This window comes from Wolbachia endosymbiont of Chrysomya megacephala, assembly GCF_008245065.1.
In the GTDB taxonomy this organism is placed as follows: Bacteria; Pseudomonadota; Alphaproteobacteria; order Rickettsiales; family Anaplasmataceae; genus Wolbachia.
This window is the reverse complement of sequence record NZ_CP021120.1, coordinates 57,672-115,342: the sequence shown is the minus strand read 5'-3', so window position 1 is coordinate 115,342 and position 57,671 is coordinate 57,672. Positions and strand designations below refer to the sequence as shown.

Sequence of the window (57,671 nt, the reverse complement as noted above, 5' to 3'; positions counted from 1 at the left end):
TATATTGGTGCTGCCATGGTTGAAATCATGGGGTTGCTTGCGTTTGTACTTGCAATGTTATTAATATTTGCTGCTTAACAGATGCCACAGCTTGATGTTTCAACTTTCTCTTCTCAAATTTTTTGGTTTTTAATTTTTTTCTCTTCACTTTTTTTTGTAGTCAGTTGTTTGTTTTTACCGAAGTTAGATGAAATAATAAGCACTAGAAGTAAAGAAGTGTTAGATTCATTTAATAGTTCTATTCACCTTTTAAGACTTACAGAAGAGCAAATTGCCAAGTATAATGCAGCTTTAAATCAAGCTAGAGTACGGGCAAAAAAAATCATAGATGATGCATTTGCTCAAGTAGAAGAAATGAGAGCGAATGTTAAGGATATATTGGAAGAGGAAGACAAGAAGATGATTAAACTTGTTGAAGAAAAGGTAGTACAATTTAAATCTAAGTATATTAGTGAATTAAAACAAATGGCTACTAGTATTGCTTTGATTTACTATACTAAGTTAACTAATTCTGAGATTGAAGAGGAATTTGTTGCTGACTTGGTGTCAAAAGAATTTTAGGGTTTTTATGTCTACATTACTAGTTATAAGCCTTGCTTTTTTAGTAGGTTTTATCCTCTCATATAAATTGTTAAGGAAGGTAATAAAAAACGCGCTTAACAATAAACGTAACAAAAGCAAGTTTTCAAGTGAAGAAACTGAAAAATTCAGAAAAGATATATTGGAGTATTACAAAAAATCTTCTGAAAAATACAAAAGATTAGATGCAGAAGTTAACAAAATGATGAATGAAGCACTTGATAAGGCTAATAGTATTATTAAGCATAATAGACAGCAACTCGATCAAACGTTAGATGAAAATTCCCATTCTAATTTGAAGAAAGTTACTGACCAAGTTGAAAAAGCTCTTGGGGATTTACAAGCTAACACAGCGAGTATAGCTGCTGATGCTGTAAAAAAAATAATGCATGAACGTAAAGATGATAAGCGTAGTAGTGAGGTTATATCTTCGTTTTCACGTGACTTGAGCAAAAAGTTGCATTAAGTTTAATGCCTGTACTTCAAACTGATAATGTAGAAAAAATTAAATTTGATTCTAGTTTATGCAAAGAACAAGAGAAACTTTTCTACTATAGGTTTAATATAATTCCTTGGCAAAAATTAAATGATACTACTTTTTTTATGGTTGAAGACATAAGCCAAGATATCAACCTTTGGGTCGAATCTCATTACGGTATTGAATATGTATTGATAAAAGTAGATAGCAAACAGATTTTAAATCTTCTTAACTCACACTTTGGTATTTCAGAATTCGCAAGTAACTACTTATATTATAAGAATCCTAATTTTTCAGCTAAAAGCATTAGGCTCAGTTCAATCTTTTTTTCCTCTTTCTTTGTTATGATTTCGACTTTAACACTGACAAAAAAATATGCATATTTTGCTTTGGTGTTGATATTTATAATCGGATGTTCTAGTTCTTTATTCAAATTTGTAACTAAAATTTTTGGCTTGCGTAAAATTTCTAACCAAAAAGCAGATTATGATAAGATGAATGAACCTATATATACTATTTTATTGCCTGCTTTTAAAGAGAATGCGGTTATAAAGCAATTGATTAAGAGCATTGAAAGTTTGGATTATCCAAAATCAAAATTAGATGTAAAGCTTGTGATAGAGAGCGATGATCAAGAAATGTTGGCAGCTATAGAAAAATGCACTTTACCACAGTATTTTGAAGTAATAAAAGTGCCTCATTCTCTGCCTAGAACAAAAGCTAAGTCATGCAATTATGCTATGAGATTTGCTAGAGGAAAGTATGTGGTAATATATGATGCAGATGACAAGCCAGATCCGTTGCAGTTAAAAAAAGCACTAATTGAATTTAATAAGGGCGACGAAAAGTTGGCTTGTGTACAGGCGAAATTAAATTACTATAACTTTGGTTGCAATTTTCTTACAAAATTCTTTTCTCTTGAGTATATGAACTGGTTTCAATATTTTTTGCCTGGATTTCAAAAAATGAACATGCCAATACCTTTGGGTGGTAGCAGTAACCATTTTTCAGTGGAAATTTTAAAGAAAGTGCTTTTTTGGGATGCTTACAATGTCACTGAAGACGCTGACCTTGGTTTGAGACTTGCGCAAATGGGATATAAAACCAGGATTATTGATTCAGAAACATTGGAAGAATCACCAACTACTGTGTTTGCTTGGATCAAACAAAGAGCACGCTGGATTAAAGGTTATATGCAAACTTATATCGTTCATTTAAAAAATATAAAATTACTTTTTAAGCACACTGGGCTTAAGGGAGTTTTGCTATTAAACCTTTTTGTTGGTTCCTCAGCTTTTATATTTTTCACGACTCCTTTTTTGTTACTTTCATTGGTGCTGACTCAAATTTTGAATGAATTATTCTTATATTATTTTATAATAGTATACGGTATTAACTTGATTTTTTTGATAATAGCTATCAGACAACAAAAAATGCCTTTTTATTTTTATATAGTATCAATATTTTTTCCCGTCTATAGTCTACTACATAGCGTTGCAGCTTTTCTCGCTTTGTGGGAATTTGTTATTCACCCTCAGCAATGGAATAAAACTCAGCATGGATTATGGAAGCAAAACCTGTAGCTATTTGGCTTTTTCTCTGCTCTCTCATGGTGATTTGCATGGTGGGAATTGGTGGATTTACCAGACTTTCAAAAGCAGGATTGTCAATCACGGAATGGAAACCAATTACCGGAACATTGCCACCGCTTAGTGAACAAGACTGGATTAAAGAAAAAGTAAAATATGAAGCTACACCTGAATATAAAGCATTTAATTATGGTATGAGTATGGAAGAGTTTCGCACCATATACTTAATAGAATATGTGCACAGGTTAATTGCAAGGCTGACAGGTTTAGTTTTTATCTTACCATTTATATACTTTACACTAAAAAAAAGAATACCTAAAAATGCAGTAATAAGGTTATCTACAGCACTATTATTTGGAATTTTACAAGCTTTTGCCGGTTGGTATATGGTTAAAAGCGGTTTGGTATCTAATCCTCATGTTAGTCACTATAAGCTCGCACTTCACTTACTGCTTGCGTTGGTTATCTTTGCATTATTGTCATATCAATTTTTTGATTACCAAATCAAACCAAAACAGATAATTAAAATTAATAGCAACATTACATGTTACATATGGATAATTTTAATCCTAGTGACAGTACAAATAATCTTCGGTGCATTTGTTGCAGGGCTAAATGCTGGTTTAATTTATAATACCTTTCCACTAATGGATGGACAAATTGTTCCGGAAGATTTATTTTACTTACAGCCTGCTTGGCTAAATATCTTTGAAAATAGAGTAACAGTGCAATTCATACACCGGGCATTGGCATTGCTGATATTAGTTCTGACAGCAATACTCACAATAAAAAATGCCAGTATAAAACCATTATATGTTATGCTATTCTCCGTCATCATTCAGGTAATTCTAGGAATAGTCACTTTGTTGCTGCATATACCAATGGCTATTGCTATAGCCCATCAAATGTTTTCATTTATCTTATTTGGATCAGGTTTATACTGCTTGCGTTATTTAAGAAATCAGATCTAATACCAAATCACCAGCATGTATATTTTTTCCTTCTTTAACAGGGATATTTTTTATCACCATTTCTGATTCAGCACATATTATATTTTCCATTTTCATTGCCTCCACAACAAAGAGAGGTTGTCCTACCTCTACCTGATCTCCAGCATTGACGTGTAATTTAACCAATAAACCGGATATTGGAGATTTTACAGCGTCTACTGAAATCCCTTCTGTTTTGTTGTTTAGCATTAATTTGCTTAGTTCAGCTACATGAGGTTTCAATACACAACATTTAGCTTTCATACCTGCGTGTCTTATAAAGTATTTGCTACCTTGCCTTTCTATTTTAAGTGCTATATTGGTATCATCATTAATTGTGATATATAGTAATCTGTAACTTGATTTCCACTTACCCACCACGGAGTATTTATTGTGGTTATATACTGTTGTTAATGTGTTATCTTGATACTTTGCATTTACGGAGTACTCATTGTCATCTATTTTCACTATGAATGCTTCGTCTGTTGACTTACTGTAATACTTTCCCTCATTTTCTAAGTGAACATACAGTGCAGCAAAAATAAATATTTTAATATATTCCTCTGTGATAAAATCGCCTTGAAACCCACTAGGATAATGGTCTGGAATGAATCTTGTGTGGAGTTTTGCTGCAATAAAGTTTGGATGATGGAAAATGGATTCTAGAAATTCTATATTATTTGTTACTCCTTCTATATAACATTCAGACAATGCTTTTTGCATTCTGCTGATTGCTTCTATTCTATCTTTTCCATAGGTTATAATTTTTGCAATCATTGAGTCGTAGAACATGCTGATTTCTGAACCGCTAGCTACTCCATCATCTATTCTTACATCATCTGGTTTGTCGTAATATTTGATTCTTCCGCTGGAAGGAAAAAATCTCTTTGATGGATCTTCAGCGCAAATTCTGCTTTCTATTGCAGAGCCAATAAGTTTAATATCATTCTGACCAAATCTTAATTTTTCTCCGCAAGAAATTCTGATCATCTCTTCCACTATATCTATTCCAGTGACAAATTCTGTTACTGGATGCTCAACTTGTAATCTCGTATTTACCTCAAGAAAATAGAAGTTTTGGTTCTTATCTACAACAAACTCGACAGTACCTGCTGAAAAATAATCAACTTGCTTTGCCAAAGAAACACATTGAGCATACATTTTTTGTCTTACTTCTTCACTAATAAATGGGCTTGGTGTTTCTTCTATTATTTTCTGGTTATTCCTCTGTACCGAGCACTCTCTCTCCCCAAGACACACTATATTGCCGTATTTATCTGCTATGATTTGTATTTCAATGTGTCTTGGCAGCTCTATATATTTCTCTATAAAAATACTGCCATCTTTAAAACTTTTCTCTGCTTCATTTGTTGCTGATGTAAATGCTAGTTCAATTTCTTTTTTGGAATATACAATTCGCATTCCTTTGCCACCACCACCTGATGCAGCTTTGAGCATAACGGGAAAACCAATCTCTTCAGCAACGATGGCTGCGTGGGCAGCATCTTCGATCTTACCCATATATCCTGGCACTACATTTACTCCAGCTTTTCTTGCCTCTTCTTTTGCCGTTATTTTATTGGCTGTAACTTCTATTGTTTCTGCACTTGGACCAATGAAATCTATGTTATGTTTTTCCAGAGCACGGGGAAAATCTGGATTTTCTGCTAAAAACCCATAGCCAGGATGAACCGCCTCGGCACCTGTTTCAACTGCTACTTCGCATATTTTTTCGATATTTAAGTAACTAAGATAAGCAGGCGAAGGGCCAATGTGCCTTGACTCATCTGCTTGCTTTACATGCACAGAATTTGCATCTGCATCTGAGTACACAGACACACAAGATATGCCCATCTTGTGCGCAGTTTTGATTATTCTGCAGGCAATCTCCCCTCTGTTCGCTACTAAAATCTTACTATACTTCTTTCTTATCATCTTATAAGTATACTTTCTTAAGTTAAGAAAGTAAATTTCTATATTACTACCTGCAAATACTTCACACTGGGGCTAAACCACTATCTAAAAGTTGCATAACATCAGGATCTGTCACTATAGTACTTTCGTTATAGAGGCCATATACTTCATTACATGCCTTAAATAACAGATATGAAGATCCTCCAGAAGCTATTGTTGCTATTGAAGCCAATGCAAGAGATTGAGAAGCCGAAAATAGAAGATACAAAGATACACACATAGCGGTAGCACACACTATAGCTCCTACTATATATAAGCATATATGAAACTTCTTATTACATATAAAGCCACATTTTATATCTGCAATTTGCTTAACTTCCTTCTGCTCTGAAGGATCCAAGAAGTAAAGAGGTGATACTGCCTTATTATCCTTAATATAGCTTTTATCGAGGAGTGCTTCCTTAATATATTTCTTATTATTCTTAAGTTCCTTTTCTAATCTTTTTACTTTTTCCCAATCTTTAGCTTCTTTTGCTTTTTCAACCTCAACCCTGGTACTTTTTTCTAAATCCTTTATGATCTTCTGTAACGCAGATAATAGAAACCCGTTACTTGCTGCTATATGAAATGGGTTTCCATTTTTATCAATTCTATGCTTAGCTACACAAGCAACTCTTTTCTTGCAAGCTTCAATAAATTTATTTTCATCCTCTTTTGTTACAACTCGTCTTGCAATTTCAAATAAATTATCCATATATACACCTCACTGCATTCACTAATATTAAATTATACAATGCAGTTTGTTAAAAATAAATGTAAATTGATCTTTCAAATTTACTATAGTTCCACGTTGTTGCAAGTACAAATTTTAGTTATCATCGGTTACGTTATCACAATAGACAAATATGCCAGGTATAGTCACTAGATTCGCTCCATCACCAACAGGATTTTTACATATTGGAGGAGCTCGCACAGCTTTGTTTAATTGGCTCTATGCGCAGCGTCATGGTGGCCAGTTTTTACTAAGGATTGAGGATACCGACAGAAAACGTTCAACACAGGAAGCAATTGATGCAATAATAGATGGGTTAAAATGGCTTGGAATAAGCTATGATGGAGAAATAGTATATCAATCAAAAAGAATAGATAGACATATTGAAGTTGCAAATCTTTTAGTTGAAAAGGGTAGGGCGTATCATTGTTACTGCCCCGAGAATGAAGTTGCGGAGAAGAAAATAAGAGCAAGGGAAGAAGGAAAAATATATAAGCATAAGTGTACTCATTCAACATCAAATGCAGAGCCTGTTGTTCGCTTCAAAGTGCCAGACTCAGAAGATATTGTTGTTGACGATAAAATATACGGCCAAGTTACAATAAGTAGCGACCAGCTTGATGACATAGTAATCTTGCGCTCTGACAATACTCCAACATATATTTTTGCTGTAGTGGTTGATGACCATGATGCTGGAATAACCGATATTATACGTGGCTCTGATCATCTCACTAATACCTTCAAGCAATTACTAATATACCAAGCTCTTGATTTTGATGTCCCACGCTTTGCACACGTACCGCTTATTCATGGAGAAGACGGGAATAAGTTATCTAAAAGGCATGGTGCAACAAGTGTTTGCGATTATGAAAAGATGGGAATATTGCCACAGGCAATGCGTAATTACTTGCTAAGACTTGGCTGGAGTCATGGCAACGATGAGATTATTAGCGATGAGCAAGCAATAGAGTGGTTTAATTTAGAAAGCATCGGTCGCTCACCTGCACGGCTCGATTTCAAAAAACTGGAGCATTTGAATAACCACTATATTAGTAATATGAGCAATGAAGATATTCTGACTCTAATGCTTAGAGAAAATACTCTAACTGACAAAAAAAAGGGCTATTTACTGCAGGGACTGACAGAGCTGAAAAAAAGAGCAAACTATTTGACCGAATTATTGGACTTAGCAAAATTTTATATTCAAGTTGATTTTAGTGAAGAAGCTCAGCAAATTGTCAAATCTAACCTCAATGTAATTAAGTTACTTGCATCATTTCTTTCGAGTGTAGGTAGTGAAGATTGGAATAAGAATTTTTTATCTTCTCAGATTAAGGAATTTTCAAAATTACATAATATAAAAATGAGCGATATATACCACTCATTACGCGCCCCAATAACTGGAATAATGGATGCGCCTGGAATCATCGATATCATGGTAATTCTTGGTAAAGATGAGTGTATAAAAAGATTGCAAGCAATTTAAATAAAAAATTACTTGACAGACTCTGGTGGCTTCATTATAGTGGAGAATGAAGATTTTTTAGGATCCAAAATCTATCTTCACCTGCAGGTTTTTTCACCAAATAATCAAATTTCAGCAAAAAATATATAAGTTTATTTTTGCTAGCTCTTTATTCATATAGGAGGGTTTATGTCTAGAATTCCTGATACTTGACTTTTATTTTTAAGTTAAAAAAACAATTGGCGCCTATGGTTTTCACATTAAATCATTTTAAATTGTTAAAGTTAATACGGGCTTTTTTTGCCTTTTTTTATTGGTATTTTTTTCATATTTTATTATATCATTATACTGTGGTACCATATAGACTTCAGTTTCATGATAAGGGGAGCAGGCTCCGTCTCAGCTATGGAATTAAAAAATGACTATGCATAAGATCTAATGGTGTGTCTAATCTATAGATAATTTTTTGTATTGCTAAGTTAATATTTTACATATCTGTTCAGCAAAGTGGTAAAATAAGGTAGACGAGAAAAGACAACTAAATGAGTGTCATGAAAGTAGCTTACACGTAGCTGTAGGAATTTCATTTTTTAAGGTAAATTACACAGCAAATATTGTCATTCAAGTAGCTGACACTGTAATTCCAGCTTCTATAATGTCATGCCAGTGCTCGACACTGGCATCGAGCAAAATTTATCACAAACAAGACAACATTTTCAATTAAAAAATCAGTGTCTGGGTGCTAAGATGACACCTTCATAAGGGAGCCAGCATCAGCTACTTTCATGACACTCATTTAGTTGTCTTTTCTCGTTTACCTTATTTTGCCACTCTGCTGAACAGATATTAAAATAGCAAGCCTCAAGGTCAGAAGCCTGCTATTACTTACTGATTACTTTACATCAATTTTCTTGATGTGTTTCTCTGATTTAGGTATGGTTACATGCAATACCCCATCTAAAAAGTTGGCAGATACCTTATCTTGCTCTACATTTGTTGGAAGTTGAATAGATCTATAGAAAGAACCATAGTACCTTTCTTTGTGGTAAAACTGCTTATCTTTTGATTCATTATCACATGTTTTTTCACCCTTCACTATTAAGTTATCGCCAGATATACTAATGTCTATGCTTTCTTTAGGAATACCTGGTAACTCTAATGATAGGCAATAGCTTTCCTTTGTTTCATAAAGGTCACAAACTGGTAGTAGGCTACTGCCTCTTTTAGAAAGCTCTGGGTTCCATCCTGTAAAGAAGCTATCAAATATGTCATCAACGGCTCTTTGTAACCCTCTTACACTAAAATTATCACGATTATTGTTTTTATTTAAATGAACTATATTACTCATGTTGTACCTCCTTTTACTAATACATGCATTACATAATCACTCCACTTATTAATTTCAATCCTAAATCTAAAATTTTTTAGATGCGAAAAATTTTCCCCGTTTACTATAACTTGATTATGAGAAAAAATCTTATTTGGATTACCACGAGTAGTTCTATAAACTAGATTAACTGTAAAAAAGGGCAAGTGTATGCAAATTTATTACTTCTCTTTCCACTTCCACAATCAAACAATTTTGAATGTTTCTTATTTGACTTGCCAACAATGAGAATTGGTATAACTGCTAGCTCCGTCTTTCAGCTATGGCATTAAACAATGACATGCATAAGATCTAATAATATGTATAATTTATAAATAATTTTTGAGGTAAATTGTGAAATTGGGCGTTAATATTGATCACGTTGCAACCCTTCGCAACGCACGTGGAGCTTCTTATCCAGATCCATTAAAAGCAGCAAAAATAGCTATTGATGCTGGAGCAGATTTTATCACCGTACACTTACGAGAAGACAGAAGGCATATCAGAGATGAGGATGTATTCAATCTAAAACAAAACATTAGCACTGAGTTGAACCTTGAAATTGCAGCTACGGAAGAAATGCTCAAAATAGCAAAAGAAGTAAAACCCTATTCGATTTGTATAGTACCAGAAAAAAGAGAAGAATTAACAACCGAAGGTGGCCTGAATATCGTGAATATGCACAGTAAACTTTCTGGTATAATAGAGGAAATGCATAGCTTTGACATAAAAGTCTCACTGTTTATCGATCCAAATATTAATCAACTAAAATATCTTGAGAAGCTAGAAAGAAAGCCTGACATAATAGAAATTCACACAGGGTATTACTGTGATAATCCATCAGAAGAAAAATTAAAACTTATTACTAACTCTGCAGAATACATTAATAAGCTAGGAGTAGAATGCCACGCAGGGCATGGCATAAATTATAAACATGCTAAAAGAATAAAAGAAATACCTCACATCTCAGCTCTTAATATAGGCCATTCTTTAATCAGCGAGGCTATATTTCATGGCTTACATAGTGTAACTAAAAAGATGAAAATGACAATATCTAAGTAGCTTATACTTTCTCTTTGGTATTTAAAGTACTTGAAAGAGCTTGACTTGCTTTAAACCTTACTCTTTTCTTTTCAGGAACGGTCATAATCTCACCATTTTGAGGATTACGGCATTGTCTTTCCTTACTTATAGCAGTAGAGAATGTCCCTATTCCATGCAAACGTATTTCACCTTTACGATTTAGATCGTTCTTGATTGTTTCCATAAAAATATCATGAAGCTTACCCAAACTAGCTTTTGTTATATCTATACCTTGACTAGAGCACTCTTGACTCAGTTGGTTTACTATATCTTCCTTACTCATAAATTACCTTAATATTGAAAAATTACATAAACAGCATATTATGCTAATACCAATAGTCAACTAAATTCGTCATAAAAAGAGAAAATGTCATAAAACCTTGTAAGAACTTGTATAATATTTACAAAAAAATACCATTATGAAACAATTATCTCTTAGAAAACTGACATTTTTTCCGAGCTTTATGTTGACCATATTTCTTACGCTCAACAACACGTGAATCTCTAGTTAGGAATCCACCCTTACGTAATATAGAGTGTAGATCTTGACTTATACTACTTAAAGCTCTGCTTATTCCATGAGCTAAGGCACCTGCTTGGCCAGATAGTCCTCCACCTTTTACAGTTGCAAACACATCATACCTATCTAACATAGAAGTTACTATGAATGGCGCTTTAATCATTTGACACACTGATTCTCTTTTAAAATAAGAAATTAAATCATCTTTTTTATTAACACTAAATTTTCCACTTCCTGGCTTTATCCATACTCTTGCTACAGATTCTTTCCTTCGACCTGTGGCATATGAACGACCAAGTGAGTCAATCATTGCCTTTTTTGGCTGATCATTATTATTTATTTTCACTTTTTACTCCATTATTTCTTATTTTTACGATTTAAAGAGGCAAAATCTATTTTTTCAGGTTGCTGTCCTTGATGCTTATGTTCTGAACCAGAATAAACATACAAATTTTCAAACCGTCTACGTGCCATAGGACCATCATCAAGCATTCTTTTTACTGCCATTTTTATCACACGCTCAGGGAATTTGCCATTTAAAATATTATCTGGAGTAGTTTTCTTTAAACCACCAGAATAACCTGTATGCCTATAGTAGATTTTATCTTTAAGTTTCTTTCCGGTAAAATGTACCTTTTCTGCATTAACAATAATTACATTATCTCCACAATCCATATGAGGTGTGTATTCAGGCTTATGCTTTCCACGCAATAGCGCTGCTACAAACGCTGCAAGCCTTCCTACTACTAATCCTTCTGCATCTATAACAAGCCATTTTTTATCGACTTGTTTCTCTTTTAAGAAAAAAGTTTTCATATATCAATACATAACAGTAGATTATGATACACTGAGTTGCTTGATAGTGTCAATAACATTAGTTACAACATTAGTTATTGATTATTAAAGTAATTTATGCTAATAACTTAAACAACATGCTAGAAAGCAAAATGTTTCGATTGATTATTATACTTATAATTGCTTTTGGTACTATAGGTTGCTATGCAATCGATTTGGAAGAAGCCATAAGCAAAGCTATCAAAAACAGCTCAAAAATAAAGTCTCAGTTTTACCAATATAAGAGTGCTGAAAAACAGCTGAAATCTTCTGGATTGGCTGGATTTTTACCTGACATTAATTTACAATATAATTTCGATAGTAATTTTAATATTATTAACGATCGACAAAACTCTGGAAAGCGTCTAACATTAAGCCAAAGAATAATAGACGGTGGGGGCACTTTTGCTACATTTAGCCGATCAAGTCATCTTCTTAAAGCAGCAAAAATTAGATTTCAGCAGTCAAAGCAAGAAGTTGCACTCAGCGCTGTGAAAGCATATGTTAATGTTTTACAAAAGGCAGAAATATTAAAACTGGGGGAACATAAAGAACGTGTTTCTTTAGAACATTTGTCAGCTATGAAAAAACGCTTTTCTCTTGGAGAAGTTACTAATGCTGAGGTTTTATTCGCAAAAGCAAAATTTTCATCTTCTATATCCAAAAGAGTTGATGCTGAAGGTGAATTAAAGCTCGCTAATATTGCTTACTATCATTTAATTGGTGAAGATGCTGATAATCTTCACGAGACTAATGGTAAACTACCTTCTATACCAGAATTAAATGAATGTTTACAGTTAGCAAAAACCAACAACTTGTCCCTAAAAGCAGCTATTTATAAAAAAAGAGCTGCTGGAATGGAAGTGATTGCTGAAAGTTCCAAGTGGCTTCCTTCTTTGAATCTAAGCGCAAGTAAAAATTTTGGAAAGGACAATATAAAATTAGACACGTTACTAGAAAATGTGAATGTTGTCTTTACTCTTGATATTCCGATCTTTAAAAGAGGAGTTAATGTTTTTGGTGTTAGTAGAGCTAAAATGGATGCAAAACAATCCACTTACGATTATTACGAAGCAGTAAAAAATATAGAACAAGCAGTTATAAATGCTTGGAATAACGTGCTGACAGCAAAAGCTATTATTAAAGCAAGTCAAGAAGCAGAAAAAGCAGCAGCTTTAGCATTGGAAGGAGTTGCGCAAGAAGTAAACTTAAATTTAAAGAGCACAATTGATCTTTTGGATACTGAAGATGAACTATTTAAAGCACGTTCCGATCTAATTCAGGCAAAAAGCAATTATGTAATTAGTGTTTACAACTTGCTTTTTATGATAAATAGTATAAACCTTTAAATTTAATGGTATGAGCGATAATCAATCTGTAAAAGATATACTAGAAGATATAAAAAAAGCTATATCGGGTAAAAATCCAAGTGGTGATAGAGCAGAAATAATAGATGAAGATGATGACGTATTATGCCTTGAAGAGGAGTACCCAGAAGACATCGAAGAAAAAGAAAATAGTGAAGAAGAGAATAATTGCCAAAGTGAGAAAATGAATAACCAATTTAATAGTTACAACTCAGAAGAGAAAAATTTGTATGATAATATCCAAATGAGTAATAACAAAGTGAGCTATCAAGAACAAAGTAACGAGCATTTAGTTTTAAAAGAAAATATGGAGGAAATTAAAACATTGCTTGAAAAGATGCAAAGCGAACTACGGCATAAACAACAAAAAAGAGCGGATCTTACTGTTGAAGAATTAGTTGTATCTCTTTTAAAACCTCAGCTTTCAGAGTGGCTGAATAAGTATCTACATGCATTGGTAAAAGAAGTAGTTGAAAAAGAGCTCAAAGATATAATCAATAATAAGTAGGTTATTAGTATAAAGACCAGAGTAAAAACAGCTAGAGGTAGAAAGTTATCTTCAACAAGATGGCTACATCGCCATTTGAATGATCAGTATGTGCAAAAAACCAATAAGGACGGTTATAGATCGCGCTCGGCATATAAGTTAATAGAAATAGACGATAAATTTAAACTACTCCAACAAGGGCAAAAAATTATTGATCTTGGCGCTTTTCCTGGTGGATGGTCACAAGTTGCATCTAAGAAAGGAGCGAGTGTGATTGCTGTTGACATAAAACCAATAAACGCAATTAGTGGAGTAGAGTGTATACAGTGTGATATTATCAGCGAACTTGAAATTTTAAGAGAAAAATTCAAGGATCACAAATTTGATGTAATTTTATCTGATATGGCACCAGAATCTTGCGGTTTAAAATCGTTAGATCATATCAGAATTATGCTTTTATGCGAAGCAGCGCTCAATTTTGCAAAGCATTTTTTGAATCATGATGGCAAGTTCGTAGTAAAAATTTTTCAAGGAGAGTCTGATAAAGATTTCTGCAATGAGCTAAAAAAAATGTTTAAAACAGTAAGATACTTCAAACCAAAGTCAAGTAGATCTGAATCTACAGAAATGTATTTGGTCAGCTTAGGCTTTATTGGTAGCAACCCTTCTATATAGAAGATACTTACAGAAATGTTGACGAATCTTATCCTATTAAACTGAAGATTAATAACGCTCGCACAAAAGCCCCTTTTTCTTGCTTGAGTGTTTATGATAGTTAATTAAATTCTTGACTTTATTGCTTAAGTATATAATAATTAAAGTATATTATTATTTTTATAGGAGAATTTTATATGTATTTAGCATTGTTCGAACAGGTATTAGGTATAGTAAATCGTGAAAATGATTTGAATGGTGATAACATAGTTGAAAAAATAAAAGAGCAACTAGAAAAAGTAGACCCACCTACTTGTAAAGAATGGGAGAAGAAAAGTTCTGATATAAATTATAAATTTAGTGTTGATTCTTATTTTGGCAAAGAAGAATTAACATTATTGCATATAGCATGTCTAAATAATCAAGAAAGTGTAGTAAAAGCTCTATTAGAAGCACAGGATATAGGTGTTAATTTGCAAAATCAATCTCAAGAAACTCCTTTACATTTGGCTATTGAAAAAGGTAACGAAAATATAGTAAACGCTCTATTAGCAGCACAAGGTATAGATGTTAATTTGAAAAATCGATCTCAAGCAACTCCTTTACATTTGGCTATTAAAGAAGGTAACGAAAATATAGTAAAAGCTCTATTAGCAGCACAAGGTATAGATGTTAATTTGCAAAATCAATCTCAAGAAACTTCTTTACATTTGGCTATTGAAAAAGGTAACGAAAATATAGTAAAAGCTCTATTAGCAGTAAAAGGTATAAAGGTTAATTTGCAAGATAACGATGAAAAAACTCCTTTACATTTGGCTATTGAAAAAGGTGACGAAAAAATAGTAAAAGCTCTATTAGCAGTAAAAGGTATAAAGGTTAATTTGCAAGATAACTATGAAAAAACTCCTTTACATTTGGCTATTGAAAAAGGTGACGAAAAAATAGTAAAAGCTCTATTAAATAAGGGGGCTAGTGTTAATTTGCAAGATAACTATGAAAAAACTCCTTTACATTTGGCTATTGAAAAAGGTGACGAAAAAATAGTAAAAGCTCTATTAAATAAGGGGGCTAGTGTTAATTTGCAAGATAAAAGTAAAAGCGCTCCTTTACATCTTGCTGCTGAGAAAGGCAAAATTGAGATAGTAAATGCTATATTAGATAAGAACCCTAGTATTAATCTTCCAAATAAATGTGGACACACTCCTTTGTCCGTTGCTGCTCGGGAACATCATAAAAAGATAGTAAGAGCTCTATTAAAAGCAGGTGCTGATCCTTTATTAGATAATCTTGATAACAAAACTCTAGATAAAGAACTTACTGAAAACGCAATTATGCTAGCAATAATCTTGGGTGTTGGTATATTTGTTATTGCATCTGTTGTAGCTGCGATAATAGTTACTTCTGCATATTTTATTGGTGTGTCATTATCAGTAGGTGCTATGGCTGGGATAGCTGTGGCTGCTGCTGTACTCACAGGACTTGTTGCTGGTGGCATTATATATGAAGTGTTGAAGCCTTGTGATGAGTTAAAGGAGGCTATTGCAAAAAAAATATCAAATCTTAGTCAGAATAGTGCAGTGGACGATAGTAAGCCTAATTGTAGTCTAGAAAATCCTGAAACAAGCTTACTGGCACCATTAAAAGATTTTATAAATAATGTAAAAAGTTTTTTCGCTATTTAAGGAAGAAGTCTCTTCTTCCTTTTTTTCCAATTTTTTATTTAGCAAGGTATCTAGATACCTTGCTTAACACCAAAACAGAATTAAGGTTTAAACATCCTAGGTGTATTAACACTCATTTTGAAGACAGCAAATGGTGTCATCCCAGCGCCCTCTTTCTTGTTATTCCAATACTGGGATTCAGAAAACTGACCAGGTTGGTCACGCGCTGGCTCTCTAAAATTACTTTAGTTGTAAATATTAAGAAATTTACTAAATAAAAAAAGACAAAAGAATCCCCGTATAGCGAGTTTTAATAATGTAAATTGATAATGTGCTAACAAGCGCGATTTGGCTGAATGTAGAAAAAATAAAAAAAGCTGCTATAATTTTATGTAATTTGCCAATAAACACCTGAATTTTGTCGTTGAGCCCAAAAAACAAGGATAAATACCTTTATTGGTATAATAAGGAAAGTGGGAAGGTTTGTCAAGTAATAAAACTAGAGGGCTCAAATGAAAGAAGGTAAACTCTAAAGTGTACGTTCAGTAGCACTTTCTATAAGAGAGATTGTATTATCTATTCCATAAAGCTTGATAAAAGATCCCATTCTAGGGCCGGTTTTTTGGCCAAGCAGCGTTTCATATAGCAACTGAAACCAATCGCGTAAGTTATTGTAATTATGTTTTTTTCCGATGGAGAAAACCTGAGATTGAATCTCTTCAGCAGTGGCTGTAATAGGCAGGGAATGTAGGTTGTTCTTTAAATCTAGTAACGCTTCTTTCTCTTTTTCATTTGGAGCTTTATATGCTTTTGTTGGCTTGATAAAGTCATGGTAATACCTAACTGCAAAATCTGAAAGCCTATCTAGCATTTTGTTGCTTTCTGGTGTAACGTTTGGTGCATAAGTTGATATAAAACCCCAAAGAATCTCTTTGTTTTCAGCATTACAAGCTGCTGCCAGGTTTAAAAGTAACGAAAAATTTATGCCTGAAGTTTCTACGTTTGGAACTTTACCCTGGTGGATGTGCCATACAGGACTGTTTACATCCTTTTCTTTACTTTCATTATAACGCTTAACAAATTCCAAATATTCATCAGTTGATTTTGGTATCACATCAAAATATAAACGTTTAGCTTTTTTAGGACTCTGAAAGATGTATAATGCTAAACTCTCTGTGGGTGCATAAGTTAGCCACTCCTCAATTGAAATACCATTTCCTTTTGATTTTGATATCTTCTTTCCTTCTTTATCAAGAAATAACTCATAGCAAAACAAAAGCGGTGGCTTTTCTCCAAGTATTTTACATATTTGACTTGAAAGCACAGCAGATGGTGTTAAATCTTTTCCATGAGCTTCATAATTGACTCCAAATGCAGCCCACCTCATCCCCCAATCAGGTTTCCATTGCAGTTTACATTTTCCTTTTGTCACTGGAACTTCTATTTTTTCCCCGTGTCGGTCTTCATACGTGATTGTTCCTTTATCTGTATTTGTTTCAATTACTGGAACTTGTAAAACTTGGGAAGTTTTTGGGCATATCGGCAAGAATGGACTATAGGTTTGCTGCCTTTCTTCCCGAAATGATGGAAGCATTACGTCCATCACTTTATCATAATTTTTCAGCAGGAGTAAAAGTTTTTCATCGTAAACGCCAGATTTATAACACTCTGTTGCACTCCTAAATTCGTATTCAAATCCAAACAAATCAAGAAATTTACACAACAACGAATTCATGTGATGACCATAACTCTTATGAGTGCCAAATGGGTCAGGTATCATGGTTAATGGCTTGTTCAGATTCTCTCTTAGCATTTCCTGATTTGGTACATTATCTGGTATTTTTCGCAAACCATCCATATCGTCGGAAACTGCAATGATTTTGGTTTTTATACTAGGAGCTATTTTTTTTAGAGCGTTTGCAATAACTGTGGTACGAAAAACTTCCCCAAAAGTACCAATATGTGGTAAACCCGAGGGACCATAACCAGTCTCAAATATTATCTCTTTTTTATTAGGGAATTCTTGTAGTATTTTTTCTGCTTCTTGAAATGGCCAGCTTATAATCATTGAATTTAAATTAATTATCTTACCTAAAGTGCTATTCATTTCAATAGATTTTTAATTAATGATGTAGTATTAGTGTTAGAGCTCTTATTAGAAGGTTAAAGATATGTCTACTGGCAGCATACAAACGAATCAATTATTTAAAGGTCTTACAAGACCTGCAATGCTCTTTGGTGTGAGTTATATGTTTGCAATATTAAACGTTCTAATTTGCATGCTAATTTTCATTAATACAAATGATCTTAGAGTAATTCTCCTGATGTTACCAGGTATACATGGACTTGGCTATATAGCTTCTGCAAAGGAACCGTTGTTTATTGAGTTATTTATGGTAAAGTTGGGAAAATGTTCCAAATGTTTAAATCGGTTTTATCATGGAGCCAATTCTTATGACATTACTTGATGTTATGCAATGTTGAGATTTAGAGCTATTCAATCAAAGAATAAATCTATTCTAAGTAGAGAGGTTCACGCTGCCGAATTTATACCTTATTCTTGCTATTGGAATAGTACAACCTTGATAACAAAGCAGAATTGGTTAGTTAAATTTATAAAATTAAATGGCTTTGCGTTTGAAACGGCCGATGATGAAGACTTGGTGATACAAAATAATATCAGAAATCAGATGCTAAGAAGCATTTCATCTCCAGCATTTAGTTTGTACTTTCATACCATCAGACGTAAGAAAAATATTTTTTCTGATGAATTTGCAAATCAGAGTTTACCAAATTTTTTTGCTAACCATGTAAATCTAAAATGGAGAGAAAAACACGCAACTAGGCAATCTTTTATTAATGATTTATACATTACGATTATTCGTAGGGCAGATACAAAGGGAGTAGAATTTTTATCACATCTACTGAAAAAATTTGGGCATGTAACTTCAAAACATGCTTGGGAAAGTGATATGCGTGATACCTATGAAGATTTAGAGGAAACGACAAATCGTATAGTAACAAGCCTTAGGAATTATTCGCCTAAAGTCCTTGGAGTAAAAGAAACTCCAAACGGACTGTTTTGTGAAATAATGGAGTTTCTGTCTAGAGTTGTAAATTGTGGCTTTGTTACAAATACGCTTTTTCCACTAAAAACTGAAATATCAAGATACTTACCAGTTCATAGGTTATTTTTTGGCCATAAGATGATACAGGTTGTGACTCATAATGAAAGTAAATATGCTGGAATAGTTAGTATCAAAGAATATGGAAATAATACTTCCGCAGGAATGCTTGATTCTTTTTTACAACTTCCTTATGAATTTATTATCACGCAGTCTTTTCAATTTACAAATAGGCAAATGGCAATTGCGAAAATGCAGATACAGCAAAATCGTATGATACAATCTGCAGATAAAGCTATTTCTCAAATAGCAGAAATTTCTCATGCGCTTGATGATGCAATGAGTGGTAAAATTGCGTTTGGTGAACACCATTTAACTATCTTATGTATAGAAAAAAGCCCTAAATCATTGGACAATGCTTTATCATTGGTTGAATCGGAGCTTTCTAATTGTGGTGTTTATCCTGTTCGTGAGAGGGTTAATTTAGAACCAGCATTTTGGGCGCAAATTCCTGGTAATTTTGATTATATAGTAAGAAAAGGTACAATAAGTAGTCTTAATTTGGCCGGTTTTGCATCTCAACATAATTATCCTACTGGTAAAAAATTCAATAACCACTGGGGAGATGCTGTTACAGTTTTTGATACAACATCTGGCACTCCATTTTTCTTCAACTTTCATATAAGGGATGTTGGACATACTATGATAATTGGGCCAACAGGTGCTGGCAAAACTGTTTTAATGAATTTTTTATGTGCTCAAGCAATGAAATTTTCTCCAAGAATATTCTTTTTTGATAAAGATCGCGGTGCAGAAATTTTTTTAAGAGCACTTGGTGGTATCTATACTATAATAGAACCAAGAACTAAGACAAATTTTAATCCTCTGCAACTTGACGATACTCCTGATAATAAAACATTTTTGATGGAATGGATAAAATCTTTAATTTTAGTGTACAACGATAAATTCACTTCAGAAGATATTGCTAGAATTAATGATGCAATTGAGGGAAATTTTAAATTAAAAAAAGAAGACAGATTTTTGAGAAATCTTGTACCATTTTTAGGACTTGCGGGCCCTGATACTCTAGCTGGAGCAATATCTATGTGGCATGATGATGGCTCTCATTCTGCAATATTTGACAATAAAGAAGATTTGCTAGATTTTTCAAAAGCAAGAGTGTTTGGCTTTGAAATGGCTAGCTTGCTAAAAGATCCTGTTGCTCTTGGGCCGGTCTTGATTTATTTGTTTCATAGGATTAGTATATCGCTTGATGGCACTCCATCCATTATTGTTCTTGATGAAGCATGGGCGTTAATAGATAATCCAGTTTTTGCACCTAAGATAAAAGACTGGTTGAAAGTGCTGAGAAAGTTAAATGCTTTTGTGGTTTTTGCTACTCAGAGTGTTGAAGATGCAAGTAAAAGTGCTATTAGTGATACGCTTGTACAGCAGACAGCAACACAAATTTTTTTGCCAAATCTGAAAGCTACTAGTGTCTATCGAGATGTTTTTATGTTAACTGAACGTGAGTACATACTGATCAAACACACAGATCCAAGTACTAGATTCTTTTTAGTAAAGCAGGGAGTTAATGCTGTAGTAGCTAGAATAGATCTGAAAGATTTGGATGATGTGGTCAACGTGTTATCTGGACGTGCGGAAAGTGTTCTATTGTTATATGATATACTGAAAGAAGTCGGAGATGATCCAAAGATGTGGTTGCCTGTGTTTTATCAAAAGGTGAAAAATGTTTAAAACTAAACTGTCATTACTGTTAGTTGCGATATTTTTGTTAAATATAGATTTTTTGCTCTCGTATCCAGTGTTTGCAGATACAGTAAGTGGTACTGACAAAACGGAATTTGTTAGCAGATTTAATTCTACTGGCAGCTTTAGTCGTGCTTCTAATCCTGACTGTAAGGCGTTTGAAACAGCTGCAGCAGTTGCTGGGATAGCAATTGCTATTGGTGCAATATTTACTGGTATTGTTTTGATTGTCTCTTCTGCTGGTTTATTTACTGCTCTTGTTATCGTTGGAATGATAGCTGCAATTGTTGGGGTTTGGAAGGCGATAGGAGGACTTGTTGTTTGTGAGCATAGTTTTGTTAAACACCCAGTTGCACGTGATCATGATGGAAAGTATAAAGATTTCGAATTCTCAAAATCAGAATACTCAAAATATTCAGATTGCACAAATAAGAATTATCAAAAGGAAGATGAATATTTTAAATGTTTTGATGGGGCAAATGGATCAATAGAAGTAGGTAGAAAAATAGAGAAGGGCATTTTAAACTCCATACCTGACCAAAATACTGGTGGTTATTACTGGCCAAAAAACGGTGTGCAATACAGTGAATATATAGAAGTATGCCATAGAAATCCTTTAACATTTAGCAGATTGTTTTGGTTAGATACATCAATAAAAGCAGACTTTGATGTTAGAGAGAAGGACACTGGATATGAAGGTGGGTCATGGTCTCCAAAAGTTGATGGTGATCTGGAATGTAAAGTTCTTAAAGCAGGACAAAGCGAAACCATACATGGGTCAACATTCAAGGCAGTAAAAAAAATGGACAGATTGTGTGTGGAGCTGGCAAGTGTGAGAATGCTTGGTATCAAAATGACTCCTTGGCCGCAAGGGGTTGATATGGGATGCACAGAATTGCCACCTGACCCACTTGCTCCTATGTGTGAAAAATCTGTGATGATATTCAAAAATAAAGATGGTACAGGTGAATATGAGGAAGATCTTAATGATTCTAAAAATAAGGACAAAGATTACAAAACTATTATAAGGGAAAAGAAAGGAGAGGGAAAAATTTTTGTAGGTTATAATAATGCCAGTTGTTTTAGCCAGTATGTCTCTGAAGCTTGCTACAATCAAGCGGGAAGTAAGTCATTATCTCCTATTCCTATAACTTCTATGATAGTGCAATGTATTAAGGAGTCGTTAGATAATTTAGTGACAGGTATTGATTCAAGTGGTAACTTACTTACAGACAAAAATGGACATGCTAAGGGTAGTTTTTTGTCTGTAGCACAAAAAAGACTGAAGAACACTGTTACTGCTATCTTAATTTTAGCTTTGATATTGTTCTCTATAAAAGTTATGTCTGGTGGAGTGCGTAGTCCGCAAGAAATGTACATGTTGATCATTAAATTCGCTTTAGTGATTTACTTTACGACAGGTAGCACTATGTCTCATTATTACGGGGAATTAACAAAACTTTCGAACGGCTTATCAGAAATAGTGCTTAAAGCTTCATCTGAGAGTAAAAATATATGTAATTATGAGGCAGGTAAAGATTATGAATACGATCGTGCAGGGCAGAAGGTATCCTACAGTTATCTTGCACCTTGGGATAGGCTTGATTGCAGAATTTTATTTTATTTAGGTGCCCCTTTAGATGGAATTGGTGGCAAAATTGGTACTGGAGGTGTTGCAACGTTAGCGGTCTTGCTTGGCGCTGCTCCTGTCTTGTTAGTTGCAGGTTCGGTGATTGGTATTATTTTCGCTGGTGGACAAATTTTAGTAGCTCTTGTCTGTATATTTATGGCCATTTTGATGATGATGGTTATTTTATGGATGTGCTATGTATTTATCTTATCTTTAGTTGCGCTTAGTGTAATTATCATCTTATCGCCTTTATTCATTCCTATGGTTTTGTTTCAACATACTAAAGGATATTTTGATGGTTGGCTAAAAGAGTTAATTACCTACAGTTTATACCCAGTTATCCTCTTTGCATTTCTATCTTTTATGTTCATAGCATGTGATAAAATCTATTTTAAAAATTTAAATTTTAAACTGGACGAGTCATATAAAAATGAACAACCAGACAAGTCATATGAAAAGAAACAAGCAGAAATCTCATATAGTAAGAAAAAACAGTGGTTTAAATTGAAAGATGGGGAATGTGATAAAAATGAAACTACTCTCGCATGTATGATGCAAAATTATAGCTTTAAAAAGAGCAGCATACTTGGTCTATTCGACTTTAGATACATGGAGTTTGGCAGCTCTCTAATCGGAGAATTATTAAAATTGTGTTTAGTATTATTCCTCTTTTACCACTTTTTAAACGTTCTTCCCGGCATGGCTGCTGAGCTTGCTGGTAATCACAGAGCAGCACTTGGTTCAGGTAGCACTCCTGCACAAATGGTGAATAAAGCTTTATCTGCTGCCAAAGCTGCTGCTGGAGGTGCTGGTCAAGTTGCTGCTGCGGCTGTAAATAAGGCAAGAGGGGCTATTGGAGGAGGTGGAGATGATAATAAGGGATCGGGATCTTCCTCTAGTGAATCTATAAAATCAGGTGGAGAGTGAGCGCAGGTGAGTAACAGATGTTTGAACATTTGAGCAACCAAAATTTGGTTAAGCTATGCATAAGTTTTGTGATACTCTTTTTATTATCTGGGTGCGGGTGTATTAAGCCAGAAGATTCATCAGGCTTGCGTGAGACATTGGATATAGTGTCAACAGAGCAGAAATGGGTTGATTCTGGAGTCTATATTTCGGATAAAATAAAAGTAACAGAGATTAATATAGTACCTAATAAGGTTAATTTTTGTTCGCAATATAAAGATTTTGCAATTGAACCTGGAGTAAGAAACGTTACATTACCGTTTGCGCTTAAAGCTGGCGATGCGATAAGCTTTAGTGTTGTTGGAAGTAAAATGTGTAAAAACAATAATGGCATGGTCACCTGCAAAAAAATTGACGAAAATTGCGGTGAAGGGGAAAAGGAGTATTTTTCACATGTTTTAAATCAAGAGAAGTGTCAAGGTGAAATATGTCCTAATAAATATGAAATAGGCAATGCACAATGGTTAAATGGAAAAGAGTACTGGTCTTCAGAATTAGATCAAAGTGAAAGAGAGGAAATTAGAAATGTCATCGACTCTATAAAACAGCAAGGGGAAAATGTAGACTGTAGCAAGCTTTCAGAGAGCAGTGCAAGTAAGATAGATACGCGCATTTTAAATTTACTCTGTGGACGTATATGTAAATTTTCTTTCGGCAGCGGAGAAAAAGGTTGCGTATATATTGAATACAATAGTATAGAAGGTGAGATATTCAATACTTTAAATTCTAGAGGTGAATCTGTTATTGCTGAAATTATTGATAACGTATTAAAGGAAAAACGGGTAAAAACTGACATTACACTATTACGTGTTCACATGGATAATGAGGAATTTGAACACATTCCAGGAGGCGGTATATGTATTAACTGTGATCATAAGATAGATCGTAACCATCCAAAACCAGAGTTAACTTTTAGTTTAGGTGATGGTAAGGGCAAGGGTGGTTTCAATATAAGAGTAACGAAGAACCATAGTCTAAAAAACAACTTATATATACATGTTTCTGATAAGTTTCCTGAGCACAATCCTGGTGAAATTCTGGGGGATATACCTGTGGATATCAGTGAAGTTCATAATACTGAGTATATGGAAAGATTAAAAAAAAAGCTAAAAGACAAGAGTGGCACTATATATTACGGAATAAGAGATCATGGCTGTGATTATAAGAAAAATGAGGGTCAGTTTAGTATTAACCTTACAACTAAAGAGCCACCTGTAAGAACTTTTAGTGCGATATATAATTTTTTTGATGAAAAAGTAAAAACTGCATTTTTCGGTTCTAGCTACAAAGACACTAACGCGATTCACTCTGATACTAGCCCTGTGAAGTCTCTTTATCAAAGTTTTGTAGCATCAAATAGAACAAATACCATCAGATCTACAATAGTGTCGTTATTAGTATTATATATAGTTTTATACACCCTTTATTACTTTTTTGGATTGTCTCATGCTTCTATATATGAATTTTTAATTATATGTGTAAAGATAGGAGTTATTACCCAATTGCTGAACGATAACAGTTGGAGTTTTTTTTATAACAATGCATTTTCTATTTTTGTTAATGCTCCAAAACAGTTAATAGAAATAGCAAATTTCAGAGGTACAACATCAAATGTTTTTGAATTTCTTGATTTACCGCTCAATAGGTTTTTATCAGCACACTCAGTGTTACTAATAGTATCTCTTATATTCTCCGGTCCTTTGGGTATTGTATCGTTTTGCTTGGTGATTTGGGGTTTGATAACAGTGAGCTTATCGATGTTTAACGCCTTATTTTCTTTTATCACATCTATAGCAATAGTTGCATTATTGCTTTCCTTGGCGCCTCTTTTTATTATTTGCCTTCTATTTGGATATACTAGACAGATGTTTCACAATTGGGTCAAAAATTTAGCAAGATTTGCAATTCATCCGGTAGTGCTTTTAATTTTTATATCATTAATAAGCCAGGTTATGGATTATATTGTGTATTCGGTCTTTAATTTTGAGGTCTGTCCTACATGTATACTTAATCTTAACTTAAAGATTTTTAATCCTTGTATTATTTATGGTTATGCTTCCAAACATGCACCTAATATCACAGCTATGATGGCTTTTGTGATTTTGGGACATGCTATGAAAGCTTTAGTTGAGGCATCTTCAACAATATCTGATTCGTTGTTTGGTGTTTATGTGGCAAGCGAACCAGGAAGGCAATATCAGCAAAGCTTAATGGGAACAGTAGGTTTAGATGAACAAAGTATCCAAAGAAGAGCAGGTCAGCAATCTGGTACACCAAGTCGAAGACCTCAAATACCACAATCAGCTCAAAGATCAGCACCTAAAATACCGACAAACACAGGAAATCAATGATGAGCAGAAAATCATTATTATTGATACTATGTCTTGTAATTACTGGCTGCACAATGGATTGTGTTGAACCTGGGCTGCAGAGCAGAAATACTAGTGTCAGTATAGATGTTCCAGTTCGTGAAGCTGGCGAAGGAGTTAAAATTCATTGGGTTGATTCTGGTCAAGTAATTAGCAAGGATGAGAAAATCAAATTTACTCTTGGTGGGTCAGTAAATTTTTGTCCTCTTAAAGAAGGGAAAAATCCAAAGAGAGTACTTGTGCCCGCTGTATTTTGTGCTAATGATTTAATACCAAATTACAGTAATAAGTTAACTGATAATGCTAGTCTTGATGAACGAGAAATATGTGGGGATATAGGCTTTGGAAATAATGAATTCTATAGCAATAGACGTTATGTAGATACTGGAATTAAAGCAAATCCTGGTGATAAGTTAAGCTTTAGCTTAGTTCCCAGAGAGATAACGATTGATTATGACAATCCACAAGGAAAAGGTATCAGTTTTGATGATAATTGCTATAGAACTGAAAAAGGGGATGAAAAAGATAGAGCTACAATAAGAGACATGCTAAACGGAGGAAAGTTCTTTTGTGGAGAAAGTGGTAAAAGAACTGTAGTAGAATTTCCGCCGCTGAATAAAGAAGAAATGAATAAAAGAAGAGTGCTAGTTGGCAATGGCTACACTCCATATGATAATAAGGTACATTTTAATAAGGATTATATTCAAAATTCATGGATAAATGGTGCGTTGTTAGATCTACGACGAACTAAAATAGGACTGAATGAATTATGTAATGGGAAAAGGTGTGATTTTAATGAGCTGAACAAATACAGTTCTTATGAACTTAATTGTTACTATCAGAATATATGTTACAACGCAAAAGGTATAGGGGAGAATTGCGTCTCTTCTATAAGGTATGAGAAGTATGATAAAGGAAATACATGTGACATGTATTCTCACCTTAAACGTATTGAGGATGAACTAAAAAAGATTGAAGAAAATAAGAGGGATTCTAAGCAGATTGACATTAATTTAATATCAAATTCTAAATTAAACTTCAAAGAGGACAGAGGAGATATTTCTTGGGCCGAAGCTCTTGTTGCAAAAATTGGCGATTTTGATGATCAGGATACTGCTAAAGGTATTCAATGTTTTCCAAATGAGAAAGGTGCGAAAGGAGATAATGTATGTTCACAGATTAATTATAAATTTGAAGATTACTCTCTGAGATTAAATCATGATTATAAAATAAAAGGTATAACACCTGGTAGTAGTGTGATGCTTGCTATAGCAAGTAATGGCAACTACCAACTTCATAGAGGTGGATATCATGTTGAAGTAACTAGATCATGTAACTTTGATGGTGGTAAAAAATTGTATGTGTACTTAGGTGATAATCCGCCAAGGGATCCATCTGCTCGAAAGACTAATGATTTCAAAAAAGTAAAGAGGTTGGATAAAATAACAGAGGATAATGTAGACTATTACATAATAGATGGAAGTCATTTGGTAAATGAAGAGTCTAAGAAAATATATTTTGGTATTAATGTAGAAAACGTAGAGAAAGATGATATTACGGACAAAGATAGCAAATATTATGAAGATAACAAATACACAGTAAATTTATTTTTAAAAAGAAAAATAAACGATTTTATTTCATCAACTGTAAACAAGATTTTTGATTTCATAACAGACGGGAGTGAAGACGGAATTAAAATTCCATATGAAGGATATAGAAAGGGGCTTCTACAAGGAATAAGAGCTTTGCTTATTCTATACGTTATATTTACTGTTGTTGGCTATATGCTTGGAACAATACAATTAAGTAAATTCGATTTTATTATAAGAATATTCAAAATAGCATTTATAGCTTTTGCTTTTAGTGATAGAAGTTGGGAATTCTTTGGTACAACTTTGTCTGGGCTTTTTGTTGAGGGTAGCATTTATTTAGTTGATAGTTTTTCTGGCTATATAGGAGAAGGAGGTAAAAAATTTGCATTCTTAGATTTAACAGCCGGAGTATTATTTACAGGAGAAACATGGCTGAAATTTTTATCTTTAATGCTATCAGGACCTTTTGGCTTTATTGCATTTTTGGCAATACTTTATGCTACTTTTGTGTTTTTAAGATGCATTATTAGTGCTACGTTTAAGTATGTAATATCTACTGTTTTAGTGGCATTTTTATTGTCATTGGCACCTTTATTTATCGTATTTATTCTATTTCAACAAACTAAAACATTATTTGATAATTGGATAAAAACGCTGGCTCATGTTTCATTGCAACCAGTCATTTTATTTTCATCCTTGTCTCTTTTAAACCAGTTAATGTATTCAGTTCTATACAACCTCACAAATTTTTCTGCATGCTATCAATGCTTAATTAGTGTAAATTTTTTATCGTATGATCTGTGTCTTATGAAATCAATATTACCTCTTGGGTATAGTCCTGGTACTAGTGTTGATGTTGCGCTCAGTACTGGAGAAAGGGCTGGTGGGCACTTTGCAGCATTACCTATAGATCTAATCCAGGCATTTATATATCTCATCATTGCTAGTGCAATGGAAGCTTTTGTTTCTATATCAGAAACTATGGCGCAGGCGTTGTTCAGCTCTGGTTATGGAGTTGCTCAAAGTGTTAGTCATATTTCTAGGAGCGCATCACAAGCTATGCTGTCAACTGTTGGCCTTGATGATAGAACCCAAAATATGATACATAACATCAAGCAGGGAATGAGTAAAGATCGTAGCAAAATTGAAGCTAAATTGCCTGATACACCAAAGCAAGCAGATGGGAAAGGGAGTGCTGGCAGAGAAATGAGCAAATCTGAAACACTAAGCCAGCCAGATAAGCAAAAGGATTCTGATAAAACAAAAGGACAAGTCAAGGAAGATTGATGAGATATATGGAGTAACTAATTAAAAAGATATTTGAAGTAAGGTTTTAGAAATTTATTCTGTATTGGAAAAAGTTTAGGTATGCAATCACGCTTAGGCAAATGTTGGTTTAGGTTATTAATTTTGGTAATCTGTGTTCTGGTTACAGGTTGTAGTAAGAATGATATGCCTTTTCCAAGATGTATATCTGCTGATTATTTTGGTCCTGAACCCATTGCAATTGGTGCTCATTTTCCAATCGGTCATGATGCGTTTTTTCCAGAAGGTGAAAGTGGAGAACCTATTGATCCTGAAACCGGAGAAATCAATTATGGTTTTCACCCTAATCAAGTAGTGAAGTGGAAGGATACCGGCCTTGAAACCAATGGAGATAGTTTAGTAGTACGAGTAAATGGTGCATGGACATCTTGGAGCAATAGTAATAAGAAGAAATCTCAAAGTAGTTATAGTTTGGAAAGTTTGGAGCAGTTAAAATATGCAACCAAATTTGAAAGAGGGAAAGGTGACAACAGTCTGCCTGACTTTCACTTAGTTTGTAATGATTATAAACCTAGCATACAAAAATTTTCAAGTAAGCCTAAAGAAAGTTGCACTGTAAAGTGCAAGTGCATTAATGAAGATGATAGCGCAAATACAGTATCACGTGGTGCTCCATGTTGGTTTACTAACGGCCATGGTGCTTATCTTTTATTTAAAAGGCCTAGCGATTCTAGTCCTAACGAAAATTTAAAATCCATGCGTAACCCTGAGTCTCCTACTGTACATCTAGGTTACAATTCCGTAGCGGAAGATGGAAGTGGGCTTTTTACTTTAGACAGAGATAACACCACATTACAGGACAGGAGTTGTAATACGGTGAGGTTAGAAAAAGGATGGAAAATATATGTAAAGATATTAGATAGATATTATCTAGATAATGCAGGTGGCTACTCTTTTGAATTTTTGAGCGGAGTGCAGAAACCAAGTAACTTTGGATTTTTTGATTACATTTATAACTATCTAAAATGTGTATTATTGATTAACGAAAATTGTAAAAAGCATTTTGATAGCAATGATCCTGCAGCTGCACAAGCGATATTTCAAAATATAGCTGAAAAAAGTACGAGCTTTCACAATTTTGTTCTTTCCTTGCTTGTTCTATTTATAGTGATTTCATCGCTTCTTTATCTTTTTGGAATGATAAGAGAAACTAAGCATGATATGCTCATCAGAATGATGAAAATCACTCTAGTAATAGTGCTTATATCTCCTGGAAGTTTTAGATTTTTCTATGATCATTTTCTTGTTTTATTTGTTAAAGGTCTTGAACAATTGATAAGCATAATTACTAATTTTGCTCCCAACATGAACACCGGAGGTAATTCAAACGTTGCTCAAGGAAATGAAGCTAAATTGTTTAGCTTCATGGAGGATATGTTTAATAAGTTTTTTGCTTACTCTGTTTGGAAAAAGTTTGCAGCATTTTTACATTATCAAATGTGGGCAAGTCTCCTTATGATACCGGCAATTTTTATAGGGATTGTCTTATATTTCCTGCTGTGTATGTATGCTTACATAATATTCCTTTCTGGTTTTATGGGTATAGCTTTTCTTGTAGCTATAATGCCGCTATTCCTAATCTCTATTTTATTTTCACCACTGAAAAGTCTATTTGAGGGTTGGATAAAATTCTGTATTAGTTTCTGTTTGCAATCAATTATGATATTTACCCTGCTGTCATTACTTGCTGCGATGATAATGAATACCTTTTATAAACAGTTAGGCTTTACTGTGTGCTATAATAAATGGCTTGAAATAAAGTTATGTGCTCCAAAATGGGTATTTGGTGGTTTTTGTATAATTGATAAAGAATACTTTAGCTGGACTCCAGGGCAAATTTTTGTACCTTATGCTATTGGAGAGGCTTCTACATTGAACGTAGATAAGAATATAGAAGGTATAGAAAAACTAAGCAGAATAGGTGGTACAGTAAAGTTTACTGGTGGCGCTGGATATATCCCTCTTCCACCAGATTACATTAATAAAGGTTTTCGTTATATAGATTATCCTTTCTTTAATCCAATTCCTGGAACTAAAGATAATCCAGCAGACCACTATATTGCGGAAAGTGATATGATAGTTAGTAATGGCTGTAGTGCAAAAGATCTAGTACGCTTAACAAATAGTTTATCTCATGCATCAGAGAGGGCTGACATTATATTACTGATCAACAATATAGAGAAAAGGATAGGTGATGTTAGTGAAATAATAAAACGCTACTGTCAAGATATAAATAAATGCAATAGTTATAGGGAAATAATTAATGAAATAAGATCTTTAGTGCGGAGTGCGATAAAAAAACAAGGTTGTAGAATACTGAAACTTCATGATTTATATAAGGATCCCAACAGTGAATACTGTCAGAAATGTAAAGATTGTGAGGATTGCAAAAATTATAAAGAAAATAGTGATTACCAAAGGGTGCAAGACATACAGAGAGGTTATTTAATCAACGCAGGAGAGATCTTTGTATTGTTCTTGCTTTCGTTTTTGATGTTTTCTTTGAAGGAGTTTGTACAACAGATGGGCTCAAGCATTGCCGGTGGTGGGTTTGGTGTTTACAATATATCTAGTATGTATCAAGCATCACCTGTGACTGGTTTAATGCAGGGATTAAAACAACAGATGCAAGATAAAATTGGTGGAGGGCTAGAGTCTTTAGGTAATTGGGCTACTCATGTACCGGACAGATTAGCTGGAGGTACAGCTAATTTGCTAGGTAGAATACCAGGAGTTGGGGGTGTGCTGAAATATGCTATTAATGTGCCACGTAAGCTTGTAGGTGCTACTATTGAAGCAACAAAATTTGCAACATCACCTAAAAATGATGTTGATAAGCTTGAGGAAAAAATCTACAGGGCGTTTGGAATTGATAAAGAAGATATTGCACATAGAAGAATTGATAAATATTTAGAATATTATAAAGGATATGTAGGATCACATTTGGGCTATACAATAGAAGATGCTATGAAGTTTACTTGGGAACATGGTCTCGACTCTATAGGAATTAACCCTGCTACAGGAGAAAAGGATGGTTACCAGCATAATCTACTCTATAGAGCAAAAACATATAGACGGGAATTTCTTGAGAAGCTTCATGACTACACTATTGGCCGCAAGAGAGAACCAGAAGAAGATGAATCATCAAAAGAAAATAAGCCTAATCAATCAAATCGAAAATTAGGTACGGAACCAGAAACCCTAAAAAACACTACAGAAGCTATACGTGCCGGAGAAGATAGAGAGCGTCAAGATAATGAAAGGAATGAGAACATAGAGAATGATGAAGAATCGTAATTTCAAAGGGCTAAGTTATTATGGTCTTCAGCAAGACGAAGATGGTAATATCAAGTTAAACGATTACAATGATGTTTTAAATGCGCGCAGAGCGAGGGTAGATTTGTTACTAGATAGCACTAAGCAAGGTGATGTTAGTCTTTCAAAGCTAAATAAAGCTCTGAATGAGAGACTTATAGATGATAAAGGGCTATCGTCAGAATTTGACAAAGAAGACAAAGAAATTGCACAGAAGGAGCTTAAGATGTTCTCTATTTTAGACGATCTTGATAATCTTGCAAACATTGAAAGTGAAGATCTATTAGAGGTTAGTTTGTTACTATCAGATCTTAGTTTTATAGAGAGAAATATTGTGTTGAATGCCGATCAGAGTTCTGATCTAATAGGGTTCAAAAATCTATTTATAGAAAAAAAAGCATCTGGTGAGGAATATAGTGATGAAGAGTATCACAATTTCCTCGATAGTATAGAGAAAATCAATACTTTAATTAAGTTAGAGTTAGAAAGTAGAATTGAAGGGATGGGTCATGATGAAAAAAACAACCATGATGATTTACAAGACGAGATTGGTCGTGCAATCAGTATAGAAAATAAATCAAAGAAAAGCGATTGATCTTGCGTTCCTCCACAAGCAAACTTCTTTCTATTAGACTGCTGAAGCTATGTTGACATTAAATGTGTATTATAAATAATTAGTTAACTTCGAACTTGTTTTATATGTTACGTGTTATTGCGGGTAAATATCGTGGAAGAAAAATAACTACAGGCAAGAATTTAGCTGCACGGCCCACTATGAGTAGTGTCCGAGAAGCAATATTTAGTATACTTTCTTCAAGAAAACCTATTTATAACCTAAATGTACTTGATTTATTCTGCGGAAGTGGCTCTTTTTCATTTGAAGCACTTTCTCGAGGTGCTAAACATGCATTCATGGTAGATTCAGATTATTACAATTTGCAACTGCCTAAAAAAACAGCAGAAGATTTTGGAATTACGAACGATATCACGTTAATTTGTTGCAATGCTAACGGATTACCAAGACCTATTTCAAAGTGCGATATAGTTTTTATGGACCCACCTTATAATATCAATCTGGTTAACTCAACTTTAGACGAGTTAGCTCACTCAGGCTGGTTAAATGATAATGCGTTAATAATTCTAGAAATGAGGAAAAATGAAGGTTTTGAGTGCAATAAAAACTTCAATATAATTGTGGAGCGTACCTACGGTATTGCAAAAATAATTTTTCTTTCTTCACTCACTTGAATTTCTTTTGTAAACATCTATAGCTAAGCTAAGTAAGATTTTTCCGAGGACTGAAAGAAAAAATCAATTCGTTTTGGTGGGAATACGGTGTGTAACAGCAAATCAATACGAGTTGATATACTAGAAGAAGCAGTATGGAAAGAAATGAAGATGGTACTCAAAGAACCAGAGGCAATGACTAAGGAATATCAGCTCAGACTTGTAAAACATGAAAGTACGCAAGCAAAGGATTAACTTGAAAAGCGTGCAAGTAAAATAGAACAAGGTATAGAAAAATTAGCTTATGTATATGCAAGGGGTCATATAACGAAGGAAAAGTATGACTTAGAAGTTGAGAGCATGGAAAAGGAGTTAAAGGAATCAGAGATCAAAGGGAAGAAGCTATCGATGAAAAGAGTCTACAGAGAGAATTAGATTTTATCACAAACAGTGTAGAAAGTTTTTCCTCTGAGAGAGCTTAATCAAGCAGACTATGAAACTAAACTTGATATAATAAGAAAGTTAGTTCAACGCATTGAAATTGACGATGATAACGTACATATAGTGTTTCGATTGAAAGAACTCGCTCGAAAGGGAGTGTTAAATAAACTGTGTCAAACCGAGAAGTAAAGTAATAAATTGATAAAATGGAGGTTTGACACAGTTTATTTAACACTCCCCAACATTCTATCGGGATGCCAGTGTCAGCTACTTGCATGACATCCTCTTGCTTCTATAGGTGTCTTTATCTCGTCTACTTTATTTTGCCACACAGATACAATGGTTTCACATGCACTTGGTAGGCTATCTATTTTGACAAAGAAGGACTACCAACACCTTCAGCGTTTGCATCACTAAACTTACTTGCTACTTTATCAATAGTCCAAACGAGTGGCGTAACAACGAGCGCAGCAGACCAAATAACAGCACTAACAACATAACTCAAAACTGTGTTAACAAACTGAGCTAATGCACTACTATGGACACGTGCCTTACCTGACAACATGGATGAATAATCTATCAACGATTTTGTACTGTACTTAAGATCACAACCATCTGTTACTTTCGCTAACCCTTTTGCCGGCCAATATGATAGATACGCCAATGCTAGATATAAAGGTTGTAGGGCTATATTAGCTAATGTATAAGTAGTAAGATAAGTCAGAGAATGACACCTCAAACTACCAAAAGCTACATTTTTCACTGGCTCAATAACACTATTAATATAATAAACGGACTTATAGAAACTATTTTGTGGAACTTCGTTACCTTCAACGCTTTTTCTAGGAATATCTCCGAACTTAGCATATCTACTAAAATTCTTGAATAAACTTGACATATTACCCCTCTAAAAATAAAAAATAATTACCTTGTCAGTATAGTTCATTTTAGAATAACTGCAATAAACATCTTACAAATTATGTGTTGCGCAAAAGCACATATTAACATACCATCGAAAATAAAGAGGTCAGCATGAGTTTTACTTTACCTGAGTTGCCATATGATAAAGCAGCTTTAGAACCTTACATATCTGCAAATACATTGAATTTTCATTATGATAAGCACCATAAGGGATATTTAAATAAACTCAACGAACTGGTTGAAAACACAGATTATCAACATATGGAAATTGAGGAATTAGTAACGAAAGTTCATGGAAATAATAATACAGTTCCTATTTTTAACAATGTAGCACAAGTTTGGAATCACACTTTTTATTGGAATTCAATGAAAAAAAATGGTGGTGGTAAACCTAAAGATGATGGTCTTCTAGCAAAAAAAATTCAAGATGATATTGGTGGCTTTGACAAATTTTGTGAAGAATTTTCAAATTATGGAGTAAGCCAATTTGGTAGTGGATGGGTGTGGTTAGTGCTTGAAAAAGGAAAACTCAAAATCACTAAAACTCCAAATGCGGATCTACCGCTAATTTATGGCCAGGTGCCACTACTTACTATGGATGTATGGGAGCATGCATACTATTTGGATTGCCAAAATCGCAGAATTGACTACATAAAAGTTTTTCTTGATCATTTGATCAATTGGGATTTTGTAGAAGAGAATTTAAAGAAGAATATATAAGATGAATATACCACAAGTAACAAAACTAGATAATGGTCTGCGCATAATAACTGAGCGAGTGCATGAAGTTGATTCCGTAGCTTTAAATATACGAGTTGGTGTTGGCAGTAGAGCTGAAAGTGCAAGTCAAAATGGAATATCTCATTTCCTAGAGCACATGGCTTTCAAAGGAACAAAGACAAGAACTGCTTTTGAAATTGCAAAAGCTTTTGACGATATAGGTGGAGCCTTCAATGCCTGCACCGGTAGAGAAAGCACCAGTTATTATGCAAAGGTTCTTAAAAAAGATATAAAAACTGGCATTGATATATTAATAGATATATTAATGAATTCTACATTTCCAGAGGATGAATTGGAACGCGAAAAGGGTGTTGTAATACAAGAGATTTTTCAAACCAATGATTCACCAAGTGATATCATTTTTGATAAGTATTTTGAAGCAGCTTATAAAGATCAACCATTTGGTAGGTCAATCTTGGGTACGCAAGATACTGTTAAATCTTTTACTCGAGCTAATCTAGATAACTATATAAATGAGCATTACTTTGGCGAGAACATTATATTTGCTGTTGCAGGAAATGTTGAACATGAGGAGGTTGTTCAATTAATCAAAGACTTTCTCTCAAAGATTCATTCAAAAGAGCTAAAAAAAAGCGAGAATGCAAGTTATACCGGTGGTGAGTATTTAGAACATCGTAAATTAGATCAGGTGCACTTGTTAATTGGGCTACCTAGTGTTTCTCGTGATGATAATAAATATCACACATTTAAAGTGCTTGATTCTATAATGGGAAGTGGCATGTCATCACGCCTGTTTCAGGAAGTAAGAGAAAAGCAGGGTCTTGCTTACTCCATTTACTCATTCAACTCTAGCTATGCTGATACGGGAATGCTTTCGATTTTTGCTGGTACAGATAGTAGTAATCTAGATAAGCTTTTAAAATCCATAACGACAGAGCTAAAGAAATTGTCTACAGATGATTTAAAGGAAGAAGAAGTAAATAGAGTAAAAGAACGAGTAAAATCTCAAATTTTAATGTCACGCGAAAGTGTTAGCTCACGTGCTGAAACATTAGGACACTACTACGGTAACTATAATAAATACATCAGTAAAAATGAATTAATAGAAAAAATTAGTGCTGTTACTATTTACGATATAAAAAAAGCAGCAGAAGAATTGCTATCTCAGCATGAGAGAATTACTTTAGCTGCGATTGGAGAAATTAAGTCACTGCCAAGTTACGATAAAGTTGTTTCTATGCTTAGTGTACTTTAATTATGTTGCTTATGCTCACTAAAAAGTTCAATGAATGGTTGCAAAATCCTTTCTATAAAAAGTTTCCTTTCTGGTTCATCGCGTATACCACTAATTATTTTATTGAAAGCTTTTTCGCTGTTTTGTAAAAATAAATAGCTTTCTACTGATTGCACAATAGACAAGGCAGTTAAAACTCCTCCTATCACTAAACAAGAAGCTATAGCAGGTACAGTACCCACTGCAATTCCAGTTGCGATTAATGATAAACCAGCTAAGAGTGTAAAGGCTGAAACGCAAAACGCTATTTGATGTTTTTCTTTATTTTTAACCATAAATGCCTCACAAAATTATATTTTTAGTATACCCGTATATATACGGTACTGTCAAGTTTTTAAAGAAGATTAAAAAATGCAACGCACATGTACAAAATATGAACTAGGTATATAGTTCACAATGCAGCGGTATTTCACTAATCCAATTATTTTTTTCCTGATCTAGCCTATCATTCAATATTGCTTGTCTTATTGATTCCATCAACTTATTCATGAAGAAAACATTGTGAATGGTAACGAGTGTATAAGCCAGCAACTCTTTAGCTTTCAGTAGATGGTGTATATAGGCTCTTGAATGTTTTCTGCAAGTAAAGCACAAACAGTCATTTTCAATTGGGTTATCATCTAGTTCGAATCGTTGATTTCGCAAATTAATATGCTCTTTACGCTTTGAAGAAATAGAATCTCTGTTTTTTACTTTAACAAGCGCGCCACCATGTCTTGCGAGGCGAGTTGGATGCACGCAATCAAATGTATCAACTCCAAGCTCTACTCCACGAAAAATGTCTACAATTCCACCAATACCAAGCAAATGAGTAGGCCTATCTTTTTTTAAATGTTCCATAGTAAAGGAAACTACATCATACATCTGCTCTTTACTTTGACCAAGTGATCCACCTATTGCTTGACCAAAAAATGGCAAATCGTTGATAAAATCACAACTTTCTCTACGCAAATCTTGATACACTCCGCCTTGACTAATTCCATAAAGCGCCTGTTTGCCATCATTATTTTTTTCAAACTTATTTAAAGAACGTTCAGCCCATCTATGGCTCATGAGCATTGATTTTCTTGTGTATTCTTTACTGACATGGAATGGAGTACATTCATCTAAAACTAGGATTAAATCTGCACCTAATTTTTGTTGAATTTGTATCGACTTTTCAGGAGTTAGACAATAAGTTTTACCATTTATGTAAGAACGAAAAATTGCCCCATCCTCGTTAATTTTGATCAGAGTTTTTTGCTTCTGTCTTATTCCCTTTATTTCTTCCGAAACTGACCCGTGCCCTAAACTAAATATCTGGTATCCACCAGAATCAGTGAGCATTGGCCCACTCCATCCCATCATCTTGTGCAAGCCACCAAGCTTTGCCACAGTATCCTCTCCCGGTTGGAGCATTAGGTGATAGGTGTTGGAAAGTATTATCTGAGTACCTGCTTCTCTGATTCTCTCGATATCTGCAGCTTTAATAGCAGCTTTGGTTGCACAAAATATAAATGCTGGTGTTTCTATACTTCCATTTGGAGTTTTGATCGTTCCAACTCTTGCAGAACCTGATTGCTTAGTTATCCTAAACGAGAACTTTTCCATCTATTTACTTGAAAGTTCTGCTATGATATTTTCCACTTTTTCAGGAGTGAGGTTTTCATAAAAGTCATTATTGATCTGCACCACAGGGGCATTAACGCATGCACCAAGACATTCAACTTCCTTTAAAGTAAATAGATTATCTTTAGTAGTTTCACCGATATTGATTCCTAGTTTCTTTTTAAAGGTATTTAACACTTCTTCGCTATTGCACAACCAGCAAGGAGTTGTTCTACAAATTTGTATGAGATATTTACCTACTGGTTTTAAATTATACATGGTATAAAAATTTGCCACTTCATACACGCGAATATGTGGAATATGAAGCATGTCAGCAACGTAGCGCATGGCAGATTCAGGAACCCATCCGCATTGTTCTTGAACCAGGTATAGTAAAGGCATGACGGCACTACCTTCTCTACCTTTAGGATACATCTCTATAGACTTTTTCGCTTTTCTGAGGTTGTCTGATGTAAAACTAAACTGCTCTTCTTTCTCTTTCATCTAATAAAGTTCGTGTAAATCTCAACAAATTATACTTGAAGAGTTAACAATTGCAATTGTTGGTTTTTTGAGCTCTACAATATTATATCTGTAGAGTGGGTGCATTCAATTTGTGAATTCTTTACTGCTACTCATTTTCCATATTTCGCTTTGCAGATTATAAAGGTATTAATTTCTTAATTTTAGTTAAAATTTTATTGACGTTACATATAGAAATAATCATAATAGCGTTTTATTAAAATTTTAAATATAATTATGTCTATATTAAGTAGATTATTTAGAGTTAATACAACTACACTGAAAGTTAAAGAAGCGATAGGTTTTAACCCAGTAAACGTAGGGTTGATTGAAGGAAATGGAGTTACTTATGGACTCAGCTATCAAGATAACGGCAATGGAAGCAGTAGAGTAAAGTTACTTATTAGTCCATTATATCAATCGAAAACATACGAGTGTGATACATGTGTCAACGTAGCAAATGAATTCAAGGGCCAATTATCTCCCACACTAATAGAAAATTCAGCTGAAGTAGATAAAGTTGGAGTTATTTTTCCTACAGAAGAAACTAACAAAGAAAGAAAGTGCATCAAAGGCTTAACATTCAACACTTACGAAATCAAGCATTCAACTAATGTTCCCTTAGTTGAATACGTAGGAAAAGTAAAATTGTACAAGAACATTGATATAAATAATCTTGCAAATGAAGACAATAGTTACTTTCAACCAAAAGCAGTAAAAGTTGGTAATGGTAATGTCATTGTAATTGCTCATAACTTAAAGGATCAAATTTTAGTTTCTTGGTACTTAGAATTAAAAGTAGATGGAAAGTTCAGAGCTTTACCTGGAAAAGCAGGTATTATAGAAAGAAAATTATTCAAATTTGACAATCCAGGGCAATTAGTACTAGATGAAAATACGATGCTTTATGCACAGATGAGAAAGATTACTAAAAATCAAGAAGTAAGAACAAACATTTTTAAATTTGATGTGGCTGAAGTAGTTCAGAATCTGAAAGATAGAAAGGGAGCTAATGACTTTTTGCTTGGTAATAAAAGCGGCCAATTAAATATAGCACCATCTACTATCTATAATCCAGGAAAAATAAACTTTTTACAGTATGTAAGACGAACTGAAGGTGATGATTTAGTTGCTTTTCTTGCGAAAAAACAATCTTCTAATACGCAAGAATTGCATTTAGCAAGGCTTGCTAAGAGAGGACCAAAATCAAATTTTACTGTTTGTGAATGTGAAGATCCTATAGAACAATTGTATGTTAAAGACAATGGTCAAGGAGGTTTTATCGTCACTGCGGTAAGTGGAGAGAGTATTATAACTTTTAATAGAGAGAGCTCTGGAAAATCTTCTGAAGCAACGATAATACCGACAAGCAGTATCAAAGCTCTCAGTGATTTTGTTAATATCATTAACGGCCAATTGATGCCTAGTATTATTTCCAGCAGTACTGTGGCTCCTATAACTGTTACAGAGACGGTTGTGACTTCTAAGAAAACGACGACTGCTGCAATTACTAGCACAACAGAAACCGACACTGTAAAGACTACCAAATTAACAACAGAAGCATCAACTATCATTGTACCAACTTCCACAATGAGTAAATCTTCAACAGAGTCAACAACTCAGGCAAGTACAGTAACAGTGGAGTCAACAACAGTAGCATCAACTACCACTGCACCTACTTCTACAACGAGTAGGCCTTCAACAGAGTCAACAATTCAAACAAGTACAGTAACAGTGGGGCCAACAACAGTAGCAAAAACAACTACTACTCCACAAGCGACCACAGTTGCTACAACGTCAACTAGTGTGCCTTCGGAAACTGAGACAAGTACTGTAAAATCTACAGCAGCGACTGTTGAGTCAACTTTTACAGCAAGCAGTACTACGATGAGTAAGCCTTTAACAGAATTAACAACTAAGATGAGTACGTCATCAGAACCAACAACAGTAGCTGAAACTATTGCGACCTCACAAGCGACTATGATTACTACAATGCCAACTAATGTGACAACAACAAACTCAGAGGCAACTATACAAACAGTGTCCACTATATCAAATACTGGAACAAAGGTAACAACTCCTTTGTTCACTACAACTTTACTTCCTCAAACTACTCCTTCACCACAGCCCGCTCAGCTTGCTATAGAGTCTAATAGGGCAGGAATGATAGGTGGGTCTTTGGTTGGAGCGATAATAAGTATTGCTGGAATTATAGGATTCATAACATACAAATATGTTAAGGGTCGTAATTCTGCCCCTGTGTTAGAACTAACTAATTTCAATGATAGAAGGCGATCATCTTCAAGTGGCAATAGCGATGAAGAAATTTTTATCGCTAATAACAGAATGAGACATATATCTATGCGAACTATGGATCAATCTGAAACAGTGCTAAACAGTATATCGGTGGAGAGTAGTAGTCGGTCAAGAAGTAGCTCATCGTCTTCAAGCGGTGGACCAGGATCTTGACTGACTGAGCTAGAGTCTAAAAGTGAAAAAAGCTTATCTTGGGATAGCGATGATGTACCGGAATATCACCTTTAGCTATTTGTCTGAATGTTTTTAGTATGTAGACTGTTAGGAAATTTTCTTTTGCTTTTATGATTTTAATGTTAAAGTATAATTCCTAGGTGCAATAAGTAGCTGCTGTTGTGTGATAAACACAGCAGAGGAAAGTCCGAGCTCCAAGAAAAGGTAGTGACGGGTAACGCCCGCCGGAGGTAACTCCAGTTATAGGGCTACAGAAAATTACCGCCTAAATATTATTAGGTAAGGGTGAAAAGGTGTGGTAAGAGCACACCATAACAATGGCAACATTGGTAGTCAAGTAACCAACACTAGGAGCAAGATTAAATAGAAGTAGATTTTATGTTTTTCTCATATCTACTCGGGTAAATCGCACGAAGTAAATGGTAACATTTACTCCAGATAAATAGCTACATAAACAGAACTCGGCTTATATTTCATCTAGGCAATGCATGAATGTCAGCCATACTATGTAAATGTATCAAACATTTCACATACCCTGTACGCTCAATTTGACCACCTATATTCCTTTTACTTCTTGGCTTATCTCTTTATTTTATTTCCTTTTGAACTTAACAAAGCTTGAATTTTAACCGAGCTTTTCCTTTAACTAGTCATTCTCTATCTCTAAAGCCTTACTTTCTTACCTATAACTTTTTAGCTCCGCTTCCAACTTTTCTATCTTTTGTTGCAAATCTTTGTAAAGTTCTAAAAGACTGACCACGTTACCTCACTTTTAGGATTAGTTTTTATCTTACTAAATCTACCTTTTCGCTTCTTCAATCAACAAGTAAATAAAGCATTTCATGCGCTGTCCTTGACTTGTTCTGCTTGATAGTCACTACTGCTTTCGCTTATATTAACACTAGAGTATTCTTCATCGTCAACATACTCTTTTAGAACATATCCTCTACCCCAAACGGTTTCTATGTGGCTTATTCCGTCATTTGCACTTTCAAGTTTTTTACGTAATTTACACATAAAAACATCAACTATTTTGTTGTCTGAAGGTTCGTCCAAGCCATTGTAAAGATGGTTTAAAAACATTTCTTTTGTCAACACTGCTCCTTTACGCAATGCCAGCAATTCTATCATGGAATACTCTTTGTTAGTAAGGTGAACTGTTTTGCCTTTTACCTCAACAATCCTGTGATCAAAATTGATATTCATATTACCAATCTTTATCACTGATTCGGGATGGCCTTTAGTACGTCGGACTATGGCCTTAATTCGAGCTAATAATTCGCTCTTGTGAAATGGCTTGGTTAAGTAATCGTCGGCACCATACCCAAGTCCTTTAGCTTTATGGTTGGCAGCGGAGATACACGAAAGTATTAAAACAGGAACTTTGATTTTTGCACTTCTTAATCTTAACAGTATATCATATCCATCAATATCACCAGGCAGGTGTATATCTAGAATAACTAGATCGTAACAGTCTCCACCCGAGGAAACCATATTATTGTTATAATCTTGTGCAGAAGTAACAACGTCGCAAAAATGTCCATCAGAAGTTAAGGCATTAACTACAGTCCTTGCACTTACTTGATCATCTTCAATTAATAATATACGCATATTTTACACCCCATAAATAATTTATAATTTTAGTAATATATATAACCAAGGAAAGTAACAAATCAAATTTTTATTAATGAATAATAGAAATTACACTTATTAATTAATAGTTAATGTGTCGTTCCAAAATTATACAAATAGATCTAAAATACAATAGATATACTATAATAATACTATTTTTAGTAAATATTGAATAGAAGCTATTTTTATTAAAAGAATACTTAGGTTAATAGATATTTAAACTATTTTATACTTTTATGTTATATTTTTAATTTACTTATTCTACAGTTTTAAATTATAAGTAATACTTTCGGGAATATTGAGTGGTAATATCAGTTTTAGGTGCTGGCGCATGGGGTACAGCAATTGCGATTTCATTAAGTGGTAAGAAAAATGTAATTTTGTGGACTCGCAATAAGGCCATATTTGAATCAATTAAAGAGAAAAGAGAAAGTGACAAGCTACCTGATTGTCCAATTTCTGATAATGTATCAGTAAAATTAGCTATTGAAGATGCAGTGAATGCTTCAGTAATAATTCTAGCTGTTCCCACTCAGTCTCTAAGGGAGATATGTCATCAATTGAATGATTGTAACCTAAAAAAAAATGTAGCAATAATTTTGGCTTGTAAGGGAATAGAAAAATCTACATTAAAATTACCTAGTGAAGTAGTCAATGAAGTTTTACCTAATAATCCTCTTGCTGTTTTTTCTGGTCCTAGCTTTGCTATAGAAGTTGCAAGAAAATTACCATATTCGATGGTTCTTGCATGTCAAAATGAAGTATTAGGTTTAAAATTAGTATCAGAGCTACAGCAAGAAAATATTAAATTGTACCTTAGTAGCGATGTTATAGGAATACAGGTTTGTGCAGCGTTAAAGAATGTTTTTGCTATAGCATGTGGGGTTGTTCTAGGTAGGTTTGGGTTTAATGCTCATGCAGCATTAATTACGAAAAGTATGAGTGAAATTAAGGCTTTATACTCAGCAAAAGTTGGTGACGGCAATGTAGATATAAATACACTACTTGGACCAGCATGCTTAGGCGATTTGATTGTGACATGCACATCATTAAATTCAAGAAATCTATCTTTTGGATCTAAAGTAGCTAATAGTAATGGTTCTAGTGCTCAGCAGATTTTATCAGAAGGTAAGTCGGTAATTGAAGGTTTTAACACTGCTAAGTCTGCATTTGATTTAGCAGAAAAGCTAAAGATAAAAATGCCCATATGTGAAGCGATCTATAGATTGCTATATGAAAATACTTCTATAGAAGATACTATTTCTGTTCTTGTAAATTAGTTTTATATTTCGGTATATTGTGAAATTTTTATATAAATTAATATCAACATGGTGGCTATCTGGCACGGTAAAACACATACCAGGTACTATAGGCAGCTTGGCTGCTTACCCAATTGTTCCTATATTACTCAATGACAGAATTTTAGGTACAGCAATTATTTTTTTTTTATTCTTAGTTGGATTATGGTCTACAGGCAATTATATACAACATTACAAAGCTCCGCATGATCCAAAAGAGGTAGTAATTGATGAAGTAGTTGGTCAATTGCTGACAGTACTTCTAGTTTCAATATTATTAGAACAAGAAATGAATAGCTCTGTATTGTTGGTGTGCTTTTTCTCCTTTAGGTTTTTTGATATAATAAAAGTGTGGCCTATAAATTTGATTGATAAAAATACAAAAGGTCCTTTAGGTATTATGCTAGATGATGTTGTAGCTGCAATTTTAGCCTTTGTTTTTATAGGAGCCTTTTATTGTTTATTGTTGATTTATGCAGAATAAAAAAATTTGTTATTCAAGCTTAATTATTCAGAACCTAAAGGATTATATACTTTATGCAACGAATTTGTCCAAGTGGGAAATACATGACGAATTTGATAATGTTATATTTACAGTAAATGGTACCAGAGAATCGTTATTTAATTTTGTGTTTTGTGAAGATCAATGTACTGAGCTTTCCATATGCAGAACTCTAGATTATCTCAAAGCACGAAATATAGAAGCAACATGGATAATAAGTCCACGTATAAAAATAGGGGATATTTTAGAAAAATGCGAAATAAAACACGTTAACGCACCAAAAAAAGTTTTACTCAATATAAAAGATTATTTTTTGCCTGATGATGCTGTTCCAAATTTGAAGTTCAATGTTGTAAATAGTAGTGAGCTCTTAGAGCAATTAGATTTACACACTTCTAAAATTTTTTATCATAGAATTAGTATTGTTAGCACGTTTTTTCGCCAATTATCGAATTATGATGATAAGAGCTCAAGGTTAAGATTTTTTCTTGTAATGCTAAATAACGAAATTGTTGGAACATGCGGTCTTTATATTCAAGACAGCATAGCTGGTTTTTATAGCGATGGAGTTTTACCAATTTACAGGGGTCGTGGAATAGGAACTCAAATGGTTCTAGAAAGAATAAAGATAGCTAGGCAATTTGAATGCAAATACATAGTAGCACATTGCATGAAATCTTCTGTAAACCTTTATAAGAGATTAGGCTTTAGGGTATTTGGCAATCTTCACTTATATACCTCTTCAGTACAATCTCTTTGCTGAGAGGTTACAAATTTTTATATTTGTTTTGGAATGCCATGTTTTTTTTGTATGAAATAGTTTTACTACTAATTCTAGTATTCTTCTTTTTCTCATATTCTAAATTAAAAATTAGTAATAAAATTAAGGACTTACAACATCAAAATGTTATCATAAATAATTTAATAGATACTGTGAATGATGGATTTTATATTTGGGACGCAAAAAAACGTATAGAAAAATTTTCTCCCAATTTACTAATTTTGCTTAATACTGTTTTTTATTCATTTAATGAGTTTGTAAATTTTTTTGAGCAATCAGAAAGCTTAATTAAAAGTTTTGCTGAGGCAAAGGAAATAAATAAATCTTTTACTCTAGATTTAAAGTCAAAAGACAGTGAGGTTTATTGCACATGTTATGGTAAAAGCATAATAGATTATTCTAATAATGTGATTGGTGTGTTGTTATGGATAAGGAATATCTCCGATTATAAGATAAAAGCTAATGAACTTGAGTTAGAAAATAGTAAGCTTATGCGAGAATTGGAGAACTATAAAAAAATTTTTGACTCTTTACCATTTCCAATACTGAAGCACAATAAGAATAAAAAAGTAAGGTTTTATAACTTATTTTATGATAAATATATAGGCAGCTCTAAAAAATTTACTGTTGCGAGTGGCTCCTATAACGTAAAACCAGGAGAGTGTGTAATAACTTACAAGAACGAACCTAAGGTTTTTAATTTTGTTGAAGTTCCAGTGCAAAATTCTAATAGCATAGTAATGTATGGAAAAGATATTAGTGATGAAAAAAAATTACATACTGAGCTAAGCAATTGTTTAGCTGCACAAGAAAGTTTGCTTGAGAAGCTATCGATTGCTGTAGCGATATATAGTAAGAATCAAAAGCTAAAATTTTATAATAATGCTTTTATAAAAACTTTTCAGTTTGATCCAAAATTTTTGGAGTCTTATCCAACTTATCACGAGATTATGCTTCACCTATTTGAATCTAAAAAGCTTTTAGGAAAAAAGGATTTTCAAACTATTAATAATCAAAGACATGAGTTGTTTAAAAGATTACTGGAATCATATGGTGAAACAATACATTTCATGAATGGAAGAACGTTTAGAGTATTAACAATACCCTATGCTTCAGAGGGTCTACTATTTTCTTACGAAGAGTGCCAGAAATAACACTCAAATTCCTTCTCTCTCTACCATAAGCTGTTTTACTTTCGCTATCGCTTTTGCTGGGTTAAGCCCTTTCGGGCAGGTTTTTGTACAATTCATTATTGTATGACAACGATACAACTTAAATGGGTCGTTTAAAGAAGCAAGTCTTTCTTCTTTCTTATTATCACGACTGTCAGCAATCCATCTATAAGCTTGCAGTAATACCGCTGGCCCTAAAAATTTATCACCATTCCACCAATAGCTTGGGCAACCAGTCGAACAGCAAGCACATAGTATACAATCAGACAGACCATCTAATTTTTTTCTATCTTCAGGAGATTGAAAGTATTCTTTATTTTGTAAGGCAGATTTATCTGTTTGTAACCAAGGTTTAATCGATTTGTATTGCTCATAAAATTGGCTTAGATCTGGAACTAGATCCTTTACTATATACATATGAGGTAGTGGATATATTTTTACTTCACCTTTTATATCATGTATAGATTTAGTGCATGCAAGAGTGTTGGTACCATCAATATTCATTGCACAAGATCCGCATATTCCTTCTCTGCAAGAGCGTCTAAAAGTTAAGGTTGAATCTATTTCATCCTTTATTTTTATTAATGCATCAAGTACCATAGGGCCACAATTATCCATATCGATAAAAAATGTGTCTGTTCTTGGATTTTTATCATCATCAGCAGACCAACGATAAATTTGAAATCTTCTAATATTTTTTGCTCCAGTAGGAGTAGGATAAACCTTGCCCTTTTTATTAACTTTAGAATTTTTTGGTAAAGAAAACTGAACCATATTGCTTACCTTTTACAGCTAAAACCCCTTTTTTGTAAATAACATATTTTGGTATTATCTACCATACTTTTCCTTTTCAAATTCAAGCAAAGCTAAAATCTTGCTCTCTAAACTTTTCATTATAATTTCTTCATCTTCTTTTTGATGATCATAGCCAAGTAAATGCAGCAATCCATGAACTAACATGTGTGCAGTGTGAGTGAGGATAGATATACAGTACTCATGAGACTCTCTTTCTATTGTATCTACTGCAATTGCTATGTCTCCTAGATCACATTCACTAGATAACTGTTCGCATGGAAATGATAGTACATTAGTTGGCTTATCTATTTCTCTAAACTTAAGATTAAGTTGATGTAGCAAGTTATCATCAGCGAGAGCTATTGATATATTTGGTTTATAATGATCTATTTTTAATTCTTTTAGAGAAGCATTAATAATATTTAATACAAAACTCTGTGGGTCCTTCGTAATACTATGCCACCTCTTATCAAGAATGCTCACTTCTAACATTCGCTCATCCTTATTATTTCATTCCACTCAGTCTCTAAAACTGGAGAAACTGATAAACGTGATTGTTTTAATATAACCATATTTTTCAAAAGTGGGTTTTGTTTTATACTGTTTAACGTCACTTGGTTACTTAAAGGTTTCAAAAATTTTACATTCACTAGTCCAAATTTGGAATTATAAACATGATAATACTCCTTTAATACTTCAACTATTCCAAGTATAACTCTCTCTTTACCTGTATGATAAAAAAATGCAAGATCGCCTAATTTCATAGCTCTCATGTAATTTTGAGCTTGATAATTGCATACACCATTCCACTGCGTCACCTGCTCCTTTCCCATTTTTTGCCACGAGTATTCACTTGGTTCTGACTTTAGTAGCCAAAATTGCATTATTTTTTTCTTCTTAAATAAGCTGGTATATCATAAACATTGCTGCCCCACTTAACTCTTTCATTTGTTTGCTCAGTTGAAGCATATTCTTTTGTTTCTAATATTGGAATTTGATTATAAGGCCATTTAAAATTTTTTTCCTCTGCTGGGATCTTGTTTTGATTAACAGATGAATTGTCGTTACAGCTATCAATGCCAGTTGCAAGAACAGAAACTCTAACTCTTCCTTCCATCGCCTGATCAAAAGTAGCACCAAATATTATATTTGCATTTTCATCCACTTCTTCACGCACTCTATTTGCTGCAGAATCAACTTCAAATAGAGTCATATCTCTACCACCAGTAATATTAATCAATATTCCTTGTGCACCTTTCATTGATACATTATCAAGTAATGGATTAGATATCGCAGCCTCTGCAGCACTAATTGCCCTATCTTCTCCTTCTGCCTCTCCAGTACCAATCATTGCTTTACCCATCTCACTCATTACTGTTTCTATATCAGCAAAATCAAGATTAATCAGTCCTGGCATGATCATCAAATCAGTTACTCCTCTTATGCCAATATGTAGAACATTATCGGCGAGTTGAAATGCGTCAGCAAATGTAGTTTTCTCGTTAGCAATTCTAAATAAATTTTGATTGGGAATGACAATAAGTGTATCTACGTATTTTTGCAACTCTTCAAGTCCAAGCTCTGCAATGCGCATACGTCGCACACCTTCAAAACCGAACGGCTTAGTTACAACTCCAACAGTCAGTATCTTTTTTTCTTTTGCTCCTTTATCTTTAACTACCGCTCTTGCTTCTCTGGCTGCTTTTGCAATTACCGGTGCAGCACCTGTTCCAGTACCACCACCCATCCCTGCTGTGATAAAGAGCATATGGCTATCTTTTATATGCTCCATAATTTCATCAATTGATTCTTCTGCTGCACCTTTACCAACATCAGGCAAAGCACCAGCACCAAGGCCCTTAGTTAAGTTAATACCAAGTTGAATTTTTTTATCACATAATGACTTCTCTAACGCTTGAGCATCGGTATTTGCTACAACAAAATTTACTCCTTGTAAATTGGATTGAATCATGTTGTTTACAGCATTCCCGCCAGCACCACCCACTCCCACAACGGTAATCCTTGGGTGCAATATGGGTAATTCTGGTAAACTAAGGTCAATTGACATTTAAATTACTCAAATATTAGTGAATTCACTTGATAACAAGTTACTGCTTTTTTAACAATATGCAAACATTTTTCATTTTGACATACGCAAACAGTAAACAAGATTTACTTATTCTTAACATTGTTAATCAGTAGGTATAATAATTGCAGGCTTTCAAACAGCACTACTTAGAATGCAAAAAAAAATTGTGAAAAAGGGATAGAAGCCTATCCCTTTTTATTGAAAACTGCTACTAGCTTTTCGCAGTTCCTTTTTGTACCCCAAGTACTTGTTTGATCTTGTCTAATTGGGTTTGTGGTTGTTCACAATTAAGCAATTTACCTGCTTTCTCAATTTGATTTGCCTTACTACTGTTCATATATGCATACACAGGTGCAGTTATTAAAGCTGCTACTGCAGCAACAATCACCAAACTAGCAATGAGCGGATGAGCAACTGCAAATGCAGACATTGCAGTAATAGCAGGACTAACAAGTGTTGCAGCCTTTGTTCCAACTGTACCAACAAAAGTTGCATAAGCTGGACTTAAGAAATAAGCAGCTGTAAGTGAAGTTACTAGTGCAATTGCTGCAAAAGTAGCAGCTGTTTTATACGGATGTTTTTCTACAAAATCACAACCCTTACCATAAACGTCTCCAGCTTTACTTTTGATTTTTTCTACTATCGGCATAACTATACTCCTAAAATATTAAAATTTCACTAAGGATAGTATGCGGCAAAAAAGAGTTACCTGTCAAGTAAATTAATTTATTTATACATTCTTATTCTGTAATTCAGCGCTTCTGCAATGTGTGCTTTCTTTACCTCTTCACTTTTTACAAGATCTGCAATGGTTCTTGCGACTCTTAATACGCGTGTATAGCCTCGATTGGAAATGTAATTTTCTTTCAGTACGTATTTTAGCAATTCTAACCCTTCCTGATCTGGTTCAGTGAATTTATTTAATGCTTCACCACTGACTTCTGCATTGCAACGAATATTAAATTTACTATAACGCTCAGTTTGAATTTTCCTCGCTGCTATCACCCTTCCTCTTATAGCCTCGGTACTTTCTCCCTCCACAGAGATTTCAGGAGAAAGTATGCTAACATTTGGCATTTCAATGCATATGTCTATTCTATCAAGCAAAGGTCCTGATATTTTATTTCTATAATCTGTGCCGCATTTTGGAGCTTTATTGCACGATCTGCTTACATCACCTAAATAACCGCACCTGCAGGGATTCATTGCAGCTATAAGTTGAAAATTAGCTGGATAAGTAATGTGAGCATTTGCCCTTGCGATAGTTACTTTTCTATCTTCAAGTGGTTGACGTAGAGAATCAAGTACAAGCCTTGGAAATTCAGGTAGCTCATCAAGAAATAACACACCATTGTGAGCCATGGTGATTTCCCCAGGCTTTGCATTTTTTCCTCCTCCTATCATCGCTGGCATGGAGCATGAATGATGAGGTTCACGAAAGGGACGAGTTACTTTAAATGTTTCGTTACCGGCTTTTGTTATGCTAGAGATAATATTAACATCAATCATCTCCTGCTCAGTCAAATCAGGTAATAGCCCTATAAATCGCTTAGCAAGCATTGATTTTCCAGTACCAGGAGGTCCAACAAGAAGCATATTGTGTCCACCTGCTGCTGCAATTTCAGCTGCTCTTTTTGCAACAACTTGACCTTTAATATCCTTTATATCTGGAACTGAATTTTTTTCTTTGGGTGCAGCGCTATAGTTAAAAGTTACCGGCTGAATTAACTGCTCACCCTTAAAATGTCTGATAATATCGGTTAATTTCTCTATAGCTAGAATAGAAACATTCTTTACCCATGAAGCTTCTATTCCATTTCCCCTTGGGCAAATTACTCCTTTATTTGACTGTTTTGCATTGATTGCTGTTGGAAGTACTCCTGAGATTGGTATGACTCTGCTGTCTAGTGCAAGCTCGCCCATAATTATATAAGACTGAACTTTTTCAACTGGTATCACACTCATTACAACAAGTAATCCAACAGCAATAGCTAAGTCATAATGACTACCTTCTTTAAGCAAATCCGCAGGGGAAAGATTAACCGTAATCCTTTTTGGAGGTAACAGAAGATTGATTGAATTTAACGCTGCTCTGATACGCTCTCTGGATTCTGCAACAGTTTTATCCGGCAGTCCAACAATATTAAAAGCTGGAATACCATTTGCCATGTGAATTTGTGCATTAATATTTACTGTGCTGGTTCCCTGAAGAGCAACGGTATTTATATTTGCAATCATACTATATTATATAAAGTTATTAATATAATATATTGACAAAGTAACGAAGTAAACAGTAGCTGCTAAAAGTGGTTTAATTTAGCAAAAAAGTGTAGTACTCTATCACTTTGCTGATTATATATGTTTATAAGAATAATCGCTTTTCTTTTGCTATATTCAAGCGCAGTTTTCTGTAGTGATTGTAACTTTAACTTACCATATCGTGGGCTCAGTTGTGATTTGGATCTATCATATAGAAATTTAAGTAATATAAAGAAATTATTGAATAACAAAGATAAGTTCGTTGCACTTACGTTTGATGATGGACCGTCTTATAATAGAGCAGGAGATATTATTAATATTCTGGAGAGCAATGAAACAAAAGCGACATTTTTTGTGCTTGGTGAGCGTATAAATAAAAAAACATCTGAAATAGTAAACAAAATCCATAAAGCAGGTCATGAATTAGGTAATCATTCTTGGTCGCATAGGAAGTTGACATCACTTTCAAGTGAGGAGCAATTGCAAGAACTGGAAAAGACAAATGTGGCAATTAAAAATGCAACAGAACAGAATGTAAAATGGTTTCGTCCACCATATGGATGTCATAACGATAATTTGATCAAAAATACTAATCGATTAAATATGTATTCCATATTATGGACAGTTGATTCTCTGGACTGGCAAGGCGATAAATCAGAAATTCTGGTTGAAAGAGTTTTAAGCAATGTACATAATGGAGCGATTATATTGTTCCATGATCACGATAACAAATCAAATACAGTTGAAGCTTTATCTCAGATTATTGAAATACTAAAAAAATCGGGTTACAAACTTGTTACCTTAAGTGAGTGGGAAGAAAGGGTTTGTGATGTAGTGAAAGCTAGAAATGTGTCAATAAAAGGAGAATGAGTGCGTTCTAAAGGAATTCTATGTGGACAAAAAACAAGGTCTTCAACCGCAGGGCATTCATATTAGGTGGTATTCAGCTTACTATTTCTGCTATTTTTAGTTATAGGTTGTATACTTTACAAGTACGAGATAGACAAAAATATGAAGTGCTATCCAATAATAATAGGATAAAAGTTGTTACTATTGTGCCTAAACGAGGCAGGATTTTGGATAGGAATAGCGTTGAACTCGCAGTAAACAAAATTTCGTATATTGTTTTATTTGATGGGCAAAAAACCTTTACTAGGGAAGTTGATTTGCAGATGTTATCAGAAATTAAACCTGATACAACAAAATCATCAGATACAAAAATAACTGCTCTTTATAAACGTTATTACCCGTTTGGTTCGATATGTTCTCATATAATCGGATATACAAAAAAACAGCAAGACATAAATGAAGCAGGGGTTAGTGGAATTGAATATACATATGATCATGTATTAAAAGGCAAGACCGGAAAATCTGAGCAGGAAATAAATTCTAAGAAGCGTATCATGAGAGAGTTATCTAGCATACCGCAGCAAGATGGACAAGATATACAGCTGACAATTGATGTTGATTTACAGAAGAAAATTGCAGAGATATTTAAAGATCACCAAGGTTCCACAGTGGTAATTGATGTAAATAACGGAGAAATTTTAGCATTATATAATTCACCTTCTTACGATAATAATCTTTTCACTAGCAGATTATCAAATGAAACTTGGAAAAATTTAAACAATCCTTCATTACCGCTTGTAAACCGTGCATTATCATATCAAATTCCACCTGGTTCAATATTTAAAATAATAGATGCGCTTGCGGGTTTAAAAGATGGAATAATAACACCAGAAGAAAAGTTCTCGTGTAGGGGCTATATGAAAATAGGTGAACGAAAATTTCGTTGCCTAAAAAGCAAAGTCCATGGATATGTATCTTTAAACGAGGCAATGGCCTTCTCATGCAACACTTACTTTTATAATATAGGAAAAAAAATAAATGTAGATTCTCTACTAGAAATGGCTAGCAAATTTGGTATAGGAAGTGGACCATTAATTGGAATGTTTAAGGAAGAAGCTCCGGGATTGTTGCCTGATGTGGATTGGCGTGCACGCAAGCTATATTCAGAGTGGTATTTAGGTGATACCATTAACTTAGTTATAGGACAAGGGTATTTACTTACAACGCCATTACAGCTTGCAGTTCTTGCAGCGAGGGTTGCAACAGGAAAGGAGGTAATTCCCCACATTGAGATGAGTAAATCAGGGCAAGACTTTCTTGATATTGATGTGAATCATGAGCATCTTAGTGTGGTTCGAAAAGCTATGTTTGACGTGGTGAATTCTAACTATAGAAAAGGACTAGGCAGTATACAAATTGCTGGCAAAACCGGAACACCAGAGATAAACTCTAAAGGTGAAAGTCATAAATTGTTTATCGCTTATGGCCCCTACCATGATCCGCGCTATGCAATCTCAGTGTTTATAGAACATGGTAAAACTCCACGCCAAGATGTTGCAATTGCTAGTGAGATATTGCAATATATGCTTGAAAAATGAACTTATGAAATTGCCATATATGTTACTTGTAATTTATATATTCAAATCAGAGCTTTGAGGTTAAAAAAAAGAAACGAAAATTGCATAAACCTTTTCAATTTAGTGCTTTAATGTTTCTGATGAAGGGAAGGTATTATCCTTATTTTCTATGGAGGTAGACACACTAATTTCGTTATTATCATCAATTGAAGTAATAGGGTGCATCAAAGCAACTTTTATAACTTCATCAATATTCTCAGCAAAAATTACATTGATTTCTTCTTTTATATTTGCAGGAATCTCTTGCATATCTTTCTCATTTTCACTTGGTATAATCACAGTTTTGATTGATCCTCTTAGCGCAGCAAGCAATTTTTCTCTCAAACCCCCAATAGCCAACACTCTACCACGCAATGTTACTTCACCTGTCATAGCAACACTTTTGTTAACTGGTATATTTGTCATAAGAGAAACAATAGATGTACATACTGCACTGCCAGCAGAGGGACCATCTTTTGGTACAGCACCCTCAGGTACATGCAAATGTATATCATTATTTTGAAATTTTTCGGGTTTTATACCGAAAAATAAACAATTTGATCGCACATAACTATACGCAGCTTTTATAGACTCTTGCATAACCTCTCCAAGCTTTCCTGTGTATTTTATTTCCCCCTTGCCCGGAATTAGGACTGACTCTATCATTAAAATATCACCACCTGTTTCAGTATAGGCAAGACCAGTTACTATCCCTACCAAACTCTCATTTTCTGCAATGCCAAAGGTATACTTACGTACCCCTAGATAATCTTGTAAATTACCAGTCTCTACGGATATTTTCTTATTTTTATCAGTTAATATTGCTTTAACTGCCTTTCTCATGAGTTTTGCAAGTTCCCTTTCCATGCTTCGCACGCCGCTTTCACGTGTATATAAACGTATCAACTCGTATAATGCTTCATTGGTTATTTCCCACTCCTTCTGATGCAAACCATGCTCTTTTTTTAATTTTGGAATAAGGTGATGTGTAGCAATACTGATCTTCTCGTCTTCGGTATACCCAGATAATTGTATAATTTCCATCCTATCACGCAAAGGATGCGGTAAATTTAAGCTATTTGCTGTGGCTACAAACATTACACTTGAAAGATCAAACTCAACTTCCAAGTAATGATCTGTAAAATGTTTATTGTGCTCAGTATCCAAAACCTCAAGTAATGCAGATGCAGGATCACCACGCGAATCAGAACCCATCTTATCTATTTCATCAAGCAGGAAAAGCGGGTTGCATGAATTAGCTTTTTTCATGTGTTGAATGATTTTACCAGGCATTGAGCCAATATAAGTTTTCCTGTGTCCTCGTATTTCAGACTCATCACGTATACCACCAAGAGATATGCGAACAAAATCTCTTCCTACTGCTTTTGCCATAGACTTAGCTAAAGAAGTTTTACCAACACCAGGTGGTCCAACTAAGCAAAGTATAGGACCCTTTATCTCTTTTACTCTCTTTAATACTGCTAAAAATTCTATTATTCTATCTTTTACTTTCTCTATGCCATAATGATTTTCATCTAAGATTTTTTTAGCCGCATTTAAGTTAATTTTTGCATCTTTGTACTTTCCCCATGGCAAATCAAGCAACCAATGCAAGTAACTAGATATAACTGTTGCTTCAGGAGAAATGGGATTCATTTTCTTATATCTCTTTAAGTCAGTTATGGCTTTCTCTTTTGCTTCCTCAGAAAGCTTTGTTTCATTTATCTTTTTTTCAAATTCATTGAGTATATTCCCTTCATCTCCATTTTCAAACTCACCTAATTCTTTCTGTATAGCTTTTAATTGCTCATTAAGGTAGTAAACTTTTTGAGTACTTTCAACCTGTGATTTAATTGTCTTATACAAGCGGTTTTGTGCACTCAAAATACTTATTTCTCTCTCAATAAGAGCAAAAACTTTTTTTAAACGCTCTTTTGGGTTATAAACTTCAAGTATGTTTTGCTTGTCTGATACCTTTATATTTAAGTACGAAGCTATCATATCTACAATTTGATTAACCTCTTTAACTTGATCAATGGGGTCAATAATAATCTCGGGCCGACTTTTCTTGCTTAGTTTACACCAATTGTCAAATGCATCTATAACAGAACGCCTTAAAGCTTCTAAATCAATATTATCTTCATTTTCTCCATACTCATAATGACCATCTAACGCTACTCTGGCCTCTAACAAAGTGTGAGAGCTAATATATTCTATAACTCTTCCCCTTCTTACCCCATGAATCATGACTTTTACTGCATTGTCAGGCAGTTTTATTAATGGTTGTATAATGTTTGCTAACACACCTACTTCATAAAGATTCTCTGGCTCTGGATTATCAATAGAACCATCTTTTTGTGCTATGAGAAAAATCTCGTTTTGGTGACTACTGCTACTTATTGCATACTCTAGTGCATGAACAGATTTTTCTCTACCTACGAATAAAGGCAACATTATATTTGGAAAAATTACTACATCTCTTAGAGGTAATACTGGTAATACAGTAGAATTAAAGTTTACAGCACGTCCAATACTCATAATATATGCCTCAAATTAATCATTAACCGTTATAACACTACCCTTATTATTATGATTAATCGTCACTTTGCCTAATTCTACCATTTTCTTAGTAACCGTTATAGTGCTACCTTCAAAACCTCCGTTGCCGGATATATACATAACATCAAGCAAAAGTGACTCTAAGATAGCACGTAACATCCTTGCACCTGTTTTATAGCTTATAGCTTTTTTAGCAATAGCTGATATTGCTTCATCTGAAAACTCAAGGTTTACTTTACTAAATGCAAGCAATGCTTTATATTGTTTTACTAGCGCATTTCTTGGCTCTGTCAACACATGTATTAAATCTTCGTGATCCAGCTCATCTAGAACAGCAGTTATTGGAACTCGTCCTACAAATTCGGGTATCAAACCGAATTTGATTAAGTCCTCAGGTTGAGCATCGCGTAAAGCATTTTTTTTCTTTTGTGCTTTAGACTGACTTATATCTGCTCCAAAGCCAACTGATGTTCCCTTTTTTCTTGCCTCAATAATTTTATTTAGGCCTTCAAAAGCTCCTCCACAAATAAATAGTATATTACTAGTATCTACTTGTATAAACTCTTGTTGCGGGTGTTTTCGCCCTCCTTGTGGCGGAACATAAGCAACTGTACCCTCCATAATCTTAAGCAGAGCTTGCTGGACCCCTTCACCTGAAACGTCACGGGTTATTGAAGTGCTTTCAGATTTTCTTGTAATCTTGTCTATTTCATCGATAAACACTATACCATGCTGTGCCTTTGCAACATCATAATTTGCAGCTTGTAATAGACGTGACAACACGCTTTCTACATCATCACCTACATAACCTGCCTCAGTCAAAGTTGTCGCATCGGCCATAGCAAATGGCACATCTGAAACTTTAGCAAGTGTTTTTGCGAGCAAAGTCTTACCAGAACCAGTAGGGCCAATAAGCATTATATTTGACTTCTCAATTTCAATATCACTTATAGAATGAAGTTGCACCATGGATTGACAATGGTTATACATAGCCACAGATAGAACGTGTTGCGCATGTTCCTGACCTACAACATGCTTACTAAGA

Annotated in this window: 49 protein-coding genes and 1 other RNA gene (2 of these 50 cut by a window edge); 30 read left to right on the top strand and 20 right to left on the bottom strand. The window is 34.1% G+C overall.

The features are described 5' to 3' along the window. The 5 genes in view from CAI20_RS00480 to CAI20_RS00460 are tightly spaced (at most 7 nt apart) and all read left to right on the top strand, a layout consistent with a single transcriptional unit that may run on beyond the window. On the top strand, window positions 1-78 hold the 3' end of the coding sequence (locus CAI20_RS00480) for a F0F1 ATP synthase subunit C (protein WP_006014985.1). It extends 150 nt beyond the left edge of the window; 78 of the gene's 228 nt are visible here — the last part of the coding sequence; the start codon falls outside the window, past its left edge; its stop codon occupies window positions 76-78. A gap of 3 nt (window positions 79-81) precedes the next feature. Beyond that, window positions 82-561, top strand: coding sequence for a F0F1 ATP synthase subunit B family protein (locus CAI20_RS00475; protein ID WP_007302046.1), 480 nt, complete (start codon window positions 82-84; stop codon window positions 559-561). A 7-nt stretch (window positions 562-568) separates the two neighbouring features. Continuing rightward, entirely contained in the window at window positions 569-1,045 is a 477-nt protein-coding gene (locus tag CAI20_RS00470; RefSeq protein WP_007302045.1) for a F0F1 ATP synthase subunit B family protein, read from the top strand. A 5-nt stretch (window positions 1,046-1,050) separates the two neighbouring features. Beyond that, window positions 1,051-2,640, top strand: a complete 1,590-nt coding sequence (locus CAI20_RS00465) for a glycosyltransferase family 2 protein (protein WP_149168648.1) — start codon at window positions 1,051-1,053, stop codon at window positions 2,638-2,640. Next, window positions 2,622-3,617, top strand: coding sequence for a COX15/CtaA family protein (locus CAI20_RS00460; RefSeq protein WP_149168647.1), 996 nt, complete (start codon window positions 2,622-2,624; stop codon window positions 3,615-3,617). Before CAI20_RS00465 ends, CAI20_RS00460 begins: the two co-directional genes overlap by 19 nt. On the opposite strand, the gene CAI20_RS00455 is transcribed toward CAI20_RS00460, so the two are convergent. Together CAI20_RS00455 and CAI20_RS00450 are read right to left on the bottom strand one after the other, a co-directional pair. Further along, on the bottom strand, window positions 3,600-5,570 hold the full coding sequence (locus CAI20_RS00455) for an acetyl-CoA carboxylase biotin carboxylase subunit (RefSeq protein WP_012481866.1): 1,971 nt from the start codon (window positions 5,568-5,570) through the stop codon (window positions 3,600-3,602). The genes CAI20_RS00460 and CAI20_RS00455 overlap by 18 nt on opposite strands. Window positions 5,571-5,631: 61 nt before the next feature. Then, window positions 5,632-6,303: an ankyrin repeat domain-containing protein gene (locus tag CAI20_RS00450; protein ID WP_149168646.1), complete on the bottom strand. Its 672-nt coding sequence runs from the start codon at window positions 6,301-6,303 to the stop codon at window positions 5,632-5,634. Between the two features lie 151 nt (window positions 6,304-6,454). Here CAI20_RS00450 and gltX point away from each other — a divergent pair, with 151 nt between their 5' ends. Beyond that, a complete protein-coding gene (gene gltX, locus CAI20_RS00445; protein ID WP_149168645.1) occupies window positions 6,455-7,807 on the top strand; it encodes a glutamate--tRNA ligase in 1,353 nt (450 codons plus the stop codon). Window positions 7,808-8,678: 871 nt separating this feature from the next. On the opposite strand, the gene CAI20_RS00440 is transcribed toward gltX, so the two are convergent. Continuing rightward, window positions 8,679-9,134 (bottom strand): Hsp20/alpha crystallin family protein, encoded by a 456-nt coding sequence (locus tag CAI20_RS00440; RefSeq protein ID WP_007302039.1) that lies wholly within the window; start codon window positions 9,132-9,134, stop codon window positions 8,679-8,681. Window positions 9,135-9,506: 372 nt separating this feature from the next. On the opposite strand from CAI20_RS00440, the gene CAI20_RS00435 reads away from it, so the two are divergent. Then, the gene (locus tag CAI20_RS00435; RefSeq protein ID WP_149168644.1) at window positions 9,507-10,214 is read left to right on the top strand and encodes a pyridoxine 5'-phosphate synthase; all 708 of its coding nucleotides are present in this window, start codon (window positions 9,507-9,509) and stop codon (window positions 10,212-10,214) included. A gap of 1 nt (window position 10,215) precedes the next feature. Here CAI20_RS00435 and CAI20_RS00430 read toward each other — a convergent pair whose 3' ends face one another. The 3 genes from CAI20_RS00430 to rplM all read right to left on the bottom strand — a co-directional run bounded on the left by CAI20_RS00430 (window position 10,216) and on the right by rplM (window position 11,571). Continuing rightward, complete coding sequence (locus CAI20_RS00430) at window positions 10,216-10,518, bottom strand: HU family DNA-binding protein (protein ID WP_019236673.1); 303 nt, start codon at window positions 10,516-10,518, stop codon at window positions 10,216-10,218. Between the two features lie 145 nt (window positions 10,519-10,663). Then, complete coding sequence (gene rpsI, locus CAI20_RS00425; protein ID WP_052264863.1) at window positions 10,664-11,065, bottom strand: 30S ribosomal protein S9; 402 nt, start codon at window positions 11,063-11,065, stop codon at window positions 10,664-10,666. Between the two features lie 47 nt (window positions 11,066-11,112). Then, window positions 11,113-11,571: a 50S ribosomal protein L13 gene (gene rplM / locus CAI20_RS00420; RefSeq protein ID WP_006014941.1), complete on the bottom strand. Its 459-nt coding sequence runs from the start codon at window positions 11,569-11,571 to the stop codon at window positions 11,113-11,115. Between the two features lie 131 nt (window positions 11,572-11,702). On the opposite strand from rplM, the gene CAI20_RS00415 reads away from it, so the two are divergent. From CAI20_RS00415 to CAI20_RS00400, 4 genes are all read left to right on the top strand, one after another. Then, on the top strand, window positions 11,703-12,938 hold the full coding sequence (locus tag CAI20_RS00415) for a TolC family protein (RefSeq protein ID WP_052264862.1): 1,236 nt from the start codon (window positions 11,703-11,705) through the stop codon (window positions 12,936-12,938). 10 nt (window positions 12,939-12,948) lie between these two features. Then, window positions 12,949-13,464 (top strand): PopZ family protein, encoded by a 516-nt coding sequence (locus CAI20_RS00410; RefSeq protein ID WP_007302034.1) that lies wholly within the window; start codon window positions 12,949-12,951, stop codon window positions 13,462-13,464. A gap of 75 nt (window positions 13,465-13,539) precedes the next feature. Further along, window positions 13,540-14,118: an RlmE family RNA methyltransferase gene (locus CAI20_RS00405; RefSeq protein WP_052264860.1), complete on the top strand. Its 579-nt coding sequence runs from the start codon at window positions 13,540-13,542 to the stop codon at window positions 14,116-14,118. A gap of 176 nt (window positions 14,119-14,294) precedes the next feature. Next, window positions 14,295-15,779: an ankyrin repeat domain-containing protein gene (locus CAI20_RS00400; protein ID WP_149168643.1), complete on the top strand. Its 1,485-nt coding sequence runs from the start codon at window positions 14,295-14,297 to the stop codon at window positions 15,777-15,779. Between the two features lie 508 nt (window positions 15,780-16,287). On the opposite strand, the gene CAI20_RS00395 is transcribed toward CAI20_RS00400, so the two are convergent. Continuing rightward, window positions 16,288-17,865, bottom strand: coding sequence for a lysine--tRNA ligase (locus tag CAI20_RS00395; RefSeq protein ID WP_149168642.1), 1,578 nt, complete (start codon window positions 17,863-17,865; stop codon window positions 16,288-16,290). Between the two features lie 64 nt (window positions 17,866-17,929). On the opposite strand from CAI20_RS00395, the gene CAI20_RS00390 reads away from it, so the two are divergent. The 9 genes from CAI20_RS00390 (at window position 17,930) to CAI20_RS06515 (ending at window position 33,333) form a co-directional block, all read left to right on the top strand. Continuing rightward, entirely contained in the window at window positions 17,930-18,226 is a 297-nt protein-coding gene (locus CAI20_RS00390; protein ID WP_006015054.1) for a type IV secretion system protein VirB3, read from the top strand. A 9-nt stretch (window positions 18,227-18,235) separates the two neighbouring features. Then, window positions 18,236-20,641: a VirB4 family type IV secretion/conjugal transfer ATPase gene (locus CAI20_RS00385; RefSeq protein WP_007302030.1), complete on the top strand. Its 2,406-nt coding sequence runs from the start codon at window positions 18,236-18,238 to the stop codon at window positions 20,639-20,641. After that, window positions 20,634-23,210: a TrbL/VirB6 family protein gene (locus CAI20_RS00380; RefSeq protein WP_149168641.1), complete on the top strand. Its 2,577-nt coding sequence runs from the start codon at window positions 20,634-20,636 to the stop codon at window positions 23,208-23,210. Before CAI20_RS00385 ends, CAI20_RS00380 begins: the two co-directional genes overlap by 8 nt. A 17-nt stretch (window positions 23,211-23,227) precedes the next feature. Beyond that, window positions 23,228-25,600, top strand: coding sequence for a TrbL/VirB6 family protein (locus tag CAI20_RS00375; protein ID WP_149168640.1), 2,373 nt, complete (start codon window positions 23,228-23,230; stop codon window positions 25,598-25,600). Continuing rightward, the gene (locus tag CAI20_RS00370) at window positions 25,597-28,497 is read left to right on the top strand and encodes a TrbL/VirB6 family protein (protein ID WP_052264800.1); all 2,901 of its coding nucleotides are present in this window, start codon (window positions 25,597-25,599) and stop codon (window positions 28,495-28,497) included. The genes CAI20_RS00375 and CAI20_RS00370 overlap by 4 nt, the downstream gene beginning before the upstream one ends. A gap of 81 nt (window positions 28,498-28,578) precedes the next feature. Continuing rightward, window positions 28,579-31,833, top strand: a complete 3,255-nt coding sequence (locus CAI20_RS00365) for a TrbL/VirB6 family protein (RefSeq protein WP_149168639.1) — start codon at window positions 28,579-28,581, stop codon at window positions 31,831-31,833. Further along, entirely contained in the window at window positions 31,817-32,446 is a 630-nt protein-coding gene (locus CAI20_RS00360) for a WD_0853 family protein (RefSeq protein ID WP_012481862.1), read from the top strand. Before CAI20_RS00365 ends, CAI20_RS00360 begins: the two co-directional genes overlap by 17 nt. Window positions 32,447-32,550: 104 nt before the next feature. Then, window positions 32,551-33,099, top strand: a complete 549-nt coding sequence (rsmD, locus tag CAI20_RS00355; RefSeq protein ID WP_007302024.1) for a 16S rRNA (guanine(966)-N(2))-methyltransferase RsmD — start codon at window positions 32,551-32,553, stop codon at window positions 33,097-33,099. A gap of 87 nt (window positions 33,100-33,186) precedes the next feature. Beyond that, complete coding sequence (locus tag CAI20_RS06515; protein ID WP_164819305.1) at window positions 33,187-33,333, top strand: hypothetical protein; 147 nt, start codon at window positions 33,187-33,189, stop codon at window positions 33,331-33,333. A gap of 553 nt (window positions 33,334-33,886) precedes the next feature. Here the strand turns inward: CAI20_RS06515 and CAI20_RS00345 are convergent. After that, on the bottom strand, window positions 33,887-34,417 hold the full coding sequence (locus CAI20_RS00345) for a hypothetical protein (RefSeq protein WP_007302022.1): 531 nt from the start codon (window positions 34,415-34,417) through the stop codon (window positions 33,887-33,889). A 134-nt stretch (window positions 34,418-34,551) separates the two neighbouring features. Here CAI20_RS00345 and CAI20_RS00340 point away from each other — a divergent pair, with 134 nt between their 5' ends. Together CAI20_RS00340 and CAI20_RS00335 are read left to right on the top strand one after the other, a co-directional pair. Further along, window positions 34,552-35,160 (top strand): superoxide dismutase, encoded by a 609-nt coding sequence (locus CAI20_RS00340; protein WP_007302021.1) that lies wholly within the window; start codon window positions 34,552-34,554, stop codon window positions 35,158-35,160. 1 nt (window position 35,161) lies between these two features. Continuing rightward, the gene (locus CAI20_RS00335; protein ID WP_149168638.1) at window positions 35,162-36,436 is read left to right on the top strand and encodes a M16 family metallopeptidase; all 1,275 of its coding nucleotides are present in this window, start codon (window positions 35,162-35,164) and stop codon (window positions 36,434-36,436) included. Here CAI20_RS00335 and CAI20_RS00330 read toward each other — a convergent pair. The 3 genes from CAI20_RS00330 to nuoE form a co-directional block, all read right to left on the bottom strand. Next, window positions 36,433-36,750, bottom strand: a complete 318-nt coding sequence (locus CAI20_RS00330) for a WD_0736 family protein (protein ID WP_019236662.1) — start codon at window positions 36,748-36,750, stop codon at window positions 36,433-36,435. The two genes, CAI20_RS00335 and CAI20_RS00330, sit on opposite strands and share 4 nt — an antisense overlap. 103 nt (window positions 36,751-36,853) lie before the next feature. Continuing rightward, window positions 36,854-38,065 (bottom strand): tRNA guanosine(34) transglycosylase Tgt, encoded by a 1,212-nt coding sequence (gene tgt, locus CAI20_RS00325; RefSeq protein ID WP_007302018.1) that lies wholly within the window; start codon window positions 38,063-38,065, stop codon window positions 36,854-36,856. Further along, the gene (nuoE, locus tag CAI20_RS00320; RefSeq protein WP_007302017.1) at window positions 38,066-38,566 is read right to left on the bottom strand and encodes an NADH-quinone oxidoreductase subunit NuoE; all 501 of its coding nucleotides are present in this window, start codon (window positions 38,564-38,566) and stop codon (window positions 38,066-38,068) included. Between the two features lie 255 nt (window positions 38,567-38,821). Here nuoE and CAI20_RS00315 point away from each other — a divergent pair, with 255 nt between their 5' ends. Further along, window positions 38,822-41,053 (top strand): hypothetical protein, encoded by a 2,232-nt coding sequence (locus CAI20_RS00315; RefSeq protein WP_149168637.1) that lies wholly within the window; start codon window positions 38,822-38,824, stop codon window positions 41,051-41,053. A 157-nt stretch (window positions 41,054-41,210) separates the two neighbouring features. Further along, window positions 41,211-41,559: RNase P RNA component class A (gene rnpB / locus CAI20_RS00310), an RNA gene on the top strand. 355 nt (window positions 41,560-41,914) lie between these two features. Here the strand turns inward: rnpB and CAI20_RS00305 are convergent. Beyond that, window positions 41,915-42,685, bottom strand: a complete 771-nt coding sequence (locus tag CAI20_RS00305; RefSeq protein ID WP_007302014.1) for a response regulator transcription factor — start codon at window positions 42,683-42,685, stop codon at window positions 41,915-41,917. A gap of 323 nt (window positions 42,686-43,008) precedes the next feature. Here CAI20_RS00305 and CAI20_RS00300 point away from each other — a divergent pair, with 323 nt between their 5' ends. The 4 genes from CAI20_RS00300 to CAI20_RS00285 are packed head-to-tail and all read left to right on the top strand — an operon-like array spanning window position 43,009 to window position 46,441. After that, window positions 43,009-43,986, top strand: a complete 978-nt coding sequence (locus CAI20_RS00300; RefSeq protein WP_149168636.1) for an NAD(P)H-dependent glycerol-3-phosphate dehydrogenase — start codon at window positions 43,009-43,011, stop codon at window positions 43,984-43,986. Window positions 43,987-44,005: 19 nt separating this feature from the next. Next, the gene (locus CAI20_RS00295) at window positions 44,006-44,488 is read left to right on the top strand and encodes a phosphatidylglycerophosphatase A family protein (protein WP_149168635.1); all 483 of its coding nucleotides are present in this window, start codon (window positions 44,006-44,008) and stop codon (window positions 44,486-44,488) included. Then, a complete protein-coding gene (locus CAI20_RS00290; protein WP_149168634.1) occupies window positions 44,478-45,269 on the top strand; it encodes a GNAT family N-acetyltransferase in 792 nt (263 codons plus the stop codon). The genes CAI20_RS00295 and CAI20_RS00290 overlap by 11 nt, the downstream gene beginning before the upstream one ends. A gap of 35 nt (window positions 45,270-45,304) precedes the next feature. Beyond that, window positions 45,305-46,441 (top strand): hypothetical protein, encoded by a 1,137-nt coding sequence (locus CAI20_RS00285; RefSeq protein WP_019236658.1) that lies wholly within the window; start codon window positions 45,305-45,307, stop codon window positions 46,439-46,441. A gap of 3 nt (window positions 46,442-46,444) precedes the next feature. Here CAI20_RS00285 and CAI20_RS00280 read toward each other — a convergent pair whose 3' ends face one another. The 6 genes from CAI20_RS00280 to CAI20_RS00255 form a co-directional block, all read right to left on the bottom strand. After that, window positions 46,445-47,233, bottom strand: coding sequence for a succinate dehydrogenase iron-sulfur subunit (locus CAI20_RS00280; protein ID WP_149168633.1), 789 nt, complete (start codon window positions 47,231-47,233; stop codon window positions 46,445-46,447). Window positions 47,234-47,287: 54 nt separating this feature from the next. Continuing rightward, window positions 47,288-47,746 (bottom strand): rRNA maturation RNase YbeY, encoded by a 459-nt coding sequence (gene ybeY, locus CAI20_RS00275; protein WP_007302008.1) that lies wholly within the window; start codon window positions 47,744-47,746, stop codon window positions 47,288-47,290. Next, on the bottom strand, window positions 47,740-48,138 hold the full coding sequence (locus CAI20_RS00270) for an EVE domain-containing protein (protein ID WP_019236656.1): 399 nt from the start codon (window positions 48,136-48,138) through the stop codon (window positions 47,740-47,742). The genes ybeY and CAI20_RS00270 overlap by 7 nt, the downstream gene beginning before the upstream one ends. Next, entirely contained in the window at window positions 48,138-49,322 is a 1,185-nt protein-coding gene (gene ftsZ / locus CAI20_RS00265) for a cell division protein FtsZ (protein ID WP_149168632.1), read from the bottom strand. The genes CAI20_RS00270 and ftsZ overlap by 1 nt, the downstream gene beginning before the upstream one ends. Before the next feature lie 232 nt (window positions 49,323-49,554). Then, window positions 49,555-49,992 (bottom strand): hypothetical protein, encoded by a 438-nt coding sequence (locus tag CAI20_RS00260; protein WP_149168631.1) that lies wholly within the window; start codon window positions 49,990-49,992, stop codon window positions 49,555-49,557. A 77-nt stretch (window positions 49,993-50,069) separates the two neighbouring features. Continuing rightward, window positions 50,070-51,581 (bottom strand): YifB family Mg chelatase-like AAA ATPase, encoded by a 1,512-nt coding sequence (locus CAI20_RS00255; protein WP_149168630.1) that lies wholly within the window; start codon window positions 51,579-51,581, stop codon window positions 50,070-50,072. A 120-nt stretch (window positions 51,582-51,701) separates the two neighbouring features. Here CAI20_RS00255 and CAI20_RS00250 point away from each other — a divergent pair, with 120 nt between their 5' ends. Further along, the gene (locus CAI20_RS00250; RefSeq protein WP_149168629.1) at window positions 51,702-52,472 is read left to right on the top strand and encodes a polysaccharide deacetylase family protein; all 771 of its coding nucleotides are present in this window, start codon (window positions 51,702-51,704) and stop codon (window positions 52,470-52,472) included. Window positions 52,473-52,492: 20 nt separating this feature from the next. After that, window positions 52,493-54,049: a penicillin-binding transpeptidase domain-containing protein gene (locus CAI20_RS00245; protein WP_149168628.1), complete on the top strand. Its 1,557-nt coding sequence runs from the start codon at window positions 52,493-52,495 to the stop codon at window positions 54,047-54,049. Window positions 54,050-54,148: 99 nt separating this feature from the next. On the opposite strand, the gene lon is transcribed toward CAI20_RS00245, so the two are convergent. Continuing rightward, on the bottom strand, window positions 54,149-56,605 hold the full coding sequence (gene lon / locus CAI20_RS00240; RefSeq protein ID WP_149168627.1) for an endopeptidase La: 2,457 nt from the start codon (window positions 56,603-56,605) through the stop codon (window positions 54,149-54,151). Between the two features lie 15 nt (window positions 56,606-56,620). Further along, a protein-coding gene (gene clpX / locus CAI20_RS00235; RefSeq protein ID WP_007302000.1) for an ATP-dependent Clp protease ATP-binding subunit ClpX crosses the window boundary here: on the bottom strand, window positions 56,621-57,671 show its 3' portion. Its footprint extends 227 nt past the window's final position; 1,051 of the gene's 1,278 nt are visible here — the last part of the coding sequence; the start codon falls outside the window, past its right edge; the stop codon is at window positions 56,621-56,623.

Bases quoted from the DNA above. Each gene is read 5' to 3' on its own strand.
- CAI20_RS00475 (WP_007302046.1), top strand. From the start codon at position 82: ATGCCACAGCTTGATGTTTCAACTTTCTCTTCTCAAATTTTTTGGTTT.
- CAI20_RS00470 (WP_007302045.1), top strand. From the start codon at position 569: ATGTCTACATTACTAGTTATAAGCCTTGCTTTTTTAGTAGGTTTTATC.
- CAI20_RS00465 (WP_149168648.1), top strand. From the start codon at position 1,051: ATGCCTGTACTTCAAACTGATAATGTAGAAAAAATTAAATTTGATTCT.
- CAI20_RS00460 (WP_149168647.1), top strand. From the start codon at position 2,622: ATGGAAGCAAAACCTGTAGCTATTTGGCTTTTTCTCTGCTCTCTCATG.
- CAI20_RS00455 (WP_012481866.1), bottom strand. From the start codon at position 5,570: ATGATAAGAAAGAAGTATAGTAAGATTTTAGTAGCGAACAGAGGGGAG.
- CAI20_RS00450 (WP_149168646.1), bottom strand. From the start codon at position 6,303: ATGGATAATTTATTTGAAATTGCAAGACGAGTTGTAACAAAAGAGGAT.
- gltX (WP_149168645.1), top strand. From the start codon at position 6,455: ATGCCAGGTATAGTCACTAGATTCGCTCCATCACCAACAGGATTTTTA.
- CAI20_RS00440 (WP_007302039.1), bottom strand. From the start codon at position 9,134: ATGAGTAATATAGTTCATTTAAATAAAAACAATAATCGTGATAATTTT.
- CAI20_RS00430 (WP_019236673.1), bottom strand. From the start codon at position 10,518: ATGAGTAAGGAAGATATAGTAAACCAACTGAGTCAAGAGTGCTCTAGT.
- rpsI (WP_052264863.1), bottom strand. From the start codon at position 11,065: ATGATTGACTCACTTGGTCGTTCATATGCCACAGGTCGAAGGAAAGAA.
- rplM (WP_006014941.1), bottom strand. From the start codon at position 11,571: ATGAAAACTTTTTTCTTAAAAGAGAAACAAGTCGATAAAAAATGGCTT.
- CAI20_RS00415 (WP_052264862.1), top strand. From the start codon at position 11,703: ATGTTTCGATTGATTATTATACTTATAATTGCTTTTGGTACTATAGGT.
- CAI20_RS00410 (WP_007302034.1), top strand. From the start codon at position 12,949: ATGAGCGATAATCAATCTGTAAAAGATATACTAGAAGATATAAAAAAA.
- CAI20_RS00400 (WP_149168643.1), top strand. From the start codon at position 14,295: ATGTATTTAGCATTGTTCGAACAGGTATTAGGTATAGTAAATCGTGAA.
- CAI20_RS00395 (WP_149168642.1), bottom strand. From the start codon at position 17,865: ATGAATAGCACTTTAGGTAAGATAATTAATTTAAATTCAATGATTATA.
- CAI20_RS00390 (WP_006015054.1), top strand. From the start codon at position 17,930: ATGTCTACTGGCAGCATACAAACGAATCAATTATTTAAAGGTCTTACA.
- CAI20_RS00385 (WP_007302030.1), top strand. From the start codon at position 18,236: ATGTTGAGATTTAGAGCTATTCAATCAAAGAATAAATCTATTCTAAGT.
- CAI20_RS00380 (WP_149168641.1), top strand. From the start codon at position 20,634: ATGTTTAAAACTAAACTGTCATTACTGTTAGTTGCGATATTTTTGTTA.
- CAI20_RS00375 (WP_149168640.1), top strand. From the start codon at position 23,228: ATGTTTGAACATTTGAGCAACCAAAATTTGGTTAAGCTATGCATAAGT.
- CAI20_RS00370 (WP_052264800.1), top strand. From the start codon at position 25,597: ATGATGAGCAGAAAATCATTATTATTGATACTATGTCTTGTAATTACT.
- CAI20_RS00365 (WP_149168639.1), top strand. From the start codon at position 28,579: ATGCAATCACGCTTAGGCAAATGTTGGTTTAGGTTATTAATTTTGGTA.
- CAI20_RS00360 (WP_012481862.1), top strand. From the start codon at position 31,817: ATGATGAAGAATCGTAATTTCAAAGGGCTAAGTTATTATGGTCTTCAG.
- rsmD (WP_007302024.1), top strand. From the start codon at position 32,551: ATGTTACGTGTTATTGCGGGTAAATATCGTGGAAGAAAAATAACTACA.
- CAI20_RS00345 (WP_007302022.1), bottom strand. From the start codon at position 34,417: ATGTCAAGTTTATTCAAGAATTTTAGTAGATATGCTAAGTTCGGAGAT.
- CAI20_RS00340 (WP_007302021.1), top strand. From the start codon at position 34,552: ATGAGTTTTACTTTACCTGAGTTGCCATATGATAAAGCAGCTTTAGAA.
- CAI20_RS00335 (WP_149168638.1), top strand. From the start codon at position 35,162: ATGAATATACCACAAGTAACAAAACTAGATAATGGTCTGCGCATAATA.
- CAI20_RS00330 (WP_019236662.1), bottom strand. From the start codon at position 36,750: ATGGTTAAAAATAAAGAAAAACATCAAATAGCGTTTTGCGTTTCAGCC.
- tgt (WP_007302018.1), bottom strand. From the start codon at position 38,065: ATGGAAAAGTTCTCGTTTAGGATAACTAAGCAATCAGGTTCTGCAAGA.
- nuoE (WP_007302017.1), bottom strand. From the start codon at position 38,566: ATGAAAGAGAAAGAAGAGCAGTTTAGTTTTACATCAGACAACCTCAGA.
- CAI20_RS00315 (WP_149168637.1), top strand. From the start codon at position 38,822: ATGTCTATATTAAGTAGATTATTTAGAGTTAATACAACTACACTGAAA.
- CAI20_RS00305 (WP_007302014.1), bottom strand. From the start codon at position 42,685: ATGCGTATATTATTAATTGAAGATGATCAAGTAAGTGCAAGGACTGTA.
- CAI20_RS00290 (WP_149168634.1), top strand. From the start codon at position 44,478: ATGCAGAATAAAAAAATTTGTTATTCAAGCTTAATTATTCAGAACCTA.
- CAI20_RS00285 (WP_019236658.1), top strand. From the start codon at position 45,305: ATGTTTTTTTTGTATGAAATAGTTTTACTACTAATTCTAGTATTCTTC.
- CAI20_RS00280 (WP_149168633.1), bottom strand. From the start codon at position 47,233: ATGGTTCAGTTTTCTTTACCAAAAAATTCTAAAGTTAATAAAAAGGGC.
- ybeY (WP_007302008.1), bottom strand. From the start codon at position 47,746: ATGTTAGAAGTGAGCATTCTTGATAAGAGGTGGCATAGTATTACGAAG.
- CAI20_RS00270 (WP_019236656.1), bottom strand. From the start codon at position 48,138: ATGCAATTTTGGCTACTAAAGTCAGAACCAAGTGAATACTCGTGGCAA.
- ftsZ (WP_149168632.1), bottom strand. From the start codon at position 49,322: ATGTCAATTGACCTTAGTTTACCAGAATTACCCATATTGCACCCAAGG.
- CAI20_RS00260 (WP_149168631.1), bottom strand. From the start codon at position 49,992: ATGCCGATAGTAGAAAAAATCAAAAGTAAAGCTGGAGACGTTTATGGT.
- CAI20_RS00255 (WP_149168630.1), bottom strand. From the start codon at position 51,581: ATGATTGCAAATATAAATACCGTTGCTCTTCAGGGAACCAGCACAGTA.
- CAI20_RS00250 (WP_149168629.1), top strand. From the start codon at position 51,702: ATGTTTATAAGAATAATCGCTTTTCTTTTGCTATATTCAAGCGCAGTT.
- CAI20_RS00245 (WP_149168628.1), top strand. From the start codon at position 52,493: ATGTGGACAAAAAACAAGGTCTTCAACCGCAGGGCATTCATATTAGGT.
- lon (WP_149168627.1), bottom strand. From the start codon at position 56,605: ATGAGTATTGGACGTGCTGTAAACTTTAATTCTACTGTATTACCAGTA.